Annotated in this window: 53 protein-coding genes (1 of these 53 cut by a window edge); 31 read left to right on the top strand and 22 right to left on the bottom strand. The window is 63.0% G+C overall.

What is annotated here, in order from left to right:
• The 7 genes from L598_RS05090 to L598_RS05060 all read left to right on the top strand — a co-directional run.
• Nucleotides 1-1033 carry the 3' portion of a glutamate-5-semialdehyde dehydrogenase gene (locus L598_RS05090; protein WP_144860877.1) on the top strand. Its footprint begins 254 nt before the window's first position, so 1033 of the gene's 1287 nt are visible here — the last part of the coding sequence; its start codon lies off the left edge, out of view; the stop codon is at nucleotides 1031-1033.
• 47 nt (nucleotides 1034-1080) lie between these two features.
• Nucleotides 1081-1674: a nicotinate-nucleotide adenylyltransferase gene (locus L598_RS05085; RefSeq protein WP_144860896.1), complete on the top strand. Its 594-nt coding sequence runs from the start codon at nucleotides 1081-1083 to the stop codon at nucleotides 1672-1674.
• A 176-nt stretch (nucleotides 1675-1850) separates the two neighbouring features.
• Nucleotides 1851-2228 (top strand): ribosome silencing factor, encoded by a 378-nt coding sequence (gene rsfS, locus L598_RS05080; protein WP_144860876.1) that lies wholly within the window; start codon nucleotides 1851-1853, stop codon nucleotides 2226-2228.
• A gap of 30 nt (nucleotides 2229-2258) precedes the next feature.
• Nucleotides 2259-2738, top strand: a complete 480-nt coding sequence (gene rlmH, locus L598_RS05075; protein WP_144860875.1) for a 23S rRNA (pseudouridine(1915)-N(3))-methyltransferase RlmH — start codon at nucleotides 2259-2261, stop codon at nucleotides 2736-2738.
• Between the two features lie 153 nt (nucleotides 2739-2891).
• On the top strand, nucleotides 2892-4178 hold the full coding sequence (locus L598_RS05070) for a murein hydrolase activator EnvC (RefSeq protein ID WP_246658638.1): 1287 nt from the start codon (nucleotides 2892-2894) through the stop codon (nucleotides 4176-4178).
• Entirely contained in the window at nucleotides 4168-5493 is a 1326-nt protein-coding gene (locus tag L598_RS05065; RefSeq protein WP_144860873.1) for a S41 family peptidase, read from the top strand. The genes L598_RS05070 and L598_RS05065 overlap by 11 nt, the downstream gene beginning before the upstream one ends.
• Nucleotides 5494-5705: 212 nt before the next feature.
• On the top strand, nucleotides 5706-6227 hold the full coding sequence (locus tag L598_RS05060) for an RNA pyrophosphohydrolase (RefSeq protein ID WP_144860872.1): 522 nt from the start codon (nucleotides 5706-5708) through the stop codon (nucleotides 6225-6227).
• 3 nt (nucleotides 6228-6230) lie between these two features.
• Here L598_RS05060 and L598_RS05055 read toward each other — a convergent pair whose 3' ends face one another.
• The 10 genes from L598_RS05055 to L598_RS05010 form a co-directional block, all read right to left on the bottom strand.
• Nucleotides 6231-7226: a M23 family metallopeptidase gene (locus L598_RS05055; protein ID WP_246658637.1), complete on the bottom strand. Its 996-nt coding sequence runs from the start codon at nucleotides 7224-7226 to the stop codon at nucleotides 6231-6233.
• Nucleotides 7227-7228: 2 nt separating this feature from the next.
• A complete protein-coding gene (locus tag L598_RS05050) occupies nucleotides 7229-7762 on the bottom strand; it encodes a superoxide dismutase family protein (protein ID WP_144860871.1) in 534 nt (177 codons plus the stop codon).
• Nucleotides 7763-7990: 228 nt separating this feature from the next.
• Entirely contained in the window at nucleotides 7991-8398 is a 408-nt protein-coding gene (locus tag L598_RS05045) for a F0F1 ATP synthase subunit epsilon (RefSeq protein WP_144860870.1), read from the bottom strand.
• A 100-nt stretch (nucleotides 8399-8498) separates the two neighbouring features.
• Nucleotides 8499-10031 (bottom strand): F0F1 ATP synthase subunit beta, encoded by a 1533-nt coding sequence (atpD, locus tag L598_RS05040; protein WP_144860869.1) that lies wholly within the window; start codon nucleotides 10029-10031, stop codon nucleotides 8499-8501.
• 76 nt (nucleotides 10032-10107) lie between these two features.
• The gene (locus L598_RS05035) at nucleotides 10108-10995 is read right to left on the bottom strand and encodes a F0F1 ATP synthase subunit gamma (protein ID WP_144860868.1); all 888 of its coding nucleotides are present in this window, start codon (nucleotides 10993-10995) and stop codon (nucleotides 10108-10110) included.
• A gap of 12 nt (nucleotides 10996-11007) precedes the next feature.
• Nucleotides 11008-12537, bottom strand: coding sequence for a F0F1 ATP synthase subunit alpha (gene atpA, locus L598_RS05030; protein ID WP_144860867.1), 1530 nt, complete (start codon nucleotides 12535-12537; stop codon nucleotides 11008-11010).
• Nucleotides 12537-13097: a F0F1 ATP synthase subunit delta gene (locus L598_RS05025; RefSeq protein ID WP_144860866.1), complete on the bottom strand. Its 561-nt coding sequence runs from the start codon at nucleotides 13095-13097 to the stop codon at nucleotides 12537-12539. Before L598_RS05025 ends, atpA begins: the two co-directional genes overlap by 1 nt.
• Before the next feature lie 240 nt (nucleotides 13098-13337).
• Nucleotides 13338-13733, bottom strand: a complete 396-nt coding sequence (locus L598_RS05020) for a DUF4345 family protein (RefSeq protein WP_144860865.1) — start codon at nucleotides 13731-13733, stop codon at nucleotides 13338-13340.
• A gap of 72 nt (nucleotides 13734-13805) precedes the next feature.
• A complete protein-coding gene (locus L598_RS05015; protein WP_144860864.1) occupies nucleotides 13806-14411 on the bottom strand; it encodes an isoprenylcysteine carboxylmethyltransferase family protein in 606 nt (201 codons plus the stop codon).
• 69 nt (nucleotides 14412-14480) lie between these two features.
• Nucleotides 14481-16664, bottom strand: coding sequence for a primosomal protein N' (locus L598_RS05010; RefSeq protein WP_144860863.1), 2184 nt, complete (start codon nucleotides 16662-16664; stop codon nucleotides 14481-14483).
• Between the two features lie 104 nt (nucleotides 16665-16768).
• On the opposite strand from L598_RS05010, the gene fsa reads away from it, so the two are divergent.
• Nucleotides 16769-17422: a fructose-6-phosphate aldolase gene (fsa, locus tag L598_RS05005; protein WP_144860862.1), complete on the top strand. Its 654-nt coding sequence runs from the start codon at nucleotides 16769-16771 to the stop codon at nucleotides 17420-17422.
• Nucleotides 17423-17426: 4 nt separating this feature from the next.
• Here fsa and L598_RS05000 read toward each other — a convergent pair whose 3' ends face one another.
• The 3 genes from L598_RS05000 to leuS all read right to left on the bottom strand — a co-directional run bounded on the left by L598_RS05000 (nucleotide 17427) and on the right by leuS (nucleotide 21700).
• Entirely contained in the window at nucleotides 17427-18389 is a 963-nt protein-coding gene (locus tag L598_RS05000) for a 1-acyl-sn-glycerol-3-phosphate acyltransferase (RefSeq protein WP_144860861.1), read from the bottom strand.
• Nucleotides 18390-18516: 127 nt separating this feature from the next.
• On the bottom strand, nucleotides 18517-19065 hold the full coding sequence (gene lptE, locus L598_RS04995; protein ID WP_246658636.1) for an LPS assembly lipoprotein LptE: 549 nt from the start codon (nucleotides 19063-19065) through the stop codon (nucleotides 18517-18519).
• A 16-nt stretch (nucleotides 19066-19081) separates the two neighbouring features.
• The gene (gene leuS, locus L598_RS04990) at nucleotides 19082-21700 is read right to left on the bottom strand and encodes a leucine--tRNA ligase (RefSeq protein WP_144860859.1); all 2619 of its coding nucleotides are present in this window, start codon (nucleotides 21698-21700) and stop codon (nucleotides 19082-19084) included.
• A gap of 114 nt (nucleotides 21701-21814) precedes the next feature.
• Between leuS and L598_RS04985 the strand changes: the two genes are divergently transcribed.
• Entirely contained in the window at nucleotides 21815-22480 is a 666-nt protein-coding gene (locus L598_RS04985; protein ID WP_144860858.1) for a YggS family pyridoxal phosphate-dependent enzyme, read from the top strand.
• A 267-nt stretch (nucleotides 22481-22747) separates the two neighbouring features.
• Here L598_RS04985 and L598_RS04980 read toward each other — a convergent pair whose 3' ends face one another.
• Nucleotides 22748-23020, bottom strand: coding sequence for an usg protein (locus L598_RS04980; RefSeq protein WP_144860857.1), 273 nt, complete (start codon nucleotides 23018-23020; stop codon nucleotides 22748-22750).
• Nucleotides 23021-23172: 152 nt separating this feature from the next.
• On the bottom strand, nucleotides 23173-23445 hold the full coding sequence (locus L598_RS04975; protein ID WP_186444940.1) for a hypothetical protein: 273 nt from the start codon (nucleotides 23443-23445) through the stop codon (nucleotides 23173-23175).
• A 198-nt stretch (nucleotides 23446-23643) separates the two neighbouring features.
• Between L598_RS04975 and acs the strand changes: the two genes are divergently transcribed.
• The 3 genes from acs to L598_RS04960 all read left to right on the top strand — a co-directional run bounded on the left by acs (nucleotide 23644) and on the right by L598_RS04960 (nucleotide 26948).
• Nucleotides 23644-25596, top strand: a complete 1953-nt coding sequence (gene acs, locus L598_RS04970) for an acetate--CoA ligase (RefSeq protein WP_144860856.1) — start codon at nucleotides 23644-23646, stop codon at nucleotides 25594-25596.
• 451 nt (nucleotides 25597-26047) lie between these two features.
• Complete coding sequence (locus L598_RS04965) at nucleotides 26048-26380, top strand: hypothetical protein (RefSeq protein ID WP_144860855.1); 333 nt, start codon at nucleotides 26048-26050, stop codon at nucleotides 26378-26380.
• 121 nt (nucleotides 26381-26501) lie between these two features.
• Nucleotides 26502-26948, top strand: a complete 447-nt coding sequence (locus L598_RS04960; protein ID WP_144860854.1) for a DoxX family protein — start codon at nucleotides 26502-26504, stop codon at nucleotides 26946-26948.
• Between the two features lie 43 nt (nucleotides 26949-26991).
• Here the strand turns inward: L598_RS04960 and L598_RS04955 are convergent, their stop codons facing one another.
• Both L598_RS04955 and L598_RS04950 read right to left on the bottom strand, forming a co-directional pair.
• A complete protein-coding gene (locus tag L598_RS04955; RefSeq protein ID WP_144860853.1) occupies nucleotides 26992-28755 on the bottom strand; it encodes a hydantoinase B/oxoprolinase family protein in 1764 nt (587 codons plus the stop codon).
• A gap of 2 nt (nucleotides 28756-28757) precedes the next feature.
• Nucleotides 28758-30827, bottom strand: a complete 2070-nt coding sequence (locus L598_RS04950; protein WP_144860852.1) for a hydantoinase/oxoprolinase family protein — start codon at nucleotides 30825-30827, stop codon at nucleotides 28758-28760.
• A gap of 204 nt (nucleotides 30828-31031) precedes the next feature.
• On the opposite strand from L598_RS04950, the gene L598_RS04945 reads away from it, so the two are divergent.
• The 6 genes from L598_RS04945 to L598_RS04920 all read left to right on the top strand — a co-directional run bounded on the left by L598_RS04945 (nucleotide 31032) and on the right by L598_RS04920 (nucleotide 36787).
• Nucleotides 31032-31859: a ferredoxin--NADP reductase gene (locus L598_RS04945; RefSeq protein WP_144860851.1), complete on the top strand. Its 828-nt coding sequence runs from the start codon at nucleotides 31032-31034 to the stop codon at nucleotides 31857-31859.
• A gap of 120 nt (nucleotides 31860-31979) precedes the next feature.
• Nucleotides 31980-33146 carry a 6-phosphofructokinase gene (locus L598_RS04940; RefSeq protein WP_144860850.1) on the top strand — a complete coding sequence of 389 codons (1167 nt, stop codon included), beginning with the start codon at nucleotides 31980-31982 and terminating at the stop codon, nucleotides 33144-33146.
• Between the two features lie 79 nt (nucleotides 33147-33225).
• The gene (locus tag L598_RS04935; protein ID WP_144860849.1) at nucleotides 33226-34161 is read left to right on the top strand and encodes a cyclase family protein; all 936 of its coding nucleotides are present in this window, start codon (nucleotides 33226-33228) and stop codon (nucleotides 34159-34161) included.
• Nucleotides 34162-34402: 241 nt separating this feature from the next.
• Nucleotides 34403-35173 (top strand): amino acid ABC transporter substrate-binding protein, encoded by a 771-nt coding sequence (locus L598_RS04930; RefSeq protein ID WP_144860894.1) that lies wholly within the window; start codon nucleotides 34403-34405, stop codon nucleotides 35171-35173.
• 163 nt (nucleotides 35174-35336) lie between these two features.
• The gene (locus L598_RS04925; RefSeq protein WP_144860848.1) at nucleotides 35337-36017 is read left to right on the top strand and encodes an ABC transporter permease subunit; all 681 of its coding nucleotides are present in this window, start codon (nucleotides 35337-35339) and stop codon (nucleotides 36015-36017) included.
• Nucleotides 36014-36787, top strand: a complete 774-nt coding sequence (locus tag L598_RS04920) for an amino acid ABC transporter ATP-binding protein (RefSeq protein ID WP_144860847.1) — start codon at nucleotides 36014-36016, stop codon at nucleotides 36785-36787. The genes L598_RS04925 and L598_RS04920 overlap by 4 nt, the downstream gene beginning before the upstream one ends.
• A 49-nt stretch (nucleotides 36788-36836) precedes the next feature.
• Here L598_RS04920 and L598_RS04915 read toward each other — a convergent pair whose 3' ends face one another.
• Nucleotides 36837-37244, bottom strand: coding sequence for a DUF2000 family protein (locus L598_RS04915; protein ID WP_144860846.1), 408 nt, complete (start codon nucleotides 37242-37244; stop codon nucleotides 36837-36839).
• A 24-nt stretch (nucleotides 37245-37268) separates the two neighbouring features.
• Nucleotides 37269-38150, bottom strand: a complete 882-nt coding sequence (locus tag L598_RS04910) for a LysR family transcriptional regulator (protein WP_144860845.1) — start codon at nucleotides 38148-38150, stop codon at nucleotides 37269-37271.
• A gap of 155 nt (nucleotides 38151-38305) precedes the next feature.
• Between L598_RS04910 and L598_RS04905 the strand changes: the two genes are divergently transcribed.
• A complete protein-coding gene (locus tag L598_RS04905) occupies nucleotides 38306-39802 on the top strand; it encodes a CoA-acylating methylmalonate-semialdehyde dehydrogenase (RefSeq protein ID WP_144860844.1) in 1497 nt (498 codons plus the stop codon).
• A gap of 357 nt (nucleotides 39803-40159) precedes the next feature.
• The gene (locus L598_RS04900) at nucleotides 40160-40483 is read left to right on the top strand and encodes a hypothetical protein (RefSeq protein ID WP_144860843.1); all 324 of its coding nucleotides are present in this window, start codon (nucleotides 40160-40162) and stop codon (nucleotides 40481-40483) included.
• Nucleotides 40484-40543: 60 nt separating this feature from the next.
• Here L598_RS04900 and L598_RS04895 read toward each other — a convergent pair whose 3' ends face one another.
• Nucleotides 40544-41203, bottom strand: coding sequence for a GntR family transcriptional regulator (locus tag L598_RS04895; RefSeq protein WP_144860893.1), 660 nt, complete (start codon nucleotides 41201-41203; stop codon nucleotides 40544-40546).
• Nucleotides 41204-41309: 106 nt separating this feature from the next.
• Between L598_RS04895 and L598_RS04890 the strand changes: the two genes are divergently transcribed.
• From L598_RS04890 to pyc, 10 genes are all read left to right on the top strand, one after another.
• Entirely contained in the window at nucleotides 41310-42203 is an 894-nt protein-coding gene (locus L598_RS04890; protein WP_144860842.1) for a dihydrodipicolinate synthase family protein, read from the top strand.
• 47 nt (nucleotides 42204-42250) lie between these two features.
• Nucleotides 42251-43498, top strand: a complete 1248-nt coding sequence (locus tag L598_RS04885) for an FAD-binding oxidoreductase (RefSeq protein ID WP_144860841.1) — start codon at nucleotides 42251-42253, stop codon at nucleotides 43496-43498.
• 22 nt (nucleotides 43499-43520) lie between these two features.
• Nucleotides 43521-44522, top strand: a complete 1002-nt coding sequence (locus L598_RS04880) for a 4-hydroxyproline epimerase (protein ID WP_144860840.1) — start codon at nucleotides 43521-43523, stop codon at nucleotides 44520-44522.
• Between the two features lie 335 nt (nucleotides 44523-44857).
• On the top strand, nucleotides 44858-45787 hold the full coding sequence (locus L598_RS04875; RefSeq protein WP_144860839.1) for a branched-chain amino acid ABC transporter permease LivH: 930 nt from the start codon (nucleotides 44858-44860) through the stop codon (nucleotides 45785-45787).
• Nucleotides 45787-47235: a high-affinity branched-chain amino acid ABC transporter permease LivM gene (livM, locus tag L598_RS04870; RefSeq protein ID WP_186444939.1), complete on the top strand. Its 1449-nt coding sequence runs from the start codon at nucleotides 45787-45789 to the stop codon at nucleotides 47233-47235. Before L598_RS04875 ends, livM begins: the two co-directional genes overlap by 1 nt.
• On the top strand, nucleotides 47235-48290 hold the full coding sequence (locus L598_RS04865; RefSeq protein ID WP_144860838.1) for an ABC transporter ATP-binding protein: 1056 nt from the start codon (nucleotides 47235-47237) through the stop codon (nucleotides 48288-48290). Before livM ends, L598_RS04865 begins: the two co-directional genes overlap by 1 nt.
• Entirely contained in the window at nucleotides 48287-49012 is a 726-nt protein-coding gene (locus L598_RS04860) for an ABC transporter ATP-binding protein (RefSeq protein WP_144860837.1), read from the top strand. Before L598_RS04865 ends, L598_RS04860 begins: the two co-directional genes overlap by 4 nt.
• 8 nt (nucleotides 49013-49020) lie before the next feature.
• Nucleotides 49021-49374, top strand: coding sequence for a DUF6867 family protein (locus tag L598_RS04855; protein WP_144860891.1), 354 nt, complete (start codon nucleotides 49021-49023; stop codon nucleotides 49372-49374).
• A gap of 158 nt (nucleotides 49375-49532) precedes the next feature.
• A complete protein-coding gene (locus tag L598_RS04850; RefSeq protein ID WP_144860836.1) occupies nucleotides 49533-50633 on the top strand; it encodes a branched-chain amino acid ABC transporter substrate-binding protein in 1101 nt (366 codons plus the stop codon).
• Nucleotides 50634-50788: 155 nt separating this feature from the next.
• A complete protein-coding gene (gene pyc / locus L598_RS04845; RefSeq protein ID WP_144860835.1) occupies nucleotides 50789-54247 on the top strand; it encodes a pyruvate carboxylase in 3459 nt (1152 codons plus the stop codon).
• Between the two features lie 33 nt (nucleotides 54248-54280).
• On the opposite strand, the gene L598_RS04840 is transcribed toward pyc, so the two are convergent.
• Nucleotides 54281-55369: an SH3 domain-containing protein gene (locus tag L598_RS04840; protein ID WP_186444938.1), complete on the bottom strand. Its 1089-nt coding sequence runs from the start codon at nucleotides 55367-55369 to the stop codon at nucleotides 54281-54283.
• Between the two features lie 288 nt (nucleotides 55370-55657).
• Between L598_RS04840 and L598_RS04835 the strand changes: the two genes are divergently transcribed.
• Nucleotides 55658-56845 carry an MFS transporter gene (locus L598_RS04835; RefSeq protein ID WP_144860833.1) on the top strand — a complete coding sequence of 396 codons (1188 nt, stop codon included), beginning with the start codon at nucleotides 55658-55660 and terminating at the stop codon, nucleotides 56843-56845.
• Here the strand turns inward: L598_RS04835 and L598_RS04830 are convergent.
• Nucleotides 56830-57671, bottom strand: an 842-nt coding sequence (locus tag L598_RS04830) for a LysR family transcriptional regulator (RefSeq protein ID WP_144860890.1), incomplete at its 5' end; no start/stop codon positions are given. The genes L598_RS04835 and L598_RS04830 overlap by 16 nt on opposite strands.

Here is a 57671-nt window from a genome sequence, read left to right as displayed (position 1 = left end):
CCGGGTCCGCTCCATGGCGGACGGTATCAGGGCGATTGCCGAACTCAAGGATCCGATCGGTTCCGTGGTTGCCGAATGGGATCGGCCAAACGGGCTGCATATCGAGCGCGTGCGCACGCCGCTCGGCGTCATCGGCGTCATCTATGAAAGCCGGCCGAATGTAACCGCCGATGCCGGCGCGCTTTGTCTCAAGGCCGGTAATGCGGTCATTCTGCGCGGCGGCTCCGACTCGGCCAATTCTTCAGCCGCCATCCATGCCTGTCTGGTCGAGGGCCTGAAAGCGGCGAAACTGCCGGAAGCGGCGATCCAGCTCGTGCCGACGACGGATCGAGCGGCCGTGGGCGCCATGCTTTCCGGCTTGGACGGCTCCATTGACGTGATCGTGCCGCGCGGCGGCCGCAGCCTCGTCGAACGCGTGCAGAGCGAGGCCCGCGTGCCCGTCTTCGCGCATCTGGAAGGCATCTGCCATGTCTATGTCGACCGTTCGGCCGACCTCGACATGGCCGTCTCGGTCGTGACCAATGCCAAGATGCGCCGCACCGGCATTTGCGGCGCCGCCGAGACCCTGCTGATGGACCGCGCGGCAGCCGCCACACATCTCGTGCCGGTGCTCGACAGCCTGGCGAGGGCCGGCTGCGAGATCCGCGGCGACGAGGAGGTGCGGAAACTCTATCCGGCAGCAACTCCCGCCACCGCGGCCGACTGGATGACGGAATATCTCGACGCGATCATCTCCGTGAGGATCGTGGACGGCGTCGGCGAGGCGATCGAACATATCGAGACCCATTCCTCGCATCACACCGAAGCGATCATCGCCGAGGATGCCGGGACCGTGCAGCGCTTCTTCGACGAGATCGATTCGGCGATCCTGCTGCACAACGCCTCGACCCAATTCGCCGATGGCGGCGAGTTCGGCATGGGTGCGGAGATCGGCATCGCCACCGGCAAGATGCATGCGCGCGGGCCGGTCGGGGTGGAACAGCTCACCTCCTTCAAATACCGCGTCCGCGGCACGGGTCAGATCCGGCCTTGACTGGTTTTCGGGGGGAAGAAGCGGAGATTGCGCCGCGTTACCTGAAGATGCCGCATGCCGAGCGCGGCATGGCGGTCGGCTTGTTCGGCGGATCTTTCAATCCGCCTCATGCCGGCCATGCGCTCGTGGCCGAAATCGCGCTCCGCCGGCTCGGGATAGATCAGCTCTGGTGGATGGTCACGCCGGGCAATCCGCTCAAGAATCACGGCGAACTGGCTCCCCTGGCGCAGCGTATCGCATGGTCGGAAAAATGCGCTCTCGATCCCCGTATAAAGGTCACGGCTTTCGAGGCGAGACATCACATCCGCTTCACTGCCGATACCTTGACCCTCGTCAAGAAACGCAACCGGGGCGTCGATTTCGTCTGGATCATGGGCGCCGACAGCCTGCGAGATTTTCATCGCTGGGAGCGCTGGAAGGAGATCGCCGCGACTTTCCCCATTGCCGTCATCGACCGGCCGGGTTCCACCCTTTCCTTCCTGTCGTCGAAAATGGCCAAGACCTTCGACCACGCCCGCGTGGACGAAGCCGACGCGCCGCTGCTCGCGCGCATGCCGGCGCCGGCCTGGACCTTTATTCACGGCCCGCGCTCGTCGCTTTCCTCGACGGCAATCAGGAATGCGCCGAAAACCCCGGAATGAGCGGCTTTTGGCGCCCGTCCTTTCCGTTCCGGCCCCCCAATCGAAGTGTTGTCTTGAAACTGTAAGGTATCTCTGCCTATTTATTTCATGTCACGCGGCAGGTGCCGGGTGATTTGGTTGTTCTTAATGCGAGAGGAAAGACACTGAGAACAGCACTGCAGAAGAAGGCAGACATCATGCCTTCGCCGGCCGGGACCAGCCGAATGGACGACCTGTCCCGCGCCATCGATACGGTCCTTGCAAGTCTGGAAGACTCCAAGGCGGAAAACATCGTCTCCATCGACATCCAGGGAAAATCGCCGCTCGCCGACTATATGGTCGTCGCGTCGGGCCGATCGCACCGTCATGTCGCGGCCGTGGCCGAGCACCTGCTCAAGGCGCTCAAGGATGCCGGCTTCGGCAATGCACGCGTCGAGGGCCTGTCCGGAGCGGATTGGGTCCTGATCGATTCCGGCGATGTCATCGTTCACGTCTTCCGGCCCGAAGTTCGCGAGTTCTACAACATCGAAAAGATGTGGCAGGCTCCCGATCTGGAGGAAGAAACGGTTCACTGAGCCGTTTTCGCCGCCTGGCAAGGGGCTGGCATGCGTATAGCCGTTCACGCCGTGGGCCGGATGAAGGCCGGCCCCGAGAGGGAATTGGTCGATCGCTATTTCGACCGTTTCGCCAGAAGCGGTCCCGGGATCGGGTTGGAATTCGCAGGCGTGACCGAGATGCCTGAAAGCAGGGCGCGCGGTGCCGATGAGCGCCGACGCGAGGAAGCCCGCAAATTAAGCTCTCTTTCCGAGGGCGCCGCTCTTATTCTCCTGGACGAACGCGGGAAAAATCTTACCTCGGCGGAATTTGCCGCCAAGATCGCTTCCTTGCGCGATGCCGGAAGACGCAATGCCATCCTGGCGATCGGCGGCCCTGACGGCCATGACGAGGCGTTGCGCCGCTCGGCAGAATTGATCGTCTCCTTCGGTGCCGCCACATGGCCCCACCAGCTCGTGCGGGTGATGCTTGCCGAGCAGCTGTACCGCGCGGCCACGATTCTTTCGGGCCATCCCTATCATCGGGACTGAGCTTCGGCTTTTTCTCGACATTCTCCTGTGCCAGACGGATGATTGCTGCCGATGGCAGTATGGTTGATGCTTCCTTAACGAAGCGGCCCCTATGGTGGGCCAGATCACATTTGGCCACAGAGCAAGATGGAAAAGGCTGACCGGACGAACATGATGCGACGGCTTGGAACAGCGCTGTTCGTCGCGCTGGCGTTTCTCGCCGCGTCCGCCGCGTCGGCCGAGGAAAGCATAAATACGCTTCAGGCCCGGCAGGCCGAAAGCGTGGCCGAATATGAGCGCATCGCGCGCGAGATGGTTCTCAGCAAGGAACGCCTGCAGAAGCTCGACGAAGAGATCGACGCGGTGAAGAAGGACAATGCCTCATTGACCGCCGCCCTCATCCAGGCGGCCAAGACCGAGAGGAAGCTCGACGAGGACATCGACGCCATCGCCTCCCGGCTCGAGGTGCTGAATCTCCAGCAGGACGACATCCGTGGCTCGCTGACCGAGCGGCGCGGCGTGCTGACGGAGGTTCTTGCCGCCCTTCAGCGCATGGGGCTCAATCCACCGCCCGCCATCCTTGTCCGGCCGGAGGACGCGCTGGCGTCGGTGCGCAGCGCCATATTGCTTGGCGCCGTGGTGCCGGAACTACGCGTCGAGACGGAAATACTTATGACTGACCTGAAGGAGTTGACGCGCCTGACCACCTCTATCGAGACCGAGCGGGCAAAGCTTCAGCAGACCGTGGCCGAACAGGTGGCCGAAAAGCGCCGGCTGGCGCTTCTTCTGGAGGAGAAGAAGCGGCTGCAGGCTGAGGCCGAGCAGCGCATGGAGGAAGAGCGCCGCAAGGCGGCCGAAATGGCCGAAAGGGCTGGCGGCCTGCAGGAGCTGATAGCATGGCTCGAGACAGAACTCGCTTCCGCCCGGGAGGCGGAGGAGAGAAGAAAGCGCGAGGAGGCAGAAAGCGCGGCGCAGGCCGTGCCGGAGGATTACAGGCTGGGCCAGCCCATGCCCTTTGCCGATCGGCGTGGCCGTCTGGCGCTTCCGGTGCGCGGCGAATTCGGCTTTCGCTTCGGCGACCAGGACGGCACCGGCGGAACGGTATGGGGCGACATTCTAAGGACACAATCAGGCGCAATCGTCACCGCGCCGGCGGATGGGACAGTACTCTATGCGGGGCCGTTCCGCTCCTACGGTCAGCTATTGATCCTCAACGCAGGCGACGGCTATCATATCGTGCTGGCGGGACTTGATAGAATCAGTGTCTCATTAGGCCAATCGGTTCTCGCGGGCGAGCCGATAGGCGCAATGGGCGAGACGAGGCTGGCCAGCATCGCTTCGCTGAAGGAAGGCAACGCCGCCCCGGAGCTTTACGTGGAGTTCCGAAAGAACGGCAAGCCGGTCGATCCGGGCCCCTGGTGGGCGGAAAGTTTATCTGGAAGGACAGGAAATGATACGTAGGTTGTCGCTTCTGTTTGCCGGCGCTCTGATGGGCGCTTCCGCCATGAGCCTCGTCCATGGGGCGAACGGCTCGACGGCGAACGCGGCGGGTTCGGAGACCTATCGCCAACTGGCGATATTCGGCGATATTTTCGAGCGTGTGCGTGCCCAATATGTGACGCCGCCGGACGACAAGAAGCTGGTCGAGAACGCCATCAATGGCATGCTCACCTCGCTCGATCCGCATTCCTCGTACCTCAACCCCGACGCCGCGAAGGATATGCGCGTCCAGACCAAGGGCGAGTTCGGCGGTCTGGGCATAGAGGTCACAATGGAAGAGGATCTCGTCAAGGTCATCACGCCGATCGACGATACGCCGGCAGCGCGCGCCGGTGTGCGCTCCGGTGACCTGATAGCCAAGATCGATGGCGAGGAAGTCCGCGGGATGACGCTGAGCGACGCCGTGGACAAGATGCGCGGGCTCGTGAATACCCCGATCGAGCTTACAATTCTCCGTGAAGGCGTGTCCGAGCCGATCAAGATCACGATCATTCGCGACATCATCAAGGTTCAGGCGGTCAAGTACCGCGTCGAGAATGATGTCGGCTACATGAAGATCACTTCCTTCACCGAGAAGACCTTCGATGACCTGCAGTCGGCGATCAATACCATCCGCAAGGAGGTGCCGGACGACAAGCTCAAGGGCTATGTTCTCGATCTGAGGCTCAATCCGGGCGGCCTGCTTGATCAGGCAGTGGCCGTGTCCGATGCCTTCCTCGACCGCGGCGAAGTGGTATCGACGCGCGGACGCGATCCGAAGGACATTTCCCGCTTCGATTCGCAGGCCGGTGACCTGGTCAACGGCAAGCCTGTCGTTGTCCTGATCAATGGTGGCTCAGCGAGCGCCTCGGAGATCGTGGCCGGGGCCTTGCAGGATCACCGCCGCGCGACGGTCGTCGGAACACGGTCCTTCGGTAAGGGGTCGGTGCAGACGATCATACCGCTCGGGGAAAATGGTGCCCTGCGGCTTACAACGGCGCTTTATTACACGCCTTCCGGCAAGTCGATCCAGGGAACCGGCATTACCCCGGACATCAAGGTCGAGCAGCCGCTGCCGGATGACCTGAAGGATCAGGATCTGACGCGCGGCGAATCTGATCTGCGCGGCCACATCAAGGGCGCACAGGAGGACGAGGCAGGCTCCGGCTCGCCGGCCTATGTTCCGCCGGACCCGAAGGATGACGTGCAGCTCACCTATGCGCTGGAGCTTCTCAGGGGCGAGAAGACGGATCCTGCATTTCCGCCGAATCCCGAAAAGGCGGTCATGAACCAGTAGCCGAAAACGGCGGAGCGGATTGAGATCCGTTCCGCCGTTTCGGTTCAACCGCCATTCTCCCGAGCAGGCATTGCCGCCAGAGGCGTCTCTCTCGAAAACCGTAAGGCGCCTTCGATGTGACGGTCGATGCGGTATCCTATTGGGCGAATGACGTGAAGAAACGCGGGTCGAGCAGGTCTCGATCTCGGCTTTGGTGAAGGACCCAGAACGGAATGGATATGCCGGAGGGAATTGAGAAAACGAAGCTGCCTTATCGTCGCTGTGTCGGCATCATGGTGCTGAACCACGAAGGCAAGGTATGGGCCGGGCGGCGCATCGCGGAACAGGACAGCGAAATGGCCGGCACGGAAAAGCTGTGGCAGATGCCGCAAGGCGGCATCGACAAGGGCGAGGAGCCGCTTGAAGCAGCAAGGCGCGAACTCTACGAGGAAACCGGCATTCGCACCGTTTCCCTCCTTGCCGAAGCGCCCGAATGGATCAATTACGATCTGCCCGCCCATCTGGTCGGCATTGCGCTCAAGGGCAAATATTGCGGCCAGACCCAGAAATGGTTCGCGTTCCGCTTCGAGGGCGATGAGAGCGAGATCCGCATCAACCCGCCGCCGGGAGAGCATCAGGCGGAATTCGACGCCTGGGCCTGGAAGCCCATGGCGGAGCTGCCGGAACTGATTGTACCCTTCAAGCGCAAGGTCTATGAAAGCGTGGTGGCCGCCTTCCGCCATCTGGCTTCCTGAACCTTATTCTCCCCGGGCAGGTCTGATGATCTCGCCGCGCTGCGGCTCTCCCACGGGAATTCGCGCATCATCGGCCACATAATCGAGAAAGAACGCCGGCAACCCTTCGCCTGTTGCGAGCTCGGGCGTCGTCTGCAAATGGAAATGCAGATGCGGCTCGGACGTGTTGCCGCTATTGCCGCATCGGCCGAGCTCGTCGCCGCGCGAAACCTTCTCTCCGGCCGTGACCATGATGCTCCCCTGACGCATATGCGCGAGAAATGCATATTCCTCCTCGGCAAGCTTGAGGACGACATGGTTGCCTGCGGGATTGCGCGCGTCCGTGCGGCCGATCTTCTGGTCCGGCAACGTGTCCACCACTGACACGATCTCGCCTGCGGCGGGCGCACGGATCGGCTCGTCCCAGCAAAAATAGTCCTGCACGGCCGCACCCTCGCCGCGGTGGCTGGCGCCGTCATGCATGATGACGAAATCATAGGCGAAGCGCTGGGCGCGATCCACGACATGATAATTCGTCTCCGGCGTTCTCCCGCCCCAATAGACGAACCAATCGCCCTCGAAGGGCAGATGCAGGCGGCTTTTGGTCCTGTATTCGAGGAAACGCGATTTCGCTGGCTCCTGCACGGGCCGGATGAAGAACCCGGCAATCCTGTCATTGCTGTCGAAAGCAAGTTGAAGAATGATCGGAATATCGCTTTTCCCGTAGGTGGACGTACGCAGATAGATTTCAAATCCGTCCTGCTCGTCCAGCCTCTCGGAAAGCACATTTGTTTCAGGGCCGAACTGTCCTTCTACGTCCCTGTGGAATCTGCGCAAATCGGCAACATTGCCGATCGCCCGCTGCATGTCCGGCGTCATGGCGTTCCACATGGCATCCAGCCGGCCGTCGAGGAAATCAGTGGCGTGCTTTCGTCCCTGCTCGACGACATCCTCGGCGGAATAAGCGCTTGAGGCGACAAGCAGAAGGGTGGCAAGCGCCCATCCGGAAAGCCGTCGCAACACTATTTCAGCACACCGCAGGCGATCCGGTCGCCCGCTTCACCGGATGGCTGGCTCGTATAGTCGTCTGGGCCCGAATGAACCACGATGGCCGAGCCGTCCTCATCCATCAACGGATTGTCTCCGCCTTCGTCCAGCGACAGGCGATCGGTGAAGAACTCGGCTTTCAGCACTCCATCCTGCCCTACGTTCACATTAGGGAAGTCACCCGGATGCGGGCCGTTCTCGCTTTCTATACCGTGTTCCTTGTCTCCCGCATAATGCCCGCCGGCGGATTCGAAGCCGTCTTCGACCGTGCATTGACCCGTTTCGTGGATATGGAACCCATGCGGACCGGGCGGAAGATCGGTCATCTCTATGATCACGTGAAGCATGCCGGACGGCGTTGCCTTCACTGTAACAGTGCCGACCGCCTTCTCTTCCGGGTCGATCATATTGGCGGACGCGGTCTTTCCCTCGCCTTGCACACCTTGCGCATATGCGCCGGACATAGACAATATTGCCGCGATGAAAGCCGGTCCAAAAATCTTTCGCATGACAATCTCCGTCGATTTTGATGGCCCTGGGCATCGGGTCGAAAAGCGAAATCGCTTTTCCGGTGGACCCAATGCTCGATCAAAATGTCAGAGCGTCTTTCGTGATGGGCCGCGGGCGCTCTAGAGGCAGAACGGGCCCCGGGCCGAATCGTTGCAGAAAGCCGATGGAAAATAAAAAATGGCGGACAATTGCCCGCCATTTCGTGCTCTTCGATTTCGCTGCCTGGATCAGGCCGGCAGGATAGCGCCTTCAAGCGTCGTGAGCTGAGCCAGGAACGCTTCGGCCTTGGTGCGCGATTCGTCGTCCTTGGCGTCGTCGACATCCTCGCGCGCCTCCTGGATGCGGCGGGCGAGGTCGGCGCGATCAATGTCGGCGACCCGCACGGCCGATTCGGCAAGCAGCGTGCAGGTGTCGGGCAGGATATCAGCAAAGCCGCCGAACACGACATAGCGCTCTTCCTGGCCAGACATGAATTTCACCGTCACCACGCCCGGCTTGATGGTGGTCATCACCGGCGCATGGTTGACCATCACGGTCATCTCGCCCTCGGTCCCCGGAATGACGACATATTCGACATCTTCCGAAACGAGCAGACGCTCGGGCGAGACCAGTTCGAATTTGTATGCTTCAGCCATGTCGTATCCGGCAGTCTGCAAGTCGGCAGTCGGCAATAGCCCAGGCTACGCGATATCCAACTCGTCCGGCTGCCTACTCCCTATTGCCGATTGCCGATGATCAGGCCGCTTCCGCCGCCAGCCTCTGCGCCTTCTCGACGGCTTCCTCGATGGAGCCGACCATGTAGAAGGCAGCTTCCGGCAGATGGTCGTACTCGCCCGCGACCAGGCCCTTGAAGCCCTTGATCGTGTCCTCGAGATCGACCAGCTTGCCAGGCGTGCCGGTGAAGACCTCGGCCACGAAGAACGGTTGCGACAGGAAGCGCTCGATCTTGCGGGCGCGCGCCACGGTCAGCTTGTCCTCTTCGGAAAGCTCGTCCATGCCCAGAATGGCGATGATGTCCTGCAGGGCCTTGTAGCGCTGCAGCGTCTGCTGCACGTCACGCGCCACCTGATAATGCTCCTCGCCGACGATCATCGGATCGAGCATGCGCGAAGTGGAGTCGAGTGGGTCCACCGCCGGATAGATGCCCTTTTCCGAGATCGCGCGCGAAAGCACCGTCGTGGCGTCCAGGTGCGCGAAGGAGGTGGCCGGGGCCGGATCGGTTAGGTCGTCGGCCGGCACATAGATGGCCTGCACGGAGGTGATCGAACCCTTGGTGGTCGTGGTGATGCGCTCCTGCAGGGCGCCCATGTCGGTCGCCAGCGTCGGCTGATAGCCCACGGCCGAAGGAATACGGCCGAGAAGCGCCGACACCTCGGAGCCCGCCTGGGTAAAGCGGAAGATGTTGTCGACGAAGAACAGCACGTCCTGGCCCTGGTCGCGGAAATATTCGGCGACCGTCAGGCCGGTCAGGCCGACGCGCGCGCGGGCACCGGGTGGCTCGTTCATCTGGCCGTAGACGAGCGCGGCCTTGGAGCCTTCGCCGCCGCCCTTCTTGTTGACGCCCGATTCGATGAATTCGTGATAGAGGTCGTTGCCCTCGCGCGTGCGCTCGCCGACGCCGGCGAACACCGAATAACCGCCATGGGCCTTGGCGACGTTGTTGATCAGTTCCTGGATGAGCACGGTCTTGCCGACGCCCGCGCCGCCGAACAGGCCGATCTTGCCGCCCTTGGCGTAGGGGGCCAGAAGATCGAGCACCTTGATGCCCGTCACCAGGATCTGCGCTTCCGTCGACTGATCGATATATTCCGGTGCCGGCTGGTGGATGGCGCGCATCTCCGTGGCCTTGACCGGGCCGGCCTCGTCCACCGGCTCACCGATCACGTTGATGATGCGGCCGAGCATTTCCGGACCGACCGGCACGGAGATCGGAGCGCCCGTATCGGTAACCGACTGTCCGCGCACCAGACCCTCCGTGGAGTCCATGGCGATGCAGCGCACGGTGTTCTCGCCGAGATGCTGCGCCACTTCGAGCACAAGGCGATTGCCCTGGTTGTCGGTCTCGAGCGCGTTCAGGATCGCCGGGAGGTGATCCTCGAACTGAACGTCGACAACGGCGCCGATGACCTGCCGCACCTTGCCGACCTGACCGCTGGCGGCGGCCTTGACTGCCGGTGCCTTGGCGGCCGACGCCGCGGTCTTGCGGGGCGCGGCCGGCTTGCGTGCGGCGGTCGCCGGAGCTTTCTTTGGGGTCGCTGCTTTGGCCATTATTCTTAACCTCTTCGGTCCGTTAAGCAATTCCAGGGAAGCGGTATCGTTTCCGTCCGGAATTGCGAAGCTGAAACTAGAGCGCTTCCGCGCCCGAAATGATCTCGATCAATTCCTTGGTGATCTGCGCCTGGCGCTGACGGTTGTAGGTGATCGAAAGCTTGTTGATCATGTCGCCCGCATTGCGGGTGGCGTTGTCCATCGCCGTCATCTTGGCGCCCATCTCGCCGGCGGCGTTCTCCAGGAGCGCGCCGAAGATCTGCACCGCGATATTGCGCGGGATGAGGTCGGAAAGAATGCTTTCGGCATCCGGCTCGTATTCGTAGACGGCACCGCCGGCGGTCTCCTGGGTCGCTCCATCCTCGGAAGCAGGAGCTGCTGCCGGGATGAGCTGCTGCGCCGTCGGCTCCTGCGATATCACCGAGCGGAAACGCGAATAGAAGAGCGTGCAGACGTCGAACTCGCCATCCTCGAAGAGCTTGATGACCCGACGGGCGATCGCATCGGCATTGGCGAAGCCGATCTGCTTGACCTCGCGCAGATCGATGCGGTCGATGATCAGCTTGCCATAGTCGCGGCGAAGAATGTCATAGCCCTTCTTGCCGACGCAGAGGATCTTGACCGTCTTGCCCTCGGCCACCAGCCGGTGGGTATGCTCACGCGCAAGGCGGGCGATCTGCGAATTGAAGCCGCCGCACAACCCGCGCTCGGCCGTGCAGACGATGAGTAGATGCGTGTCGTCCTTGCCCGTTCCGGCCATCAACGCCGGGGCATCGCTCCCCGACACGGCCTGAGTGATGTTGGCCAGCACCGTGCGCATGCGCTCCGCGTAAGGACGGGCGGCTTCCGCCGCCTCCTGGGCACGGCGCAGCTTTGCCGCGGCGACCATCTGCATCGCCTTGGTGATCTTCTGCGTCGCCTTGACCGAAGCGATACGGTTGCGGAGATCCTTAAGGGAAGCCATGCGCTGTCAGCCTCAGGCGAAGTTCTTCGCGAATGCGTCGATCTGCGCCTTCAGGTGGTCGCGCAATTCATCCGAAAGAGCCTTCTCCTTGCGGATGGCGTCGAGCACGTCCTTGCCCTCGGAGCGCATATGCGCAAGCAGGCCCTGCTCGAACTTGCCGACCTGCTGAAGCGTCAGCTTGTCGAGATAGCCCTGCGTGCCGGCGAAGATGACAGCCACCTGCTCCTCGGTCTTGAGCGGCGAGAACTGTGGCTGCTTCAGAAGCTCCGTCAGGCGAGCGCCGCGATTGAGCAGGCGCTGTGTCGCGGCGTCGAGGTCGGAGCCGAACTGCGCGAAGGCGGCCATCTCGCGATACTGGGCAAGCTCGCCCTTGATCGAGCCCGCGACCTGCTTCATCGCCTTGATCTGCGCGGCCGAGCCGACGCGCGACACCGAGAGACCCACGTTCACGGCCGGACGGATGCCCTGGAAGAACAGGTTGGTCTCAAGGAAGATCTGGCCGTCGGTGATTGAGATCACATTGGTCGGGATATAGGCCGAAACGTCGTTTGCCTGCGTCTCGATGATTGGCAGCGCGGTCAGCGAACCGGCGCCGTTCTCGTCATTCATCTTCGCGGCGCGCTCGAGCAGGCGCGAATGCAGGTAGAAGACGTCGCCCGGATAGGCTTCGCGGCCCGGCGGACGGCGCAAGAGCAGCGACATCTGGCGATAGGCGACGGCCTGCTTGGAAAGGTCGTCATAGGCGATCACGGCATGCTTGCCGTTGTCGCGGAAATACTCGCCCATGGCGCAGCCGGCAAACGGCGCCAGGAACTGCATCGGGGCCGGATCGGAAGCGGTGGCGGCGACGATGATCGAATATTCGAGAGCGCCGCGCTCCTCCAGAACCTTCACGAACTGCGCGACGGTGGAGCGCTTCTGGCCGACGGCCACATAGACGCAGTAGAGCTTCTGGCTCTCGTCATCGCCGTCGTTGAGCGGCTTCTGGTTGAGGAAGGTATCGAGAACGATGGCGGTCTTGCCGGTCTGGCGGTCGCCAATGATGAGCTCGCGCTGTCCGCGGCCGACCGGGATGAGCGCGTCGATGGCCTTGAGGCCCGTGGACATCGGCTCATGCACCGACTTGCGGGGAATGATGCCCGGGGCCTTCACGTCGACGCGGCGGCGTTCGGTCGCCTTGATCGGGCCCTTGCCGTCGATCGGATTGCCGAGAGCGTCGACGACTCGGCCGAGAAGACCAGGGCCGACCGGCACGTCGACGATGGCGCCGGTGCGCTTGACGGTGTCGCCTTCCTTGATGTCGCGGTCGTTACCGAAGATGACGACGCCGACATTGTCGATCTCGAGGTTGAGCGCCATGCCGCGGATGCCGCCGGGGAACTCCACCATCTCGCCGGCCTGGACATTGTCGAGGCCGTAGACGCGGGCAATGCCATCACCGACCGAAAGCACCTGGCCGACTTCGGAGACTTCGGCTTCCTTGCCGAAGTTCTTGATCTGATCTTTCAGAATTGCGGAAATTTCCGCGGCGCGGATATCCATCAGCCGACCTCTTTCAGTGCAAGCTTGAGCGAATTGAGTTTGGTTTTGAGCGATGTATCGATCTGGCGCGAGCCCATCTTCACGATCAGCCCGCCGAGAATGGAGGGATCGACGGTGACCCGGATGGCGACATCCTTGCCGGCGACGCTTTTCAGCGCGGCCTTGAGCTCCGTTTCCTGGGCAGGCGTCAGCTTGTGGGCCGACGTAACCTCGGCGGCCGCCTCGCCCCGCTCTTCCGCCGCAATCTCGCGGAAGGCGCGGATCATCGAGGGAACAGCGAAAAGGCGCCGGTTCTGTGCCACGACGCGCAGGAAATTGCCGACCAGCCCGGTGATATTCGCCTTGTCGAGTATGGCGCCAATGGCCCTTACCTGCTCCTCGGAGGAGAAGACCGGGCTCTTGACGAGCCGCTGAAGATCCTCGCTTCCCTCCAGCAGATCCTCGAAACGCCCCAGATCGGCCTCGACCTTGGCAATCGTGTTGGATTCCCGGGCGAGTTCGAAAAGCGATCCCGCATATCGCGATGCCACACCGGAGATCATGGAGCCAGATTGTGCCACGGGTCGATCTTTTCCCACACCTTGGAGATCGCAAGATTTTGAGCCGGGAGCGCGAAACTCGAGCTAAATCTTTGACCTAGTTGAAATTTCCTCGCAGCAAGGGATCGTTGGCCGCATCCCCCGGCCGGAAGTCGATTGCCGTCTAGCACAGGCTTCTCCGACTCGCAACACGCCGCAAAAGAAGGTTTTGCGGCAGTTTTGTCGCAGCCTCGCTTATCGAATACGGCGGAGCCAGTGGAATCAGGCAACGAAACCAAGCGCGAAGGCCAGCGCCAGCACCGCGAGCGCGATCTCCAACACCAGCCATATCCAGTTGACGACGGTGCTGCCGTTGTCCGAAAGCATGGAAACGACGCGCCCGAACGCGGTCAGCGCCCAGCACAGGCCCAAGGTCAGATAAAGAAGCGGCTGCGCAAGCAGGATGCATGCAAGGCCGACGCCGATATAGAAACCCGAGATGGTGGCGCGGGCCTCGCCCACCGCCTCGGGGTGGTTTGGCGTCGCCTGAAGGCGCAGCAGCTTCAGCGTGAGCCGCGGCGCGAACAGCATTATGAGACCGAACACCAGCGTCGCCGCCGCCACCGACCATGCCAGCCATTCACCCTGGCTCACGGGCCACGGAAATGCGAGTTCCACGGCAATGCCCCTCACCTTCGATTCGTGGCTCGACGATAGACCATCGAACGACGAAGTGAAAACACCGTCCCCTCATGGAAGCCGGAGCAGAACCGGAAGATAGCCTTGCAGCTGGAGGTGCTCGACCAGTTCGATCAGCGGGAACGCCATCAGGAAGATCAGCCCGTCGAGAAAGGTGCGCCTGAGGGCGGCGGGAGAGAACGAAMCCCCCGCCGAATCGCGGTAGAGTCGCGGCTTCGGCCAGAACATCGGCGTCTGCCGGGCATAATCGTCGTAACGCGCTCCGAACAGCGTGCGCAGATGCTCCGATTCGCGGCTCGCGGTGGCGTTCAGCACCAGATAGACGGTCAGGCCCAACGCCAGCGTCAGCACCAGCGAGCCGACGATGAGCCCTATGCCGATCGCGCCGAGCGTCGAGAAGAAATAGAGCGGGTTCCGCGTCATCGAGTACGGCCCGAAGGTCATCAACTCCCGGTTCTTCTTCGAGCCGATATAGAGGATGCTCCACATCCGGCCGCCGACGCAGGCCAGAACCAGCGCGAAGCCTAGCATCTCGATGACTTCGTGAGCGTCGCCGAGATAGGCCGGCTGTAGCAGGAATGCGGAAATCGCGAGCGCCAGCCCGCCCGCTTGCAGGATGCGGATGCGAATCCGCTGATTGACCGGCTGCTGTCTCACGAACGCCCCCATGGCCAAATATGACCGTATCACCATCGCCCTGCTTTGCGGCTTTTTTGCGCTGCCTCGCTACAGGAAACTCTGCGGATCGATGTCCACCTGCACCCGCACCGAGCCGTGCGGCTTCGGCCCCTCGGCCAGCATCGCGCGCAGGAAAGCCTGCATGTCGGACCGCCTTTCGCCATGGACCAGCAGCCGGAAACGGTGCCTGCCCGCAACCAGCGCCAGCGGTGCCTCCGCCGGACCCAGCACGTCGATCTCCTTTGCCGAGGGTGCTGCGCGCCTCAGCGCGCGTGCATGGCTTTCGGCCTCTTGCCGGGCCGCCGCGCTGACGATCACTCCGGCAAGCCTGCCGAAGGGCGGCAGGCCGCTGCGCTCGCGTTCGGCAATTTCGCGTTCGTAGAAGCTTTCCGCATCGCCCGAGACGATTGCCTCCATCACGGGATGCTCGGGCTGGTAGGTCTGCAAGAGGCCGAGGCTTTTCCTCCCGCTGCGGCCGGCGCGGCCGGTGACCTGGCTCAGGAGCTGGAAGGTCCGCTCCGCCGCGCGCGGATCGCCATTGGCGAGGCCGAGATCGGCATCGACCACGCCGACCAGCGTCATGTTGGGGAAATTATGGCCTTTCGCCACGAGCTGCGTGCCGATGACGATGTCGCACTCGCCCTTGGCGATTGCCTCCAGTTCGAGGCGCAGCCGCCTGACCCCGCCCAGCAGATCCGACGACAGCACGATGGTGCGCGCCGCCGGAAAATGCGCCACCACCTCCTCGGCGATGCGCTCCACCCCGGGCCCGCACGCCACCAGATGATCGAGCGACCCGCATTCCGGGCAGGCTTCCGGGCGCGGCTCGTTGTGGCCGCAATGATGGCAGACGAGCTGGCCGCGGAAACGATGCTCTACCAGCCAGCTCGAACAGTCGGGACACTGGAAACGGTGGCCGCAGACGCGGCACAGCGTCAATGGCGCGTAGCCGCGGCGGTTGAGGAAAAGCAGCGCCTGCTCGCCCCGCCCGATCGTCCCGTCCACCTCTTCCAGAAGGGCCGGCGAAAGAAAGCCGCCGCGCGCCGGCGGCGAGCGACGCATGTCGATCGCCTTGATCTCGGGCAGAGCGGCTTCCGCGAAGCGGGCGGGCAGGACCAGCCTTTCATAGCGGCCCTGATCGGCATTGACCCGGCTTTCAACCGATGGCGTGGCCGATGCCAGCACCACCGGAAAGCCGCCGATATGGCCGCGCACCACTGCCATGTCACGGGCATTGTAGAAGACGCGGTCCTCCTGCTTGTAGGCAGGGTCGTGCTCCTCGTCCACAACGATCAGGCCAAGTTCCCGGAAGGGCAGGAAAAGCGCCGAGCGCGCCCCGGCAACGACGCGTACGCTGCCTTCAGCCACCTGCCGCCACACCCGTTCGCGCATGCGCGGCGGCAAATCCGAGTGCCATTCCGCCGGCTTGGCGCCGAAACGATCGTGAAAACGCTCCAGAAACGCCTGTGTCAGCGCGATCTCCGGCAGGAGGATCAGCACCTGTCTGTCTTTTTCGATCGCTGTGGCAACAGCCTCGAAATAAACCTCTGTCTTGCCCGAACCGGTGACGCCGTCGAGCAGCGACACTGAAAAGCCGCCAGCTTCGACATGCCCGCGAATCACCTCGGCGGCGGCCTGCTGGTCCTGGGTCAGGCATGGCCGGGCAAAGCCGGGATCGGGCCGGGCGACCACCGGACGGGGCGGAATTTCCACCGTCTCGAACACTCCCTGCGCCTTCAGCCCGTCGATGACGCTCAAGGAAACGCCCGCCGCATGGGCCAGGCCGGATCGCGTCCAGGCATGGCCCTCGCCGGCGAGTTCCAGCACGCGGGCGCGCGCCTCGGTCATGCGGTCGGGGCGGCATTCCGTCAGGCGCAAGCCCTCCAGCGGCGGTTCGGGATCGAAGGCGGCGGGCGCCCGCAGCACCATGCGCGCCACCATGCCCGGCGGAGAGAGCGTGTAGGCCGCGATCCAGTCGACCAGCCTTCGCATCTCCTCATGCACCGGCGGACAGTCGAATACTTCCGAGACCGGCCTCAGTTTCCGCGCATCGACGGCCTCGCCGTCGCCGTCCCAGACGATCCCCGCCACTTCCCTCGGCCCCAAGGGAACACGCACGATCGACCCGGGCTCGACCTTCATTCCTGGCGGAACGACATAGGAGTAGGGCCGCTCGGCAGGCATGGGCACCATGACCGGCACCGTCCGATTTTCGCGCGAATCTTGTTTCATCGGACGTGACCTTGCCTGCTTATTCATTTAGAGCAAGGCCCAAGGACGCAGACAAGGCAGCGCCGCCCTCCAGCGGCTGCTCCGCTACCCGCAAGGAGACCGAAATGAAATTCTTCGTCGATACCGCCGACGTCAAAGATATCCGCGAACTCAATGATGCAGGCCTGCTCGACGGCGTCACCACCAACCCGTCGCTGATCATGAAGGCGGGCCGTGACATCATGGATGTGACGAAGGAGATCTGTTCCATCGTCGAAGGTCCGGTCTCGGCCGAAGTGACCGCCGTCGAATATAGCGGGATGATGCGCGAGGCAGAGGTGCTGTCGAAGATCGCCGACAATATCTGCATCAAGGTCCCGCTGACGCTCGACGGGCTGAAAGCCTGCAAGGCGCTGACCTCCGACGGCCGCATGGTCAATGTGACGCTATGCTTCTCGGCCAACCAGGCATTGCTTGCCGCCAAGGCCGGAGCCACCTTCATCTCGCCCTTCATCGGCCGTCTCGACGACATGGGCATAGACGGCATGGAGCTGATCGGCGAGATCCGAACCATCTACGACAATTACGATTTCGGCACCGAGATACTCGCCGCCTCCATCCGCACGGTGAACCATGTGAAACAGGCCGCAATGATCGGCGCCGATGTAGCGACGGTTCCGCCGGCCACCCTGAAGGCGCTGGTCAAGCACCCCCTGACCGACAAGGGCCTGGAAGCCTTCCTGGCCGACTGGGCAAAGACGGGACAGAAGATCGGCTAGGCTGTCAGGGCGTCCTTTGCGCGGCCGGACGGACGCGCGGTGCTCCGGATGCCTGCTGCAGGCCGGAAAATTCCGCATCGGCATCGGCCGCCAGCGTCTCGACCGCATGCTTCTGCAGCAGGGCAGCGACCTCGGCCGGGTCGCCGTCAATGCGGTCTGGTGCGATCGGCCGACCGACGATGATGGAGAAGCGGAAGCCCTTCTTGTTGAGCAATTCGTGGAACAGCGTCATGTCGCGCAGTTCCGTCGAATATTTCGACAGGAGATAGAAGAGCCCCGAATTACGGGCGGTGATGTTGACCGGAACGATAGGCACCTCATAGCGGCGCGCTAGCGCCACGACCGATGTCTGCCACGGCCGCTCGGTCAGCTTGTCCTTGTTCCAGTAGGCGATGCGCCCGGAAGGAAAGAGCACGATGGCCTTCTTCTCGGCGAAGGCGCGCGCCGTCATCTCCAGCGTGTCGCGGCTCTTGGCATGGGACTTCTCGCCCGGCCGCCACTCGACGGGGATGATCGTCTCGCGGAAACGCGGATTGACCCGCAGGGCATCGCGATTGGCGAAGATCGCGAAATCCGGCCGTATGTCCTTCAGGAGATCGAAGACGGCGATGCCGTCTGCGATGCCCGTCGGATGGGTGGGCGCAAGGATGAAGCTGCCAGCAGGCGGGATGTTCTCCAGGCCTCTCGCGGACATCTGGAGGGAAAGAAGCTTGCTCAGATAGGCAAGCGCGTCCCATCCCGGCAGATCGGCGATGTGGTCGGCCATGGAGAGCGCGAGCCGATAGGAAAAGAGCCGATAGAGCAGGGGCCGCGCCAGAGGCCAGAGCGGATGCTTCGACAGATGCGTCGTCCGCTCGGCGATAAGCTGATCGACAATATGGGGGTCCGCCGCGGGTACTTCCTCACGACGCAGCATGCGGCTTCCAAGCACCTGGACTACCGCAGCCAGCGTTGTGTTGAGATCCATGGGCGAAGCACTCCGTTGGCGGCTGTGTCACCAAAATTCATGTCGGTACAATGACATTGCTTATGAACAACTGATAATTGCGCAGTTTTCCCGATCCATAAACGCACCAACGCCCGATTCGACTTTACTACTGATCCGGCGTCCGGGCCAGTTCCTGCCCCACGGCCAGATAGAGGAGCTGTGCAAGCTCGCGGGCGGCGCGATCCTCGGCATCACGCTCCGCCCTGTAGGCGGCGAATTCCTGCCGCGGCACGTCATAAGCCGAGGTGATCTCGCGGCGGCCGGTGGCGCGCACATTGCCAGTGGCATTGTCGACCAGACGATAAGAGGCGCGAACCACGACAATCTTGGCGGTCGGCTCCTGCTCGGAGGCGACCTGGCGCCGCGCCGCCGACAACACCTGGGAGGAAACGTTCAGATGCATCGTATATAGGCTGTTTTCCGGCTGAGCCGCGCCGCCGCGAATGAGGAAGATCAGCTCGTTGCGGACCTGCTGGCCGACGCGGTCGGCCACCGGTTCGACCGCGATGGAGGAAAGCGCGTTTGTGGGCGTTCCGATCTTCGTGGAGAAGGTGGTGCCATAGGTTGCCAGCATGGGACGCACAGTGCAGCCGGATGCGATCGCCAGGACGGCGAACAGGCCGACATAGGCACAGCCGCGGAAAATCGGATTCACTTTTGTCCCTCTCCGGTCAGGCAACGATATTGACGATGCGCTGCGGAATGACGATCACCTTGCGGGGTGACGCGCCGTTCAGCGCCTTGCGCACGAAATCCAGTTCGAGCACTGCCCTTTCGACCGCAGCTTGGTCCGCGTCGCGGGCGATTGTCAAATCTCCGCGCTTCTTGCCGTTAATCTGTACCGGCAGGACGATCTCGTTATCAACAACCAGGTCCGGATCGAAGGCGGGCCATGGCCGCGCCGCGACGAGGTCTGTGCCGCCCATCGCCGCCCAGGCTTCCTCCGCCAGATGCGGCATGAAGGGCGCGAAGAGGTGGATCAGGATTTCCAGGGCTTCGCGCAGGGCACCACGGGTCTCCGGCGCGGTGGCGCCCGAGAGGCCGGCGGCCGGCCCTTGCAAGGCATTGACCAATTCGTAGATGCGGGCGATCGCGCGGTTGAAGGCGAGCTTCTCGATATCCTCGCCGACCGCCTTCAGCGCCTTGTGCGCGGCCTTGGAAATCGCAGCCCCTTCGCCCGTGGTAGCCGCTTTCGGTGCTACGCCGCCGAGATGCGGGGCTGATTCGGCCACCAGCCGCCATATGCGCTGCACGAAGCGATGCGCCCCCGCGGCTCCTTCGTCGGTCCATTCCACGTCGCGCTCGGGCGGCGAATCGGACAGCATGAACCAGCGCGCGGTATCGGCGCCGTAGCCGTCGATGATGTCCTCCGGGCTGACAGTGTTCTTCTTCGATTTCGACATCTTTTCGAGCGAGCCGATCCCGACGGGCTCGCCGGTGGCGATCTCGATCGCCTGCCGCGTCTCGCCGGCCTGCTCGATCCGCACCTCCGACGGAGCCAGCCAGCGGCCGTCCCTCGCGCGATAGGTCTCGTGCACCACCATGCCTTGCGTGAACAGGCCCTTGAAAGGTTCGGCCAGGTCGAGGTGGCCCGTGTCGCGCATGGCGCGGGTGAAGAAGCGCGAATAGAGCAGATGCAGGATGGCATGCTCGATGCCGCCGATATACTGGTCCACCGGCAGCCACTCATTGGCCGCCTTGGGATCGGTGGGCTGGTCGGCATGCGGCGCGGTGAAGCGCGCGAAATACCAGGACGAATCGACGAAAGTGTCCATCGTATCCGTCTCGCGGCGCGCATCCTCGCCGCATTTCGGACATTTCACATGCCGCCATGTCGGGTGCCGGTCGAGCGGATTGCCCGGCTTGTCGAAATCGATGTCGTCGGGCAGCTTCACCGGCAGATCCGATTTCGGCACCGGCACGACGCCGCAGGCGTCGCAATGGATCACCGGAATCGGGCAGCCCCAGTAGCGCTGGCGGGAGATGCCCCAGTCGCGCAAGCGGAAATTGACCTTGCGCTCGGCCATCGGGCGATTGCCGATGGTCACCTTCTCCAGCCTGTTCGCGACCTCGTCGAAGGCCTGCTTCGGGCTCATGCCGTCGAGGAAGCGCGAATTGATCATGACGCCGTCGTCGACATAGGCTTCGTCGACGATCTGGAAGGTCTTGGGGTCGGCGCCCTCGGGCATCACCACAGGCACGACCGGCAGGCCGTATTTGTTGGCGAAGTCGAGGTCGCGCTGGTCGCCGGACGGGCAGCCGAAGATTGCACCCGTGCCGTAATCCATCAGCACGAAATTGGCGACATAGACCGGCAATGTCCAGTTCTCATCGAACGGATGCACCACACGTATGCCGGTATCGAAGCCCTTCTTCTCGGCTGTTTCAAGGGCGGCGACCGAGGTGCCCATGCGCCGGCAGTCCTCGATGAAGGCGGCCAGTTCGGCATTGCCTTCGGCAGCCTTTTTCGCCAGCGGATGATCCGCCGCGATCGCCATGAAGGAGGCGCCGAAGATGGTGTCGGGCCGGGTAGTGTAGACCTCCAGCTCGCTCTCGCCCTCGGGTGCGGTTCCCTCGACCAGCGGCCAGCGAATCAGCAGGCCTTCCGAGCGGCCGATCCAGTTGCGCTGCATCAGCCGCACCTTCTCCGGCCACTCGTCCATCCCGTCGAGCGAATCGAGCAGGTCCTGCGAGAAATCGGTGATCTTGAAGAACCACTGGGTAAGCTCGCGCTGTTCGACCAGCGCGCCCGAGCGCCAGCCGCGGCCGTCGATGACCTGCTCATTGGCGAGCACGGTCATGTCCTCGGGATCCCAATTGACCTTGGATACCTTGCGCGTGACCAGGCCCTTCTCGAGCATATCGAGGAACAGCATCTGCTGGCGGTGATAGTAATCCACGTCGCAGGTGGCGAATTCGCGCGACCAGTCGAGCGACAGGCCCATCATCTTGAGCTGTTCGCGCATGGTGGCGATGTTCTGGTAGGTCCATTCCTTCGGATGGACCTTGTTCTGCATGGCGGCGTTCTCGGCGGGCATGCCGAAGGCATCCCAGCCCATAGGATGCAGCACGTTGAAGCCCTTGGCGCGTTTGTAGCGCGCCACGACGTCGCCCATCGTGTAATTGCGCGTATGGCCGATATGGATGCGCCCGGAAGGATAGGGGAACATCTCCAGCACGTAATATTTCGGCCGCGGATCGTCGTTCTGCGCCTCGAAAAGCTTTTTCTCCGCCCAGGCCTGCTGCCAGCGGGGTTCGGAAGCGCGCGGATTGTATCGTTCGGTTGCCATGCCCGGTTTTTCACATAGAAAGGGAAGCAAATTTTCGTCGGCGGACCTTCATCACGGTTTGCCGGAAGCGTCAACTCCGCAGCCTATCCGGGCGGGAGAAACCATGGATTTGTAATGAAAAGCGCGGTCGAAAATCTTCAAGCCGTCAGACTGGCGATCGGGCAGGCTGAACGGGAAGCCGGGCGGAAGGCAGGTTCGGTGGAGCTTGTCGCCGTGTCCAAGACCTTCGATGCCGAAGAGATCAGGCCGGTGCTCGAAGCCGGCCATCGGGTCTTCGGCGAAAACCGCGTCCAGGAAGCGCAAGGCAAATGGCCGGGGCTGAAGGAGGCGTTTTCCGGGATAGAGCTGCATCTCATCGGCCCTCTTCAATCCAACAAGGCGAAGGAGGCCGTCGCTCTCTTCGATGTCATAGAGACCGTCGACCGCGAGAAGATCGCCGCAGCACTCGCCACCGAGATGAGGAAGCAGGCGAAAACGCCGCGGCTCTACGTGCAGGTCAATACCGGACTGGAGCCACAAAAGGCGGGTATCGATCCGCGCGAGACGGCCGCCTTCGTCGCCCGCTGCCGCGAAGTCCACGGCCTCGCCATCGAAGGGCTGATGTGCATCCCGCCGGTCGAGGAAAATCCGGGGCCGCATTTCGCCCTTCTCTCCAAGCTTGCCCGCGAGACGGGCCTGGACAAGCTTTCCATGGGCATGTCAGGCGATTATGAGACGGCCATAGGTTTCGGCGCGACAAGCGTGCGCGTCGGCTCGGCGATCTTCGGACAGCGGGCCTGAACGGCCGGCGTCAGACGGTTTGCCCCGGACACATGGCCTCTCGCATCACGATGCTTAAGGAAGAGAAGCATCAACAGGATGACCAAGACCGGGCCGGTCCTGGCCATGCCTTCACCCTGCCCCGTCACCGCATGGACGATGCCCGACACGATCCACGACGACGCCGGCAATGGCCAGCAGCGCCTGGAGCGTCGCAAGCAAAGCCCAAATGCCCGGCGGCGTGCCGGCGCGCCGGAGACGCTACCCTCTTCGGTCCCAGGTCGGAATCTATTGCAGCACCAGTTCTCCGCTCACATTGCGCCATTCGCTGGGTGAGATCAGCTGCTTGTGGGTGTAGCGTACGGAATGCAGCGGCCCATCGAGCTTTTCTGTCCAGAAGTCGATGAAGCGATACAGAGCCGGAAAGTCGGGGGCCAGGTCGTATTGCTGCCAGACGAAGCTCTGCAAGACATGTGGGTGGTCCGGAAGGTGATAGAGGAACTCGGCGGTCGTCAGCCCGTAGCCCTTGAGCATAAGTTCCGTTTCCGGATGGTGGTGCATGAATGTACTCCTGCGTTCATTTCTCCCGTAAGCAACTGTGCCATCAACTTAATTGCCAGTCCATCGGTTCCTGATCGGCAGGAGCGTATTTTTCGTAATTTTTTCAAACTGTTAGCAGTCGCCTCTGGTTGCTGCTGCTACCGTAGCAGGCCTCAGCCTTTCGGCCGGGCTTGCCTCACGATGACAGGGCGATAGATCACGGTCGAGGGGCCCAGGTCGTCGAAGGCATCCATCTGCGCGCGCCGCTCTGCGCGGCGGTCGAGCTCCAGTTCCAGGAGGCATTGCGCGAAAGCCTCGGAGCCCGTCCGGAAGCCGTAGGTCCGGCAGGTTTCCTCGTCCCGCGCCCTTCGCTCTTCCGGCGTCATGGTCTGGCATGCCGAGACGGTCATCGCAACCGCCAGTGCCGGCAAAATGATCTTGCGCATGGAAATTCCTTTCAAAAGACTTCCGGCCTTTGCCAAAGATATGGGGCCGGCTGCCGCCTTCAATGCGCATCCTGCCCCATTCCAAGGTCTGATGTTGTCGTCGCGCCGGAATTGATAATAATGCCGGCGCAAGACGTCCCGCTATGGCCGGCGACGCGACAAACCCGAATGCCCATCAATGGGGGAGGAATTCCAGAAATGTCCGAAGTCCATACACATCGCGTGAAACCCGCATGGAAGAAGGTGGCGCTGATCGACGGCGCAACCTACGAGAAATGGTACAAGGACAGCATCAAGCATCCGGACAGATTCTGGGCCAAGCACGGCAGGCGCATCGACTGGTTCAAGCCCTTCACCAAGGTCAAGAACACCTCCTTCAAGGGCAAGGTGTCCATCAAATGGTTCGAGGACGGCGTCACCAACGTCTCCTACAACTGTATCGACCGGCACCTGAAGAAGCGCGGCAACCAGACCGCGATCATCTGGGAAGGCGACAATCCCTATGACGACAAGAAGATCACCTATAACGAGCTCTACGAACATGTCTGCCGGCTCGCCAATGTGCTGAAGTCGCGCGGCGTCAGGAAGGGCGACCGCGTCACCATCTACATGCCGATGATCCCCGAGGCAGCTTACGCAATGCTGGCCTGCACGCGCATCGGCGCAATCCATTCGGTCGTCTTCGGCGGCTTCTCGCCCGATTCGCTTGCCGGACGCATTGAGGACTGCAAATCCGACTTCGTTATCACCGCCGATCAGGGCCTGCGCGGCGGCAGGACCATCCCGCTCAAGGAAAACGCCGACAAGGCGATCGCCATTGCCGAAAAGGCCGGCACCAAGGTCCGGCATGTGCTGGTGGTGCGCCGCACCGGCGCCAAGGTCGATTGGGTGGAGGGTCGCGACCTCTGGTACCACAAGGAGACGCGGGCGGCGAAGCCGGACTGCAAGCCGGAGAAGATGAAGGCGGAGGATCCACTTTTCATCCTCTATACTTCCGGTTCGACGGGCAAGCCGAAGGGGGTTCTGCATACCACCGGCGGCTATCTGGTCTATGTCTCGATGACGCACCAGTATGTCTTCGACTACCATGACGGAGACGTCTACTGGTGCACGGCAGACGTGGGCTGGGTCACCGGCCACAGCTATATCGTCTACGGCCCGCTCGCCAACGGCGCGATCACCCTGATGTTCGAGGGCGTCCCCAACTACCCCGACGCCTCGCGCCTGTGGGAAGTGGTCGACAAGCATCAGGTGAACATCTTCTACACCGCGCCGACCGCCATCCGCGCGCTCATGGGCGCTGGCGATGCATTCGTCACCAGAACCTCGCGCAAGTCGCTGCGCATTCTCGGCACGGTGGGAGAGCCGATCAATCCAGAAGCCTGGGAATGGTATTACAATGTCGTCGGCGAGAAGCGCGTGCCGATCGTCGATACCTGGTGGCAGACCGAGACCGGCGGCATCATGATCTCGCCGCTGCCCGGCGCGATCGACCTGAAGGCCGGTTCGGCCACCAAGCCGTTTTTCGGCGTGCAGCCGCAGCTCGTGGATGGCGAGGGCAACGAGATCGAGGGTGCCGGGGCGGGTAATCTGTGCATCGTGGACTCCTGGCCGGGTCAGATGCGCACGGTCTATGGCGATCACGAACGCTTCGTTCAGACCTATTTCTCCACCTACAAGGGCAAATACTTCACCGGTGACGGATGCCGCCGGGACGAGGACGGCTATTACTGGATCACCGGGCGCGTTGACGACGTCATCAATGTTTCCGGCCACCGGCTCGGCACGGCGGAAGTCGAATCGGCGCTCGTCTCTCACGAGAAAGTCTCCGAGGCCGCCGTTGTCGGCTATCCGCACGACGTCAAGGGACAGGGCATTTACTGCTACGTGACCCTGATGGCCGGGGAAAAGGGCTCGGAGGAGCTGAAGAAGGAGCTGATTGCGCATGTACGCAGCGAGATCGGCCCCATTGCCACTCCCGACAAGATCCAGTTCGCGCCCGGTCTGCCCAAGACCCGCTCGGGCAAGATCATGCGCCGCATCCTGCGCAAGATTGCGGAGGACGACTACAAGGCGCTTGGCGATACGTCGACGCTTGCCGATCCGGCGGTCGTGGAGGATCTGGTGGAGAACCGGCAGAACAGGAAATAGTCGGTGGCCCTTGCATGCGGGAGGTATAGGCTCCACATTGGCCTTGTGTTCAACGAAACGAAAGGAGGTGATCCGATGTCGAGTGATTTCCGTTCCAGCGTGGCCTCAGCGGATTGCCTTTGCGGGGAGCAGCCTCTTCGTTAAAGCGCATGACGTGCGGCCGGTGACGCCTGCAGCGTCGCGCCGACGGCTGCGCATGAACGAAAGCACGGGGGCCGTTCCGAAGGGAGCGGCCCCTTCTTCTCTGCCCATTGCGGATGCCTGTCTCGCCAGAGCCAGGCGTTCGATGTTCCTGCGATCTCCTGAAAGGCGACGGCGACGCAGCCTCCTTTCTTCGCCCCGCTTGGGGGAGGCGTGTCTGCGGCACTGGAATATCTGACGGACACCCCACCATATGCTTTTTTCATCGTTACGGTAGAAAGGTCACAATTCACACGCTATAGGCGCGGTGATGCGGATTGTCAGAGTCCTTTTGCTGTTGTGCCTGATGGCGGGCTTCGCAAGTCCGGCTTTGGCTGCATTCCGCGCTGGCGAACCGCTGCCCCCGCCGCCCTGCTCGGGCGCGGCCCATGAGCGAGAATGCCCCGACTTCACGGCGCCCCGTCCGTATGGTCAACGTGGTCCGTCGGCCGCCGACAACCAGCAGTGCCTGCCGCTTGCCATAGAGACACGAAACGCTTCCTTAAGCCGAAATTTCCGCGAGGCGGTGGTTTCCTATGTCACCGCGGCAGCTCGGCCTTACGCCTCGCTGACTTATCCCATCGACAAGCCTCCCGAGGCGTGATGCGGCCTTTGGCAGCACTGCGCTGCCTCACCACCCAAGATGAAATTCAATGCCGCGTTCCCAAGGGAGCCGGCCATGCGGCGCGATCCGGAAAGGACGGCCGCATCTATTGGAGACTAGAATGTCCGTTCAAACCTCGAACACTCCCCTTATCATTCCGGCGCTGCGGCCGATATATTCCAGGCTCGATACCCTGGTGGAGACCCTGTTGCGTATCGTGGCGGGCCTTGCGCTCGTCACTCATGGCGCCTCGAAGATCGTCAATCCATTCGGAGCAGCCGGCATGGTGGAAAGCCTCGGCTTCTATCCCGGCGTCTTCTGGTCGCCGCTGCTTGCCGCGACGGAATTCTTCGGCGGGCTGATGATTGCCATTGGCCTGTTCACGCGGCCGGCAGCCTTCGCGGCGATGATCGTGCTTCTGGTCACCGTCTGGTTCCACTGGGTGGTTCAGGGTGAAGGTTATTCCGGCGCCGAGAAGTCGATCCTGTGGGCGGCGATCATGATCTTCTTCGCCATCCGTGGCAGCAATCGCCATTCGGTCGACGCGAAGATCGGCCGCCAGTTCTGAATCCGAAAGCCACCCGCGCGGCCTCGGCCGCGCGGATGGCCTTCTAGGAAGCCTCGCGGCGGCGAATCGCCGTCGCGGTCTCATCAATATTTTTGCCATCCGGCGAAAGCACGACGCCGAACTTCTCCGCTGCCTCGTCCGGCGTGTAGTAGCCCATCGCCGCGTCATGCAAAATGCGGGCAGGATCGCGGGTAAAGGGATCGCCATATCCGCCGCCGCCTGGTGTGCCCACGCTCACCCGGTCGCCGGCCTTGAGCGGAATGTCCTGCTCCTTGGAAAGGTGCTTCGGCACATGCGGCTCGCCAGAGCGCCAGACGGTGACGGTGTTGACCGCACCGTCAGCGCCGCCGAGCACGCCCTGCGGTCCGGTCCGCCCGTGATCCATGACGAAGGAGGCGCGCGCATCGCCCCGCAGCAGTTCCACCTCATAGGCGAGCCCGAAGCCGCCGCGATGCTTTCCGGCGCCACCCGACCCTTCGCGCAGGGCATAATGACGGTAGAGCACCGGGAAAGCCTGCTCCATGACCTCGATGGGCGGGGACTTGGAGATGCCGATGGTCGAGCAGCCATTGGAGAGCCCGTCATGGCTGGCATTGCCGCCATAGCCGCCGCCGGAGATCTGATACATGACGAAATCGCGCCCGCGCGCCGGATCGTGACCGCCAAGGGCGAAATTGCCGCTGGAGCCGGCTGGCGCGGCGGTGACGGCATCCGGCAGCGCCTTGACCATGGCGGCGAACACGGCCTCCGCGATGCGCTGGGACACTTCCGCCGCGCAGCCCGAAACCGGCCGCGGATAGGCAGCGTCGAGGAAGGTGCCGATGGGCCGCTTGACGATCAGCGGTTCGAAGGCGCCGGCGCTGAGGGGCACGTCGGGGAAGATGTGGCGCATGGCGAGATAGACCGACGACAGCGTCGTGGCGATGACGCTGTTCATCGGGCCGGCGCAGGGCGGGCTGGAGCCTGCAAAGTCGAAGGTCAGCGCCTCGCCCTTCTTCTCGACCTTGAGCGCGATGGTCAGCGGCGCATCCACCACGCCATCGGAATCGATGAAGGCCTTGCCCTCGTAGCTGCCGTCGGGAATGGCGGCGATTTTGGCCCGCATCTGCTCGGCAGCGCGCCGGCGCAGTTCGGCGATCGCCTCCGTGACCGTTTCGTCGCCATAGCGGTCGAGGACTGCCGCAAGCCGTTCCTCGCCTACCTGCAGGGCGGCCGCCTGGGCGCGGATATCGCCGATGCGCTGGTCGGCAACGCGGATGTTCGAGCAGATGATGGAATAGATCTCCGGATCCATCACGCCCTTCTTGAAGAGCTTCACGGGCGGCAGCCGCAGCCCCTCCTGCTCGACGGCGGKGGCCGATGCGGAGAATCCGCCCGGCACCGAACCGCCGATATCTGGCCAATGGCCGGTATTGGAAAGCCAGCAGAAGATGCGGCCGTCACGCCAGACGGGCATGGCGAAGCGCACATCCATCAGATGAGTGCCGCCGAGATAGGGGTCGTTGACGATGTAGATGTCGCCGGGCTCCGGTGGCAGGACGCGGCCGTCGCGGATCATCTCGATCAGCGTCATGGTCGAATACTGCATGACACCGACGAAGACCGGCAGGCCGCCCAGCCCTTGCGCGATCAGCGAGCCGTCCTCGGCGGAATAGATGCCGTCGGACCGGTCGTTGGCCTCGGCGATGACCGGCGAGAAGGCGGCGCGCGAGAAGGTGAGGTCCATCTCGTCGCAGACCTGCTGGAGGGCTGCCTGGATGACGGAAAGGGTGATGGCGTCGAGGGGGGTGGTCAGGGTTGCAACCATTTTCACCTTCCCACCGTGATCAGGATATTGCCGTCCGCATCCGAAGTCGCGCGGTCGCCGGGCTCGATCACTGTCGTGGCGTCGAGCTGCTCGAGGATCGCCGGCCCCTCGATCGCGGCATCGAGCGGTAGCCTCTCGCGCCGGTAGACCGGTGTGTCGCGCCACATGCCGTCGAACCAGACCGGCCGCGTCTCTTCCTGCGCCTCCTCCAGCGAGCCGGCGCGGCCGGCGGGATCGATCAGCAGCGACAGGTCGATATCGGGCCGAACACCGATGACGGAGGTGTTGAGATTGACGAGATTGGCGCGGATCTCCGGCAGCCGCACCTTGAAGCGGGCGAAATAGGCTTCCTCGAAAAGCCTCTGCAGTGCCTCGCCTGTGATATTGGGCGAAGGCAAGGCCACATTGATGAGATGCGTCTGGCCGACGAACTGCATGTCGGCCGAATGCGTGAATTCCACGCGTTCCGGCCGGATGGCCTCCTCGGCGATCATGGCCTGTCCGTCGGCGCGCTGGCGCTCCAGCACCTCGCGGACCAGCGCCACGTCGAGCCCGGCAACGGGACGGTTGAGCGTGTTGACGAAGTCGTGGCGCAGGTCGGCCACGACGCAGCCCAGCGCATTGGTGATGCCGGGACGTGCCGGCACCATGACGCGTGGTATGCCGAGTTCGCGGGCAAGGGCGGAGGCATGCAGCGGCCCCGCGCCGCCGAAGGCGAAGAGGGCAAAGTCGCGCGGATCGTGGCCCTTGCCGATCGACACCATGCGCACGGCTCCGGCCATCTTTATGTTGGCGAGCCTAAGCACGGCTCCSGCCGCCTCTACTCCGTCGAGACCGACGCGTTTGCCGAGTTTTTCCGCGAAAATTGCACGGACCGCGTCGACAGAGACCGGTGTTTCCACCGAAAGCAGCTTTCTCGGATTGAGGCGGCCGAGCACAAGATTGGCATCGGAAATGGTCGGCTCCTCGCCCCCGCGTCCGTAGCAGATCGGGCCGGGCGCAGCACCCGCGCTTTCCGGCCCGACCTCCATCAGGCCGGCATCGTTGATGCGGGCGATCGAGCCGCCGCCGGCGCCAACCGTATGCACGTCCACCATCGGGACATGGATCGGCATGGCATATTCGATCTCGATCTCGTTGGAGACGGCGGGSCGCGCCTCGCGGACAAGGGCGACGTCGGTCGAGGTGCCGCCCATGTCGTAGGTGATGAGATTGGCGATGCCGGCCCGGCGCGCCGTATAGGCGGCGGCCATCACGCCGGAGGCAGGGCCGGACATCACCGTCTTGGCTGCTTCGCGGGTGACATTGGCCGCCGAGATCATGCCGCCATTGCCGTTCATGACGAGGAATTCGCGGGCGTAACCGAGGCCGCGCAATTCGCCACGCAGCCGCTCGACATAGCGCTTGAGGATCGGTTGCACGGCGGCATTGACGGAAGCGGTTACCCCGCGCTCGAACTCGCGTGCCTCCGACAGGAGCGAATGGCCGGTGGTGATATGGTCGTTCGGCCAGATCTCCGCCGCGATCTCGGCGGCGCGCAATTCATGCGCCGGGTTGGCATAGGAGTGCAGGAAATGGATGACGAGCGACACGCAGCCGGCGTCGATGAGCGCCTTGAGGGCGGAACGCAGTTCATCCTCGTCGAGGGGTGTCAGCACCGATCCCGAAGCTTCCATGCGCTCGGTGACTTCCAACCGCAAATTGCGCGGGATGACGGGCACGAAGACGCCGGTCATTCCGTATGGCTGCGGCCGGGTGCGGCGGCCGAGCTCGATGATGTCGCGGAAGCCGCGCGTCGTGATCATGCCGGTGGGGGCGAGGCGGCGCTCCAGGACGGCGTTGGTGGTCGTCGTCGTGCCATGGACGATGAGATCGAGAGTCGAGGCAGGAAAGCCGGTTTGCCTGATCGCATTGACGACGCCGTGAGCCTGGTTGTCGACAGTCGTCGGCGTCTTTGCTATGGCAACGCGGCCCTTTCCGCGCCCATCGACGAGAAGCAGATCGGTGAAGGTGCCGCCGACATCGATGCCGGCAACCGCATAACCGCCCTCTGATCCGCTTTTCTCATCCATGGGCAGAATCCGGAACGTGCGACCTGTCTTTCGCGTCAAATTGGAAATGCGCTCTACATTGGAAACTTGACGCGAAATTCATTTGTATACTAATAGTTTTTACAGGCAAGTCCGTGAGCAGCACCAACCGGCAAGCTCTTCGTTCGCCCGATTGGACCGCTGATCCATCCTCCCGAACCGTTGCGAAATACGAGGAAAGTTCCGATGCAGACTGCCGCGCTTCTCAAGACCGATGCCGGCGAGACGACCGAATTTCCGATTCCCGCGGGCGTTTATGCCGAGAAAGTCGTCTCGGTGAAGCATTATACGGATCGGCTTTTCTCCTTCCGCATCACGCGGCCGCAGAGCTTCCGCTTCCGGTCGGGCGAATTCGTCATGATCGGCCTGCCGAATGCGACGAAGCCGGTCTTCCGCGCCTATTCGATCGCCAGCCCGGCCTGGGATGAGGAGCTGGAATTCTTCTCCATCAAGGTTCCGGACGGTCCGCTCACGCAGCATCTGCAGAAGATCCAGCCCGGCGACACGGTGCTGATGCGCCAGAAATCGACGGGCACGCTGGTCACCGACGCGCTGACGCCCGCCAGGAACCTCTACATGATCGCTACCGGCACCGGCGTGGCGCCTTTTGCCAGCCTTGTGCGCGATCCCGACACCTATGAGAAGTTCGACCGCATCATCCTGACCAATACCTGTCGCGACGTGGCCGAGCTCGCCTATGGCGACGCGCTTGCCGAGCTGACGCGCGAGGACCCGCTGATCGGGGAATTCGCCGGCGAGAGGCTCACCTATTTCCGCTCGACCACCCGCGAGGCTTCCGAGCGGATGGGCCGCATCACCAGCCTGATCGAAAGCGGCGAACTCTTCCGCGCAGTCGGAACCGAGCCGTTCAACCGCGAGAACGACCGCGTCATGATCTGCGGCTCCATGGCGATGCTGAAGGACGTCAAGGCGCTGGTCGAGGCCACTGGCCTCGTCGAAGGCTCGCTCAGCGAGCCGGGCGATTTCGTCGTCGAGCGCGCTTTCGTCGGCTGACCCTTTCCGGTCGTCCGCGGTGGCTCTTCCGGTCTATTCGGGCGCGATGAACGGCACCGTTCCACCTGAACCGCGCATTCGGCTTTTACGGCGGGCGGCAGCCGTGGCAATATCGGAGCCATGAGCACGACATTCGTCATCGCGCAAGGCGGCGGGCCGACCGCGGTCATCAACCAGACCATGGCCGGCGCGGCGCTCGAAGCCATGAAGCGGCACAAGGGCGCGCGCGTTCTCGGCGCGTTGCATGGCGTGCGCGGCATACGCGACGGCAATTTCGTCGAATTGTCCGCCCTGCCGGAAGACCAGCTCCGCCACATCGCGGCCACGCCGAGCGCCGCCCTCGGCTCGACGCGCGACAAGCCGGACGAGGCCTATTGCGAGGCAATCCTGAAAGGATTGCGCAAGGCTGGTGCCGACGCCTTCATCTATATTGGCGGCAACGACACGGCCGGAACACAGCAGATACTGACCAATGCTGCCGGCGGCGCGATCACATTCGTCCATGCGCCGAAGACCATCGACAACGACCTGACGGAGAACGACCATACGCCGGGCTTCATTTCCGCTGCCGAATTCGTGGCTGGAGCGTTCCTGAGCGTCGATCTCGATTTCCGCGCGCTGCCCGGCATCTATGTCGGCATCGTCATGGGGCGTCATGCCGGCTTTCTCACCGCCTCGGCGGCTGCCTGGCGGATGGACGAGGAGAGCGGGCCGCATCTCCTCTATGTGCCGGAGCGCCCCTTCGAGCGGGGACGCTTTGCCGAGGAAGTGCGCTCTGCGCTCGCCCGGCACGGGCGCTGCATCGTCGCCATGTCCGAGGGCGTTTCCGGCCCGGATGGCCGCTCGCTGGTCGAAACGCTGGTGCCGCCGGAAATGCAGGAGCGCGACCAGCATGGCAATATCCGCCTTTCCGGCACCGATCTCGCCCAGGCGGTGGAACGGATGATCGCTGAAGACCTGCCAGGCAAGCGGGCGCGGGTGGACACTTTCGGCTACCTGCCGCGCGGCAATATCGGCACCGTCAGTGAGACGGATGCGCGCGAGGCTTTCGAAGCGGGAGCCTTCGCAGTGGATGCGGTCGGCCAGGGCGGCGGCTCGGTCGCACTTCAGTTCGACGGCAGCAGGACCGTTTGCCAGCTCGTGCCGCTTGCGGCGGTGGCCGGCAAGACCCGGCATATGCCCGACGACTTCCTTGCCCCCGATGCCAGCCAGGTTTCCGGTGCCTGCATGGACTATGTGAATCGGCTCCTGCCGCGCCGCTATCAGCCGGCGAAGCCCTTTGTTTGATCTGCGGACGATCATCGAGCTTGCCGTCTTCCCCTTTTGGAGCGATCGTTGCGGTCGTATCGATCTCCAGGAGTGGGACATGAAAACAAAAACTTTGACGGGCGCAGCGGTCCTGGCTATGGCCCTTGCCGCATCTTCGCCCGGCTTCGCCGCCGACAATGCGCTCTGGCAACTCTACGAAGACAGCCTGAAACCGGCGAAATATATCGACCTCACCCATGCTTTCGAGCCGGTGCAGCCGGTATGGCCCGGCTTCGCAAACGCCAACTTCAAACCGGCGGTCGCCGGCAAGGACATCGAGGGTTATGTGAAGGCCGGCGAGGAATTCACCTATGACAAGCACGGTTTCGTCGCCTCGGCCTATGAATTGACGACCGACCAATACGGAACCCAGCTCGACCCGCCCTCGCACTGGAATCCGCTCGGGGCGACGATCAGCGACCTGCCTGCCACCTATGCGATCCGCCCGCTGGTGGTGATCGACATCAGCGGCAAGGTCGCCGAGGACGAGGGCTACCACCTGCAGGTCTCCGATATCGAGGAGTGGGAAAAGGAGCATGGACGGATTCCCGAAGGCTCGGTCGTCTTCGTGCGCTCCGACTGGTACAAGAAATGGTCCGACAGGGAGCGCTTCAATCAGAAGCCCTTTCCGGGCGTCGGCCTGGATGCGCTGAAATTCCTGCATCTGGAGCGCAAGATCCTGTTCCACGGCCACGAGCCGCTCGACACCGACACCACGCCCACCCTCGAAGGGGAGCATTGGCTTCTGCACAACAATTTCGTTCAGGCCGAAGGCGTGGCCAATCTCGACAAGGTGCCGGAAGCCGGCGCACTGGTCACCATCGGCTTTGCCAAGCCGCTCGGAGGCTCCGGAGGCTTCGCGCGCTATGTCGCGATTGCGCCGGCGGACTGGAGCGAGGGCACGTCGGTCGCGGAGACGCCCGGCGCGCCGCTTGCCGAACAGCCTGCGCCGCTCAAGCGTGACGAGAACGGCGTCTTCCGTCCGACGCCCTGACTTTTCCATAAAGCCATCCGGCCGCCGGAGGCCGGATGGGTTTGTGGCAAAGTTTTGCCGTGGGGATCGGATGATTCGTTGGCATCAGAAAAACCATCTTATTTTTCCAAGAGTAGTAGAATTAATTTCCTAGATTTCGCGAAATTCCGTGTCCGTGCCGTCCTTGTCCGGCAAAGGGGTGCTGCCTATTTTCCGGGCAATCGCGCAGATTCGCGGCAACCATCAGATACGGATCATCACCATGAGCTGGCTCAAGCCTCTTCTCGTCGCCGGGTTCCTTCAGGCGCTCGCCGCCATTCCCGGTCAAGCTTCCGACCTCGCCACGGTCAAGGAACAAGGCGTCTTCAGGATCGGCACGGAAGGAACCTATGCCCCCTTCACCTATCACGACGAAAGCGGAAAGCTGGTCGGCTTCGACGTCGAGATCGGAGAGGCGATCGCCGAGCGGCTCGGGGTCAAGGCGCAATTCCTGGAGGGCAAGTGGGACGGCCTGATCGCTGGTCTCGACGCCAACCGCTACGATGCGGTCATCAATCAGGTCGGCATCACCGAGGAACGCAAGCAGAAATACGATTTCTCCGAGCCCTACATCTCCTCCAAGGCGGCGCTGATCGTGCGCGCCGATGATGATTCCATCAAGGGCTTCGAGGATCTGAAGGGCAAGAAAGCCGCACAGTCGCTGACGAGCAATTACGGCAAGATGGCCCAGGAAGCGGGCGCCGAGTTGGTCGCCACGGATGGCTTCGATCAGTCGATCCAGCTCGTCGTGCAGGGCCGGGCCGACGCCACCATCAATGACAGCCTGTCCTTCCTCGACTTCAAGAAGAAGCAGCCGAATGCGCCGGTGAAGATCGCCGCGACCGAGGACGAGGCAGCCTATTCCGGCGTCATCATCGCCAAGGGCCAGCCGGAGCTGCTGGCGGCGATCAACAAGGCGCTGGAAGACATCAAGGCCGACGGCACCTATCAGAAGATTTCCGAGAAATATTTCGGCGCCGACGTTTCGGAGTAGTCCGCGGCCATCACCCCCTCTCCGTCTCGGCCTTGCCTCGACACCTCTCCCCCATTCTCATTGGGGGCGAGGAAGGAAGGCCACGTCACCGTTCACGGCCGGGGCTCGTCCCTGGCGATCATTCGTATAAGCTGCGCTCGACAAAGTGACGGAGAATCCCGCCGTGCCTCACTGGCTGCAATTGATGCTCGATTCCCTTGGGCCACTTCTACTGGCCGGGCTTAAATTCACCATTCCGCTGACGCTCTTGTCCTTCGCCTTCGGGCTGACGCTCGGACTTGTCGTGGCGCTGATCCGGCTTTTCGGCCCCCGGCCTCTTGCGGCGCTGGTGCGTTTCTATGTCTGGGTCTTCCGTGGCACGCCCCTTCTCGTGCAGCTCTTTCTGATCTTCTACGGCCTGCCCAGCGTCGGCATCGTGCTCGACGCCTTTCCGGCGGCGCTCATCGGCTTCACGCTCAATATCGGCGCCTATTCGTCCGAGATCGTGCGGGCGGCGATCTCCTCCATAGCCAAGGGCCAGTGGGAGGCGTCCTTCTCCATCGGCATGACATGGACGCAGACCATGCGGCGCACCATCCTGCCGCAGGCCTCCCGCGTCGCCGTGCCGCCGCTTTCCAACACCTTCATCGCGCTGGTCAAGGATACCTCGCTTGCCGCAGCCATCACCGTGCCCGAGCTTTTCCAGGCCGCCCAGCGCATCGTCGCCACCACCTATGAGCCCCTGATCCTCTATGTCGAGGCGGCACTGATCTATCTCGTAATGAGTTCGGTGCTTTCCTCGCTGCAGGCCCGGCTGGAGAAGCGGCTGAACCGCTATGGCGGCTTCATGGAGGCACGCGCGTGATCGAGCTTTCCCATATCGAAAAGCGCTTCGGCGACAATCTCGTCCTCAACGACATTTCGCTCGGCTTTCGCGAGGGGAGCGTGACCGCGCTGGTCGGTCCGTCCGGCGGCGGCAAGAGCACGCTTCTGCGCTGCATCAACCTGCTCGAGATCCCGACTACCGGGCGGGTACAGGTCGGTGAAACGGCGCTTGAATTCGCACCGGATGTGAAACCCGCCGCGAGCGCCATACAGAGCCTCAGGCGGCAGACCGGCATGGTCTTCCAGAATTTCCAGCTCTTCCCGCACCGAACCGCGATCGAGAATGTGATGGAAAGCCTGGTCGTCGTCCTGCGCCAGCCGAAGGAGCAAGCCCGCGCCCATGCCATGGCGCTTCTGGAGAAGGTCGGCATGGCGCACAAGGCCGATGCATGGCCGGCAACGCTTTCCGGCGGCCAGCAGCAGCGCGTGGCGATCGCCCGCGCGCTAGCGCCTTCCCCACGTGTGCTTCTGTGCGACGAGCCGACTTCCGCGCTCGATCCCGAGCTTGCCGGCGAGGTGGTGGAGGTCCTATCGCAGCTTGCCCGCGAGGGCACGACCATGGTGATCGCCACCCATGACCTGCGTCTTGCATCTACGACGGCGGAGGAAGCGATCTTCCTTGAGGCTGGAGTGGTGGTCGAAAAGGGACCGGCGCGCAAGCTCTTCTCAGCACCCGAGCGCGAGCGCACCAAGCGCTTCGTCGCGACGCTCGTTCAAAGCCGCGGGGAACAGGCCGGCAGCGGGATTTGAAGCAGGCTCCCCGCCTTGGAGTGAGACGAACTCAGATGGGATCATCTCGCTAGCCATAAAGCCGCGCGCCCTTGGTGATCTTGTCGACCAGCTTCCGGTCGGCCCTCAGGGCTATCCCGACGACCTTGGCGTCTTCAGGGGCAAATTCGGCGAAAACGGCGCGGTTGGCCTCGTCATGGCCGGTCGCGAACATTTCCTCGACATAAAGCGACGTGGTCACGCCGCGCTCCAGGGAACGGTGATGGATCTTGGCGATGGTATCCGAATTGGCCGCCAGGATGATGATCGGTTGCCGGGAAAGCCCATTGTAGAGATTGCCGGCGCGGTCGCGATAGGGTTCCCCGATGATGTCAGGTGTCTGTCCGACGATACCGCTCGTCAGGAAAGCCGCGACATTCAATGCCTGCCATGTTTCAAGGTCATCGCGCAGGACGATGGCGAATTTTGTGTCGAACATGAAAACCTCCCCGGATTGCCAAGTCTAAAGGAACAATGCCTTTTCCTTTTCCACGATCTCGCCGATGAAGGCAGAGACCGCCTGGATGCGGCGCATGGGCCGCACGGATTCGTGATAGACGAGCCAATAGCTGCGCCGGATCGGCGGTGCGACGGGAACCGGCACCAGATCGGCCATGCCGCGGGCGATGAAGGAATGCAGGATGCCGATGCCGGCTCCCGATCGCACTGCCTCGACCTGGCCCATGGCCGAGGAGACCGAGAAGGCCGCGTTCCAGTCTTCCGATATCTCGGCCGCGTAATCGAGCGTCGGGCTGATGACGAGATCGGCCACATAGCCGACCAGCCGGTGGGCCGCGAGATCCGCCGGACTTTCGGGCAGCCCGTTGGCCTCTGCATAGGCGCGCGAGGCATAGAGCATGAGCGAATAGTCGACGAGCCGGGCGGCGACGAGACGTCCCTCGGTCGGCCGGTCCACGGTGATCGCGATGTCGGCCTCGCGTCGCGAAAGCGAGAAGGAGCGCGGGACCGGCACGAGCTGGATCGACAGATCGGGGTGACGCGCCGTAAGCGCCCCAAGGCGCGACGCAAGAAAGGCGACCCCGAATCCGTCCGGCGCGCCGATCCTGACCGTGCCGGAAATCGCCTCGCCTTCGCCGCCGATATCGGCGCGGGCGGCGATCATGTCCGCTTCCATCCGTTCGGCAACCTCGAGCAGCCGCTCGCCGGCGGGCGTGAGCTCCGTGCCCGTCGTCAGGCGGCGAAACAGTTGCGCCTTGAGCGCCGTTTCAAGCGCTGCAACGCGCCGCGACACGGTGGCATGATTAAGCCCGAGCCGCCTGGCTGCGCCGAGGATCTGTCCGGTCCGCGCCACGGTGAGGAAGATGCGCACGTCGTCCCAATTCATCCTGCCTGCTGCTCCGGTCTGATTTGCGGGAATTCAAGTCGTGCAATTATATGAACATTAAATGTTGCACAACGGATTCGTCCGGCCTCGCGTTGCAATCGCTTCGGCAAAGCGGGACAATGAAACAAAACAGGACAAGCCCAAGGAGAATTCCCATGGAGGAAATCGGTCATTTCATCGGCGGCAAACACGTTCCCGGCACCAGCGGCCGCATGGCGGACGTGATGCAGCCCATGGACGGCAGCGTGCGCGCCAAGGTGGCTCTCGCCTCGGCCGAGGAGTTGAACAAGGCGGTGGAAGTGGCCAAGGCGGCACAGCCGGCCTGGGCAGCCACCAATCCCCAGCGCCGCGCCCGCGTCTTCATGAAATTCCTGGAGCTTGTCGCCCGCGACAATGATGAGCTCGCCGAGCTTCTGGCGCGCGAGCACGGCAAGACGATCCCCGACGCCAAGGGCGACATCCAGCGCGGTGTGGAGGTCGTCGAATTCGTCCTCGGCATCCCGCATCTGATGAAGGGCGAGTATACGGAAGGCGCGGGCCCCGGCATCGACATCTATTCCATGCGCCAGCCGCTGGGTGTCGTCGCGGGCATCACGCCTTTCAATTTCCCGGCGATGATCCCGATGTGGAAATTCGCGCCCGCCATCGCTTGCGGCAACGCCTTCATCCTGAAGCCTTCCGAGCGTGATCCGAGCGTGCCGATGCGGCTCGCCGAGCTGATGCTGGAGGCCGGTTTGCCCGAGGGCGTGCTCAACGTCGTCAATGGCGACAAGGAGGCGGTTGACGCCATTCTCGATCATCCGGACATCTCGGCGATCGGCTTTGTCGGTTCGTCGGCGATCGCGCAATATATTTACGGGCGGGGCTGCGCTGCCGGCAAGCGCGTGCAATGCTTCGGTGGCGCCAAGAACCACATGATCATCATGCCCGATGCCGATATGGATCAGGCGGTGGATGCACTGGTCGGCTCGGGCTATGGCGCGGCGGGCGAACGCTGCATGGCCGTCTCGGTCGCCGTTCCCGTGGGCAAGGCGACGGCGGACAGGCTGGTGGAAAAACTGGTGCCGCGTGTCGAAAGCCTCAAGATCGGACCTTCCACCGATCCGAGCGCCGATTTCGGACCGCTCGTCACCCAGCAGGCCCTGGAGAGGGTTCGGGGCTATGTCGATCTCGGCGTCCAGGAAGGCGCCAAGCTTCTGGTCGATGGCCGCGGCTTCAAGATGCAGGGCTACGAGAATGGCTTCTATCTGGGCGGCTGCCTGTTCGACGAGGTCACGCCGGAAATGCGCATCTACAAGGAAGAGATCTTCGGTCCTGTGCTGTCGGTGGTGCGCGCGCATGACTTCGAGGAGGCTGTGCGCCTGCCCTCCGAGCATGAATACGGCAACGGCGTCGCCATCTTCACCCGAGACGGCGATGCGGCGCGCGAATTCGCCAGCCGGGTCAATGTCGGCATGGTCGGTGTCAATGTGCCGATCCCGGTGCCGGTGTCCTATTACACCTTCGGCGGCTGGAAGAAGTCCGGCTTCGGTGACCTGAACCAGTACGGCCCGGACTCGATACGCTTCTACACCAAGACCAAGACGGTCACCTCGCGCTGGCCGTCGGGCGTCAAGGAAGGCGCCGAGTTCGCCATGCCGATCATGAAATAGTCCGACGAGGTTTCCTGTCTGCGCGTCCTCGCCTTCGGCTGCGGTCGCGCGGGCCGGGCGTCAAGGAAGGCGCCGAATTCGCCATGCCGATCATAAAATAGTCCGATGAGGTTTCCTGTCTGCGCGTCCATGCCGATCATGGGGTGATCACGCATCGGTCCGTCTTTTGAAAGCGGCTCCGCGTAAGCGGGCCGCTTTTTCCTTGATCCCGAACGTTACCAAAATCACGACCTTCGTGATGGAACGGTTTCGCGACAGTTCCGTTAGCCATTCGAGCCGGCGCCAAAAGCGCCGAGGAAACTGGAGAGCGGCGCCGGACATGGCAGCGATTTGCTGAATCCGCGCCAGGAGGTCGAAATGAAAAAGAGCCCTCAGTTCCGCTTCGGGATGGTGGCCATTGCCGCTGCGGCGCTTCTCACGGCGGCAGCGCCGGCAACCAGCCAGCAGGGCAATATCTGCGCGGCACGCGACGATCTGGTGGGTCAGCTCGGCCAGCAGTTCCGCGAAAGCCAGAAGGCGGTCGGCACGTTGAGCGACAAGGCCATCATGGAAGTTTTCGTCTCGCAAGCCGGCACATGGACGATCCTCGCGACGGATACGTCCGGCAATAGCTGCATTATCGCCGCCGGACAGGACTGGGACGAGGCCAACTCGCCGCTGCTCGCAGGAAACGAGGTTTGAGTAGCCGGCCCCTTAAGCGCCGTGCGTCCGGCCGGACGCACAAAGCGTTCCAGGCTGGTATCAGCGCCGGACAGCAGCGTCGGCATTGGCCCTCAAAAGGCTGATCAGCCTGTCGGCTTCCTTTTCGGCCTGGTCCTCGTCACCGTCCAATATGGCCCGGATTACCGTGACATGGTGTTCGGCAGCTTCCGCAAGGCTGGTGTCACGCTGGTAGCGGAACCAGAAGCGGCGGCTGTGGGTCTGAAGCGGGGCGGCCAGCCGGACGGCGAACGGGTTGTCGGCCGCCAGCGCGATCGCCTCATCCAGCGATTTATCGGCTTCCAGGAACATCATCACGTCACTGGCGATCACCGATTGCCGCATGGCCAGCGCAGCCTCGTGCAGGCGGTCGGCGGCTTCAGGGGTGGCGAAGCGGGCGGCTGACTTCGCAAGAACCATTTCGACACCCCGGCGGGTGTCGAGGACGCGCAGCCAGTCCCCCGGGTTGAGGGGCGCGACGGTCAGACCGGCACGCGGCCTTATATCGACCAGCCCTTCCCAGGCGAGCCGCTGCAGCGCTTCCCGGACCGGAGTGCGGCCGAGCCCCACCCTCTCGATCAAAGCCCCTTCGGTGGTCGTCGAGCCCGGCGCGAGTTCGAGCGTCACGATCATCCGCTCGAGCGCGCGATAGGCCTTCGTTGCCGCCGGTTCAAATCTGACTGCCGTATCCAGAGCTGCTATCCCGTGCGATTCGTTATGATATTTTTCCGATATATCAACGGCCCGAGCCGATTGACAGAGGCATTCCAATTTAGATATATCAGAGATATATCAGATGGAGAGCATTATGTGGACCGGAGTTTTCCCCGCAGTCACGACGAAATTCACCGAGGATGACGCACTCGATCACGCCGAGATGGAGCGCTGCTTCGCACTTCAGATCGAGGCCGGATGCGATGGTATCATTGTCGCAGGTTCGCTGGGTGAAGGACCGATGCTCTCGACCGACGAGAAGCTGGCCGTGCTCGATACCGCCCGCAAGGTTGCCGGCGGCAAGCCGGTCCTGCTCACCGTCAACGAGGCCGCGACGCGCGATGCGGCCGCACTTGCAAAGAAAGCCGCCTCGGCCGGCGCCGATGGCCTGATGGTCGTGCCGAGCCCGATCTATCACACCAATGAACGCGAGACAGTGGACACGCTGAAGGCCGTGGCGGCCGCCGGTAACCTGCCGGTGATGATCTATTCCAACCGCATCGCCTATCGCGTCGATGTCACGGTGCCCGTCATGGAGGCGCTCGCCGATGACGAGCATTTCGTCGCCATTAAGGAGTCCTCGGACGATATCCGCCGGACGACCGAGATCATCAACGCCTTCGGCGACCGCTTCAAGATCCTGACCGGCGTCGATAATCTCGCCTTCGAGGCGCTGTCAGTCGGTGCGGTCGGTTGGGTGGCCGGGCTGGTCACCGCCTTCCCGCGCGAAACGGTGGCCATATATCAGTTGATGAAGCAGGGCCGCCGGGACGAGGCGCTGGCGATCTATCGCTGGTTCCGCCCTCTGCTCGATCTCGACGTCTCGACCTATCTGGTGCAAAACATCAAGCTCGCGGAAGTCCATGCGATCGGGAGCAATGACCGCGTGCGCATGCCGCGCCAGCCACTTGCCGGCGAGCGCCGCGCCGCCGTCGGGAAAATCGTCATGGACGCGCTGGAAAGCCGGCCCGAATTGCCGAAGTTTTGAAGAATTTGCCAGATCGTTCCGTTTCCGTTACGGTATAAGGTGAGGACATGAGTGCCGGCGAGGACGATATCGTCATTGTCGGGGCGGGCATCGTCGGCATCTGCGCGGCGACCTATCTGGCGGAAGCCGGCCGCAAGGTCACTGTCATAGACCGAACCGGCATATGCGAAGAGACAAGCTCGGGCAATGCGGCCGCCTTTGCCTTTTCGGACGTTTTGCCTATGGCCCAGAAGGGCATGGCCTGGCAGGCGCCGAAATGGCTGCTCGATCCGCTCGGGCCGCTCTCCATCCCGCCCGCATATCTTCCGAAACTCGCTCCCTGGCTCTGGCGGTTTCTGCGTGCCGGCTCGCCAGCGCGCCGCGAGGCCGCCCTGGCGGCGCAGGTCTCCTTGATGCGCCTCGCGGAGGCGGAATGGATGGGCCTGATGGAGCGTTCGGCGACCCGGCCGATGCTGCGCGAGGACGGCAGTCTCGAACTCTACGAAAGCGAGGCAGAATTCCAGGCATCCCTGCCGGGCTGGAACGAGCGTGAACGGTTTGGCATCGCCTTCCGGCATCTCGCAAAACACGAATTGTCCGAATATCAGCCGGGCCTTTCGGAGCAATTCCTGCGCGGTACCTTCGTGCCAGGCTGGAAGACCATTTCGGATCCGAAACTTCTTGGAAAAGCCATATGGCGCCATGCGCAGGGCCAGGGAGCGGCTTTCGTCGCGGGCGAGGTCGGGCTGATCATGCCAGCCAATGGCCGCCTCACGGTCCAGCTCCGCCAGGGCCGCACGATCGGGGCGCATAAGGTGATCATTGCCGCCGGTGCCTGGTCGCATCTTCTCGCACGCCAGATCGGCGACCGTATTCCGCTCGAAACCGAACGCGGCTACAACACGACCCTGCCGGCCGACGCTTTCGATCTCAAACGGCAGCTGATCTTTTCAGGCCATGGCTTCGTGATCACGCCGCTGGAGACCGGCCTGCGGGTCGGCGGCGCCGTGGAGCTTGGCGGATTGCGGCGGCCGCCCAACTATGCCCGTTCCAGGGCCATGCTCGACAAGGCAAAACGGTTCCTTCCTGGCCTGAAGACGGAAGGCGGCCGGCAATGGATGGGCTACCGGCCTTCGCTGCCGGATTCCCTGCCGGTGATCGGCCGCGCCGGCCGCACGGGAGATGTCTTCTATGCCTTCGGTCATGGTCATCTCGGCCTCACCCAGGCGGCGGCGACCGGGCGCTTGATCCGCGACCTCGTTCTGGGGCAGGCTCCGGCGATTGACCTCGCACCTTTCAGTCCGCAACGTTTTTAGGATAAGGATCAGACTTGTTAAGATGGCGCGCCACTCCTTCTTCTGCATAGACGGGCATACCTGCGGCAATCCCGTCCGGCTAGTCGCCGGCGGCGGTCCACGCCTGGAAGGCGCCACCATGATGGAGCGCCGCGCCCATTTCCTGCGCGACTATGACTGGATTCGCACCGGATTGATGTTCGAGCCGCGCGGCCATGACATGATGTCGGGATCGATCCTCTATCCGCCGACGCGCCAGGATTGCGACATCGCCATCCTCTTCATCGAGACCTCCGGCTGCCTGCCCATGTGCGGGCACGGCACCATAGGCACAGTCACCTTCGCGCTCGAACACGGGCTGGTGCAGCCGAAAACGCCCGGAACCCTGCGCCTCGACACGCCGGCCGGCCTCGTGGTGGCGGAATACCGCCAGGAGGGCGCGCATGTGGAGGAGGTGCGTATAACCAACGTGCCGGCTTTCCTGCATTCCGAGGGGCTGGAGGTGGAATGTCCCGATCTTGGCCTGCTCAGGGTCGACGTGGCCTATGGCGGCAATTTTTACGCCATCGTCGAGCAGCAGGAAAACTACCGCGACATGGCGGACCATTCGGCGGCGGACCTGATCCGCTGGAGCCCGGCCCTGAGGCAGCGCCTGAACGAGGCGCACAGCTTCGTGCATCCCGTCGATGACGGCATCAGGGGCCTGTCCCACATTCTGTGGACCGGTGCGCCGACCGATCCGCAGGCCCATGCCCGCAACGCCGTCTTCTACGGGGACAAGGCGATCGACCGCTCCCCCTGCGGCACGGGTACCTCGGCGCGCATGGCTCAGCTCCATGCCAAGGGGCTGCTAAAGCCGGGCGACGATTTCGTCCATGAATCGATCATCGGCTCGCTCTTCAAGGGGCGCGTGGAAGCAGAAACCGAGCTGGCAGGCCGTCCGGCCATCATTCCGTCCATTGGCGGGTGGGCCCGGATGACGGGCCTCAACACCATTTTCATCGATGATCGCGATCCCTTCGCTCACGGATTCGTGGTCCGTTGAGAGGTGTTCAAGCCCAGTCCGGCGATCTCGGGACGGATCCGGCATATGCAAGAAACAGGCATAGGAAGGGGAAAAATTCGAAATTTCCATGGCCAAAACTGTGGTTTCCAGGTCTTTATGCAAAGACATTGCATAAAGCCGGTGCTAGCTTCCGCCGGGTCTTTCCCCTTGCAACGGGGGTTTGGGCATTGCCGACTTCATGGCCGGCGGGGAACAATAAGAGAATTTGGCGTTGCAATCGAACGCTGAAAGACTACGACTAGGGTAACTGCGACTAGGGGAAAACAACAAGGGGTGCGTCTGCGCGGCGACATTCCAGGGGAGTCATTCGGAATATGGAATATTTCCTCCAGCAGCTTATCAACGGGCTGACGCTGGGTTCGATCTATGGCCTGATCGCCATCGGCTATACGATGGTCTATGGCATCATCGGCATGATCAACTTCGCCCATGGCGATATCTTCATGATCGGATCCTTCATCGCCCTTGCGATGTTCCTCGTGCTCACCACGGTTCTCGGCTTCGCCTTCCTGCCGGTGGTGCTGCTCATCGTCCTGATCGTGGCGATGCTGTTCACTTCAGCCTGGGGCTGGACGGTCGAGCGCCTCGCCTATCGCCCGTTGCGGGGCTCCTTCCGTCTGGCGCCGCTGATCACCGCCATCGGCATGTCGATCGTGCTGCAGAATTTCGTCCAGATCACCCAGGGCGCGCGCGTCAAACCGCTGCCCCCGCAGATCCGGGGCGGCATCACACTGATCGAGGGCTCGAATGCGAGCGGTCCGTATGTCGTCCAGCTCTCCTATATGCAGATCATCATAATCGTCACCACTGTCGTGCTGATGGCAGGCTTCACGCTGCTGATCGCCAAGACGCCGCTCGGCCGTGCCCAGCGCGCTTGCGAGCAGGACCGCAAGATGGCCGCCCTGCTCGGTGTCAATGTCGACCGAACCATCTCGCTGACCTTCGTCATGGGCGCGGCGCTGGCGGCGGTCGCCGGTTTGATGTTCCTGCTGCTTTATGGCGTCATCGATTTCTATATCGGCTTCCTTGCCGGCGTTAAGGCCTTCACCGCGGCCGTTCTGGGCGGCATCGGATCATTGCCCGGCGCCATGCTGGGCGGACTCCTGATCGGTCTCATAGAGGTCTTCTGGTCCGGCTATTTCTCGGTCGAATACAAGGACGTCGCTGCTTTCTCGATCCTGGCGATCGTGCTGATCTTCCTGCCCTCCGGCCTTCTCGGCAAACCTGAAGTGGAGAAGGTCTGATGGCTGCGAAAGATACCGGCATGCCCGCTTCCGACATCAAGCCCGTCGGCGCTCAGGCCGAGGCCGAAAGCCGGCGCATGGCTTCCGCACCCGTCCGTGATGCCCATTCCTTCGCCGAGGCAGTCAAGGATGCGGCCATGGCCGGCTTCCTCGCCGGCGTGCTCGGCCTGTTCTTCATCGGGCTGCGCACCGATATCGCCCCGGGCGGCCTCGACGTGACAACCCGGTGGGGCGCCTGGTTCACCGCGATAGTCCTGGTCTTTGCCGGTCGCCTGCTCCTGAACCTGTTCGTGTTCAGGAAGAAGCATCCGACCACGCGGCGCCTGTCGCTGGCCTCGCCCGCGAGGGAAGCGGCTCTCGCGGCGGCAGGCAAATGGCTGATGCGGGTGCTCTTCGTCTTCGCGCTCATCCTGCCATTCTTCCTCACGACCTTCTTTCCGGGACGGGACCGCCAATATATCGACCTGGCGATCCTGATCATGACCTATGTCATGCTGGGATGGGGTCTGAACATCGTCGTTGGTCTGGCAGGACTTCTCGATCTCGGCTATGTCGCCTTTTACGCCATCGGCGCCTATTCCTTTGCGCTCCTGGCCACCTATTTCGATTTCGTGGGCTTCTGGATAGCCCTGCCGCTGGCCGGTCTCCTCGCGGCGCTCTGGGGGGTCATCCTCGGCTTCCCGGTGCTCAGGCTGCGCGGCGACTATCTAGCCATCGTCACATTGGCCTTTGGCGAGATCATCCGTGTGGTGCTGTTGAACTGGTATGACTTCACCGGCGGGCCGAATGGAATCTCCGGCATTCCCGACCCGACCTTCTTCGGCCTCGAGGTCAAGCGGAACGGGAGTTTCGGCGAATTCTTCGGCATTCCCTACGACCCGATCCAGAAGTTCATCTTCCTCTATTACATCATCTTCGTTCTGGCGCTGATCACCAACTTCGCGACCATGCGGCTTCGCAAATTGCCGATCGGCCGCGCCTGGGAAGCTTTACGCGAGGACGAGATCGCCTGCCGCTCGCTTGGCATCAACACCCGCAACACCAAGCTTACCGCCTTCGCGATCGGTGCCATGTTCGGCGGTTTCGCGGGTTCCTTCTTCGCCACGCGGCAGGGCTTCATCTCGCCGGAGAGCTTCACCTTCCTTGAATCGGCGATCATCCTGGCCATCGTGGTTCTCGGCGGCCTCGGCTCGCAGATAGGCGTCGCCATAGCGGCGGTCGTCATGATCGGTGGCATTGAGCTTCTGCGCAATCTCGATTTCCTCAGGGACATTTTTGGACCCGGCTTCGATCCCGTACAGTACCGCATGCTGATCTTCGGCCTTGCCATGGTGCTGATCATGATCTGGAAGCCGCGCGGCCTGGTCTCCAGCCGCGAGCCATCCGTGGTGCTCAAGGAAAAGAAGCGTATCGGCGCCGATATGGTTGCACAGGGCGAGGGTCACTGATGGTAGCTGTAGCGGAAACGACAAATCCCGCCGGCGCGATTGTTGCAAAGTGGGACGAGGATCCGATCCTGACGGTGGAGCATCTCACCATGCGCTTCGGCGGCCTGGTGGCGATCGGCGACCTCTCCTTCAATGTCGGGCGCGGCGACATCACGGCGCTGATCGGCCCCAATGGCGCCGGCAAGACGACGGTCTTCAATTGCGTGACCGGCTTCTACAAGCCGACCGAAGGCCGCATCGTCATGCGCCACGGTCCAGGCCGGCAGGAAGAGACGGTCGAGGAGGTGACGCGGAGCGGTGTCCGCTGGAAGGCCTCCGGCGACGGCGCGGTTTTCCTTTTGGAGCGCATGCCCGACTACGAGATATCGAAACGGGCAAAGGTCGCGCGCACTTTCCAGAACATCCGTCTCTTCGGTGGCATGACCGTTCTGGAGAACCTGCTTGTCGCCCAGCACAATCCGCTCATGATCGCCTCGGGCTTCTCGATCGGCGGCATTTTCGGCCTTCCCAACTACAAGCGCGCCGCCAAGGACTCGATCGACAAGGCGGTCTACTGGCTGGAGCAGGTGCGGCTGGTTGACCGGGCTGACGATCCGGCAGCCGATCTGCCTTATGGCGCCCAGCGCCGCCTGGAAATCGCGCGCGCAATGTGCACCGATCCCGAGCTTCTGTGCCTTGACGAGCCGGCGGCCGGCCTCAATCCGCGCGAATCGGCCGAGCTCAACGAGCTGCTCAAATTCGTCCGCGACAAGCACGGAACATCAGTCCTCCTCATCGAGCATGACATGGGCGTGGTCATGGAGATTTCCGACCATATCGTCGTGCTCGACTATGGCGTGAAGATCGCCGACGGTGATGCCGCCATGGTCAAGTCGGATCCCAAGGTGGTCGCCGCCTATCTGGGTGTCGAGGACGAGGAGGAAATCGACATAGCCGTGGTCAAGGAGGATGTGCAGGCGGTGGTGCAGGAGGCCGGCGATCCGGTTCCGGCCGGCGGCAAGCCCGCGAAAGGAACGAAGACCCGCGCAAAGAAGACTCCACGGAGCAAGTCATGAGCGAAGCGCTTCTTTCCGTCCGGAGTGTGGAGACCTATTACGGCAACATCGTTGCCTTGCGCGGGGTCGATCTGGAGGTCAATCGCGGCGAGATCGTCACCATGATCGGGGCGAATGGCGCCGGCAAGTCGACGCTGATGATGACCATTTGCGGCGATCCTCGCGCTCGCAAGGGCCAGATCGTCTATGACGGCCAGGACATCACCGAGCTGCCGACGCATGAGATCATGCGCATGGGCATTGCGCAGTCGCCGGAAGGCCGGCGCATCTTCCCGCGCATGACGGTGCTCGAGAACCTGCAGATGGGTGCGTCGCTCGTCGACCCGAAGCATTTCGACGATGACCTGAAGCGTGTGTTCGAGCTGTTCCCGCGCCTGAAGGAGCGCATCGGCCAGCGGGGCGGCACGCTTTCTGGCGGTGAGCAGCAGATGCTTGCCATCGCGCGGGCCCTGATGAGCCGGCCGAAGCTTCTGCTGCTCGACGAACCGTCGCTCGGTCTTGCGCCTCTTGTCGTCAAGCAGATTTTCGACGCCATTCGCGAGCTCAACGAGAACCAGGGCCTCACCGTGTTCCTGGTCGAGCAGAATGCCTTCCACGCATTGAAGCTAGCCCATCGCGGCTATGTGATGGTCAACGGCAACATCACCATGAGCGGAACGGGTTCCGAACTCCTGAAGCGCGAGGAAGTGCGGGCAGCCTATCTGGAAGGCGGGAGACACTGAGCATGGAGATGGAAAATCAGAACACCTTTCTGTGGGAAGTCACGGCCTGGGAATTCCTCTTCGTGACGGTCGCGCTGGCCGGTGGAGCCGCCTACCTTACCGGTCGTGCGGCAGCGCGGGCCTGGGTCCCCAAGGCGCAGCTCGTCGTCTACATGATCCTGCTGGCGGCCGCCACGCGCTTCATCCATTTCGCGCTGTTTCGCGGAACTTTGCTGACGCTCCACTACTACATCGTGGATTTTGTCATTCTGCTTGTGATTGCCTTTATCGGCATGCGTGTGACACGGGCAAAACAGATGTCGAGGCAGTACAGTTTCAAGTATGCGCGCAATGGTCCGCTTGGCTGGACGGAAAAGCTCTGACGGATTCACGATTAATCGGCGGAAAGTCTTTATTTAAGCGGAGAATTGGGCTTTCATGCGGGTTAAGCGGGATAGTATCCCGCCTCGGCCAAACCGGAAACCTGAACACCATTCCGGAATAAGCCATGGGAACAGGTGGTGTTTTCAAGGGAGTTAGCATGAAAAAGGCACTTATGGCTGGCGTTGCGCTCAGCTTCATGATGAGCGGCTCTGCATGGGCCGATATCGTCATCGCGACTGCGGGCCCGATGACGGGCCAGTACGCCTCCTTCGGCGAGCAGATGAAGGCGGGCGCGGAGCAGGCTGTCGCCGACATTAACGAGGCCGGCGGCGTCAATGGCGAGATGTTGAAGCTCGAAGTCGGCGACGACGCATGCGATCCGAAACAGGCGGTTGCGGTGGCGAACCAGTTTGCCGGCCAAGGCGTTGTCTTCGTGGCCGGGCATTTCTGCTCGGGATCCTCGATCCCGGCCTCCCAGGTCTATGCGGAGGAAGGCATCATCCAGATCTCGCCGGCTTCGACCAATCCGGACTTCACCGACAAGCGTCCTGGACCGGGCGTCTATCGTACCTGCGGCCGTGACGACCAGCAGGGCGAGGTTGCCGGCAAGTTTCTTTTCGACAACTTCGGCGACAAGAAAATTGCCTTCGTCCACGACAAGACCGCTTATGGCAAGGGTCTCGCCGACGCCACCAAGGCCGTCTACGAGGCCGCTGGCGGCAAGCCGGCTCTCTATGAAGCCTATACTGCAGGCGAGAAGGACTACAGCGCCCTCGTTTCCAAGCTGAAGCAGGAAGGCGTCGGCGTTCTTTATGTCGGCGSCTACCACACGGAAGCCGGCCTCATGATGCGCCAGATGAGGGAGCAGGGCATGGATACGATCCTGGTCTCTGGCGACGCTCTCGTGACTGACGAATATTGGGCGATCACCGGCGATGCCGGCGAAGGCACGCTGATGACCTTCTCGCCCGATCCGCGCAAGAACGAGATCGCCAAGCCGGTGGTCGACAAGCTGCTCGCGGCAGGCAAGACGGCGGAAGGCTACGCCCTCTACACCTATGCCGCCATCCAGGCATGGGCCGACGCCGTGAAGGCGGCCGGTTCGACCGACTATGACGCGGTCGTGGCGGCGCTCGACGAAGGCAAGTTCAGCACCGTGCTCGGCGAACTCGAATTCGACGAGAAGGGTGACGTGACCCTGCCCGGCTATGTCTTCTACGAGTGGAAGGACGGCCAGTACGACTATCTCGAGCAGTAAGCCGCAAGGCCACTGATCGCACGACAAGGACGGCCCGGCATGAGATCATGCCGGGCCGTTTCCTTTGCCGGTATCCGCCGGCGTTTGCACTGCAGCAAGGCTCGCGCTAATTGTCCTGTCTTGCCTCACCTCTGCCTCTGACGGAGCCCAAAGCCTTGAAGATCAGGAAGATCCTCGTCGCCAACCGTTCGGAAATCGCCATCCGCGTCTTTCGCGCCGCCAATGAGCTCGGCATCCGGACGGTCGCCATATGGGCGGAGGAGGACAAATATTCTCTGCATCGCTTCAAGGCGGACGAATCCTATCAGGTCGGCCGCGGCCCGCATCTGGAGCGCGACCTCGGCCCTATCGAAAGCTATCTGTCCATCGAGGAGGTGATCCGCGTCGCCCGGCGCTCCGGCGCCGATGCCATCCATCCCGGCTACGGCCTGCTTTCCGAAAGCCCGGAATTCGCCGAGGCCTGCGCCGAGAACGGCATCGTTTTCATCGGTCCGTCGCCCGAGACGATGCGCCGGCTCGGCAACAAGGTGGCCGCACGCAATCTCGCCATCGAGGTCGGCGTGCCCGTGGTGCCGGCCACGGAGCCGCTGCCGGACGACATGGAGGCGGTGAAGAAGATGGCTGCCGGGATCGGCTATCCCGTCATGCTGAAGGCCTCATGGGGCGGCGGCGGTCGTGGCATGCGCGTCATCCGCTCGGAGGCCGATCTGGCGCGAGAGGTCAATGAAGCCAGACGGGAAGCCAAGGCCGCTTTCGGCAAGGACGAGGTTTATCTGGAAAAGCTTGTCGAGCGGGCGCGCCATGTCGAAGTGCAGGTTCTGGGCGACACCCATGGCAATGTCGTCCATCTCTTCGAGCGCGACTGCTCCATCCAGCGCCGCAACCAGAAGGTCGTGGAGCGGGCGCCGGCGCCTTATCTCGATGCCGCCAAGCGCGAGGAATTGAGCGGTCATGCCCTGAAGATCGCGCGAGCCACCAACTATGTCGGCGCGGGAACGGTCGAGTTCCTGATGGATGCCGATACCGGCGAGTTCTACTTCATCGAGGTCAATCCGCGCATCCAGGTCGAACATACAGTGACCGAGGAGGTCACCGGCGTCGATATCGTCAAGGCGCAGATTCATATACTCGAAGGCGCGGCTATCGGCACGCCGGAATCGGGCGTTCCCGCGCAGGTCGACATCCGCCTCAACGGCCATGCACTGCAATGCCGGATAACCACGGAAGACCCGGAGCAGAATTTCATTCCTGATTACGGCCGCATCACCGCCTATCGCGGCGCGACCGGCTTCGGTATCCGCCTCGACGGCGGCACGGCCTATTCCGGCGCGGTCATCACGCGCTTTTACGATCCGCTGCTGGAGAAGGTGACCGCATGGGCGCCGACCGCCGAGGAGGCGATCCGCCGCATGGACCGGGCGCTGCGCGAGTTCCGCATTCGCGGGGTTGCCACGAACCTGACCTTTCTTGAGGCGATCATCGGTCACGAGAAATTCCGCGACAATACATATACCACCCGTTTCATCGACGAGACGCCCGAGCTATTCACGCAGGTCAAGCGCAGGGACCGCGCCACGAAACTGCTCAACTATCTGGGCGACGTAACGGTCAACGGCCATCCCGAGACGCGCGACCGGCCAAGGCCCAAGGCCGATGCCGCGCCGCCGCGCGTTCCTTATGTCGAAGGCGTTATCGGCAAGGGTACGAAGCAGGTGCTGGACGAACTCGGCCCCGAGCGCTTCGCCCGCTGGATGCGAGACGAGACGCGCGTTCTGGTTACCGACACGACCATGCGCGACGCGCACCAATCGCTGCTTGCCACGCGCATGCGCACCTACGACATCGCGCGTGTCGCCGGGGCTTATGCACGGGCTTTGCCCGGCCTGTTCTCCCTCGAATGCTGGGGCGGGGCGACCTTCGACGTCGCCATGCGCTTCCTGACGGAGGATCCCTGGGAGCGGCTGTCGCTCGTGCGCGAGGCGGCGCCGAACATCCTGCTGCAGATGCTGCTGCGCGGCGCCAACGGCGTCGGCTACACCAACTATCCCGACAATGTGGTGAAGCATTTCGTGCGCCAGGCCGCCCTAGGCGGCATCGACCTTTTCCGCGTCTTCGACTGCCTCAACTGGGTCGAGAACATGCGCGTGGCCATGGATGCCGTGCGCGAGGAGGATCGCCTCTGCGAAGCGGCCATCTGCTATACGGGTGACATCCTCGACCCGAACCGCGCCAAATATGACCTGAAATATTATGTGGGGCTGGCCAGGGAGCTGGAGGCCGCAGGCGCCCATATCCTTGCGATCAAGGACATGGCCGGTCTTCTGAAGCCGGCCGGCGCGCGGGTGCTCTTCAAGGCGCTGCGAGAGGCGACCGACCTGCCGATCCATTTCCATACCCATGACACGTCGGGCATTTCGGCTGCGACCGTGCTGGCGGCGGTCGACAGCGGCGTCGATGTGGTGGATGCCGCCATGGACGCGCTTTCCGGCAACACCTCGCAGCCATGCCTGGGTTCGATCGTGGAGGCCCTGAAGGGAAGCGAGCGCGACACCGGTCTCGATATGGAATGGGTGCGCCGGATTTCCTTCTATTGGGAAGCCGTGCGCAATCAATACGCCGCCTTCGAAAGCGACCTGAAGGGACCGGCTTCCGAGGTCTATCTGCACGAGATGCCCGGTGGCCAGTTCACCAATCTCAAGGAGCAGGCCCGTTCGCTCGGGCTGGAGACACGCTGGCACGAGGTGGCGCGCGCCTATCACGACGTCAATCTGATGTTCGGTGACATCGTGAAGGTCACGCCTTCCTCCAAGGTCGTCGGCGACATGGCGCTGATGATGGTGAGCCAGGACCTCGCGGTGGCCGATGTCGAGAATCCGAAAAAGGACATCGCCTTCCCGGATTCCGTAGTGTCCATGCTGCGCGGCGATCTCGGCCAGCCGCCGGGGGGATGGCCCGAGGCTCTGCAGAAAAAGGCTTTGAAAGGCGAAAAGTCGATAATGGTTCGGCCGGGTTCCCTCCTGCCGCCCGCCGATCTTGATGACAGCCGCCAGGAGCTGGAGAAAAAGCTGGGGCGCAAGGTCAACGAGTTCGAATTCGCCTCCTGGCTCATGTATCCGAAGGTCTTCACCGACTTCGTCGCCGCACAGGAAACCTATGGACCCGTCAGTGTGCTGCCAACGCCGGTCTATTTCTATGGCATGAGCCAGGAGGACGAAATTTTCGTCTATATAGAGCGCGGCAAGACGCTGGTGATCCGCTGTCTCGCCGTCGGCGATCCCGACGAGAAAGGCATGGTCACGGTGTTCTTCGAGCTGAACGGCCAACCGCGACGCGTCAAGGTGCCCGATCGCCTGCGGGGTGCTTCTGCGGCAAAGGCGCGCCGCAAGGCCGAGGCCGGCAACGATGCCCATGTCGGCGCGCCGATGCCCGGCGTCGTCTCCACCCTCGCCGTCTCCCCAGGGCAGGCGATCAAGGCGGGCGACGTGCTGCTCTCCATCGAGGCCATGAAGATGGAAACGGCGCTGCACGCAGAACGCGACGGGACCATAGCGGAAGTGCTGGTCTCGGCCGGCGACCAGATCGATGCCAAGGATCTGCTGGTCGTCTACGGCTAGAGCCTCAGGAAGCTTGCGCGGAAAGCCCTCGTTCTAGCGAAGGGAGCGCGAACGCTGAAGCGGATCGGCGATCGGAGGCTGGTCCGCCGCAGGCTGCATCGGTTCGGTCTGCGCGGCCTGTCCCTGCTGCGGTTGCGCGGCAGGGGGCGCTTGTGCACCGGTCGCTTGTGCGCCATCCTGGCCGTAGCGGATGAAGTCCTTATAGACATAGCCGCGACGGCCGTTGACGACCACTTCGCACCAGCTCGGACAGTTCTGCGACGCCTGGACCGGCAGATTTGCCACGAGCACGGCGACCACCGAGGAGCTGTTGGTTGGTCCCGAGCGCAGATTGACCCCGTCCGTCGTGACGGCGGGCACCAGTGGGCCCGACGGGCGGGCGGCGGGCGGAAGAGCGACTATCTGCCGCCGCGCGTCTTCTTCCGTGACATTGTTTGTATCTTCGGCCTGCGGCTCTACGGCAGGCAATTCCTGAGCGGGCTGCTCGGCGGCCGTTGTCTGCCCGTCAGGCGGATTGACTGCCTGCTGTTCCGCTTCCGGCACGGTTTCGGATGCCTCCGCCTCGGCCTCACCTTCGATCGCTTCCAGGGCCTGGATTTCCTCCTCGGTTTCGGCAATCGCCACATCCGGCTCTTCGACGGAGGCGGTGCTCCTGCGGTCGAAACTGTCTGGCTGCGGCCGCTGCCTTTCGGCATAGGCATTTTCCATGCCGGATGCCTCTGCATGGGCCGTCACCGCCGCCACCTCCTCGGCGTCCGGTGCAGGACTGTCCGTGCCCCAGCGGGGATCATTGGTGGCGAGCGGCGCGGGTTCTGCGGCATCCGGATTGTCTGTTGCGCGGGCAAGCCGCCCGGCCGTCGCCGGTTGCTCGCGCGGCTCCTCTTCTCCGGTTGGAACCGTATCGGCTTCCGCTACGACCACCGGACCGGTATCGGTCATCTCGTTGCCGACGGTCCCGTTGAAGGACAGAACAGCCGCGAATGTCAGGCAGACCGCAATTCCGCCCGCAATGCCTGTCAACAGCAAGGACCGCTGCGGGCGCGGCGGGACAGGGGGCGGTTCATAGGGTGCTGGCGGGTTCGTCCAGTCGATGCCCTTCCTGCGCGGCGATTGGCTTTCCATATCGGTAACTCCCGCGAAGCGGAACAGTCCCTTTTTCCTGTGATTGCAACGGCTTCGATCGGCTTCGCCGCAGATCGCCAGCCGGGCAGGCGCCCCACATGCGCCTGCGAGATGCATTAATGAATCCGAATGTGGCCGGGATTGGTCCTAATTGCGGAAACCGCTCTCCCTTGGTGAATTGCCAGGGCCCGCTGGAGCAATCCGCCCTCTGCTCCTGGCCTTGACGCGGCTGCGAACCCGGTTACGGTCACGCGCGAGCCCGCCCCAGCCAAGCCGATCCGGAACCGCATGTCCAACAGGTCTGACACAGTCGCAATCGCGCGTCGCGGACGCTGGGCCCTTGCGGCGATCTTCTTCGTCAACGGATTCCTGGTCGGTAACTGGGCGCCGCAGATTCCGGTATTCCTGGCGAGGCTCGATATAAGCGAGTTCACGCTCGGCCTGCTGATCCTGGTCTTCGGCCTCGGGGCGCTCATTGCCATGCCCCTCTGCGGCGTCCTGATCGGACGGATTGGCTCGCGGGCGGTCATCCGCATCGCTTCCCTCGCCGCCTCCTTCGGGCTTCTCGGCGTGGCGGCGGCACCGAACATAGCCGTCGCCACCGTCGCATTGCTTCTCTTCGGCGGGTTCGTCGGCGGCATGGACGTGGCGATGAACGCCAATGCGGTCGCCGTCGAAAGGCTGTTGCGGCGGGCGATCATGTCGTCGTCACACGGCTTCTGGAGCCTCGGAGGCTTCGCTGGTGGAAGCTTCGGCGGGCTGGCGATAGCCGCTTCCGGTCATCTGACCCATGCGGCAATCGTCACCGTGGTCGCGCTGGCTCTGGTGCTGGCGGCCCTTCCGCGCCTTGTCAGCGAGGAGCCGGCAGCCGTGGAGCGGAGCCTCAGGATCCGCCTGTCGCTTCCCAAAAGCCCGCTGGTCTATCTGACGGGCATCATGGCGCTTTTCGCGATGGTTCCGGAAGGCGCGGTGCTGGACTGGGCCGCGCTTTATCTGCGGCAGGATATGGGTGCCGAAATTGCCGTTGCGGGCCTGGCCTTTGCCGGCTTTTCAGGCGCCATGGCGCTTATGCGCTTCCTGGGCGACGGCATCCGCAACCGCCTCGGCGCCGTCGTCACGCTGCGGGTCTCGAGCCTGACGGCGGCTCTCGCCATGCTCGCCGCCMGCCTGTCGCCCTCGCCCTGGCTGGCGATCATCGCCTTCGCAATCTGCGGGCTAGGCGTCGCAAATATGGTTCCGATCGTCTTGTCCGCCGCGGGTAATCAGCCAGGCATATCGTCAGCAGCGGGAATGAGTGTGGCCACGACGATCGGTTATTCGGGGCTTCTGCTGGCGCCGTCGATCGTCGGCTTCGTCGTGGAGAAAACCGGCTTCGCGCCGGTATTCATCGCCCTATCGGGCCTGCTTTTCGTCGTCTGCCTCATGGCAAGCCTGGCGAAGCCGGCCGATTTCGCCGCCGCTCAGCCGGCCGAATAGCATTTCAGCTCCTCAAGGAGGAAATCCGCCACGCGCCGGATGCGCAGGCTCGTCCTGACGTCGCGATGCATGGCGAGCCACATGGGCAGGTTTGCGAAGGTCAGATCCGGCAGGACGATCTCCGTCAGCGGCTCCGCTTCGACAAGCATCTTCTGGCCGAAGCCTATGCCGTTGCCGGTCCGGACCGCTTCCCAGAAGACGATCTGGTTGTCGGTCCTGAAACGGAAGGCATGGCGGTCGATCTCGACCCCCATGGCGGCAAATCCCCGGATGATGTCATCGGAGCGGTCGAAACCGATCAGGTCATGGTCGACAAGATCGAGAAGTTCTCGAGGCCGGCCGCGCCGGTCAAGATATGATTTTGCGGCGCAGGCGACGACCGGCAGATCGGCGATCTTGCGCGCAATCAGGTCGAGCTGCGCCGGTTCGACCATCCGCACGGCCAGGTCGGCATCACGGCGAAGAAGATTCTCCACCTGATTGGATGCGACCATCTCTATTTCTATATCGGGCTCCTGGCGCCCGAACCGGGCGAGGATGGGCGGCAGCACATAGGCGGCGACGATCTCGCTCGCCGCGATCCGCACCGTGCCCGCGACTGTCTCGGCCGTTCCATCGGCAAGGCGCGCGAACGCCTCGGCATGGTCGCTCACCGCCTTGGCTCTTTCGAACAGCGCCGCCCCATTATCCGTTAGTGAAAAGCCGCTGCGGCCCCGCAGGAAAAGCGTGATGCCCAGAGCCTTCTCCAGTTCGGCGACATGACGGCCAAGCGTGGGCTGGCTGGCCGCGACCGACAGGCTGCCGGTCTCGGCAACGGCGACAAAGC

The organism is Mesorhizobium sp. J18 (assembly GCF_007829525.1).
Lineage (GTDB): Bacteria > Pseudomonadota > Alphaproteobacteria > Rhizobiales > Rhizobiaceae > VLJP01.
The sequence above is the reverse complement of the archived record's forward strand: the minus strand, read 5'-3'. Positions and strand labels throughout refer to the sequence as shown.

Bases quoted from the DNA above. Each gene is read 5' to 3' on its own strand.
- L598_RS04840 (WP_186444938.1), bottom strand. From the start codon at position 55,369: ATGGAAAGCCAATCGCCGCGCAGGAAGGGCATCGACTGGACGAACCCG.
- L598_RS04855 (WP_144860891.1), top strand. From the start codon at position 49,021: ATGGAAAATCAGAACACCTTTCTGTGGGAAGTCACGGCCTGGGAATTC.
- L598_RS05010 (WP_144860863.1), bottom strand. From the start codon at position 16,664: ATGAAACAAGATTCGCGCGAAAATCGGACGGTGCCGGTCATGGTGCCC.
- atpD (WP_144860869.1), bottom strand. From the start codon at position 10,031: ATGGCCAAAGCAGCGACCCCAAAGAAAGCTCCGGCGACCGCCGCACGC.
- rlmH (WP_144860875.1), top strand. From the start codon at position 2,259: ATGCGTATAGCCGTTCACGCCGTGGGCCGGATGAAGGCCGGCCCCGAG.
- L598_RS05000 (WP_144860861.1), bottom strand. From the start codon at position 18,389: ATGGATCTCAACACAACGCTGGCTGCGGTAGTCCAGGTGCTTGGAAGC.
- atpA (WP_144860867.1), bottom strand. From the start codon at position 12,537: ATGGATATCCGCGCCGCGGAAATTTCCGCAATTCTGAAAGATCAGATC.
- L598_RS04975 (WP_186444940.1), bottom strand. From the start codon at position 23,445: ATGCGCAAGATCATTTTGCCGGCACTGGCGGTTGCGATGACCGTCTCG.
- acs (WP_144860856.1), top strand. From the start codon at position 23,644: ATGTCCGAAGTCCATACACATCGCGTGAAACCCGCATGGAAGAAGGTG.
- L598_RS05070 (WP_246658638.1), top strand. From the start codon at position 2,892: ATGCGACGGCTTGGAACAGCGCTGTTCGTCGCGCTGGCGTTTCTCGCC.
- L598_RS04890 (WP_144860842.1), top strand. From the start codon at position 41,310: ATGTGGACCGGAGTTTTCCCCGCAGTCACGACGAAATTCACCGAGGAT.
- L598_RS05060 (WP_144860872.1), top strand. From the start codon at position 5,706: ATGGATATGCCGGAGGGAATTGAGAAAACGAAGCTGCCTTATCGTCGC.
- L598_RS05035 (WP_144860868.1), bottom strand. From the start codon at position 10,995: ATGGCTTCCCTTAAGGATCTCCGCAACCGTATCGCTTCGGTCAAGGCG.
- L598_RS04880 (WP_144860840.1), top strand. From the start codon at position 43,521: ATGGCGCGCCACTCCTTCTTCTGCATAGACGGGCATACCTGCGGCAAT.
- L598_RS04860 (WP_144860837.1), top strand. From the start codon at position 48,287: ATGAGCGAAGCGCTTCTTTCCGTCCGGAGTGTGGAGACCTATTACGGC.
- L598_RS04965 (WP_144860855.1), top strand. From the start codon at position 26,048: ATGCGGATTGTCAGAGTCCTTTTGCTGTTGTGCCTGATGGCGGGCTTC.
- L598_RS04980 (WP_144860857.1), bottom strand. From the start codon at position 23,020: ATGCACCACCATCCGGAAACGGAACTTATGCTCAAGGGCTACGGGCTG.
- L598_RS04905 (WP_144860844.1), top strand. From the start codon at position 38,306: ATGGAGGAAATCGGTCATTTCATCGGCGGCAAACACGTTCCCGGCACC.
- L598_RS04940 (WP_144860850.1), top strand. From the start codon at position 31,980: ATGAGCACGACATTCGTCATCGCGCAAGGCGGCGGGCCGACCGCGGTC.
- leuS (WP_144860859.1), bottom strand. From the start codon at position 21,700: ATGGCAACCGAACGATACAATCCGCGCGCTTCCGAACCCCGCTGGCAG.
- rsfS (WP_144860876.1), top strand. From the start codon at position 1,851: ATGCCTTCGCCGGCCGGGACCAGCCGAATGGACGACCTGTCCCGCGCC.
- L598_RS04885 (WP_144860841.1), top strand. From the start codon at position 42,251: ATGAGTGCCGGCGAGGACGATATCGTCATTGTCGGGGCGGGCATCGTC.
- L598_RS04900 (WP_144860843.1), top strand. From the start codon at position 40,160: ATGAAAAAGAGCCCTCAGTTCCGCTTCGGGATGGTGGCCATTGCCGCT.
- L598_RS04865 (WP_144860838.1), top strand. From the start codon at position 47,235: ATGGTAGCTGTAGCGGAAACGACAAATCCCGCCGGCGCGATTGTTGCA.
- L598_RS05050 (WP_144860871.1), bottom strand. From the start codon at position 7,762: ATGCGAAAGATTTTTGGACCGGCTTTCATCGCGGCAATATTGTCTATG.
- L598_RS04915 (WP_144860846.1), bottom strand. From the start codon at position 37,244: ATGTTCGACACAAAATTCGCCATCGTCCTGCGCGATGACCTTGAAACA.
- livM (WP_186444939.1), top strand. From the start codon at position 45,787: ATGGCTGCGAAAGATACCGGCATGCCCGCTTCCGACATCAAGCCCGTC.
- L598_RS05045 (WP_144860870.1), bottom strand. From the start codon at position 8,398: ATGGCTGAAGCATACAAATTCGAACTGGTCTCGCCCGAGCGTCTGCTC.
- L598_RS04935 (WP_144860849.1), top strand. From the start codon at position 33,226: ATGAAAACAAAAACTTTGACGGGCGCAGCGGTCCTGGCTATGGCCCTT.
- L598_RS04960 (WP_144860854.1), top strand. From the start codon at position 26,502: ATGTCCGTTCAAACCTCGAACACTCCCCTTATCATTCCGGCGCTGCGG.
- L598_RS04945 (WP_144860851.1), top strand. From the start codon at position 31,032: ATGCAGACTGCCGCGCTTCTCAAGACCGATGCCGGCGAGACGACCGAA.
- L598_RS04875 (WP_144860839.1), top strand. From the start codon at position 44,858: ATGGAATATTTCCTCCAGCAGCTTATCAACGGGCTGACGCTGGGTTCG.
- L598_RS04930 (WP_144860894.1), top strand. From the start codon at position 34,403: ATGAGCTGGCTCAAGCCTCTTCTCGTCGCCGGGTTCCTTCAGGCGCTC.
- L598_RS05065 (WP_144860873.1), top strand. From the start codon at position 4,168: ATGATACGTAGGTTGTCGCTTCTGTTTGCCGGCGCTCTGATGGGCGCT.
- L598_RS04985 (WP_144860858.1), top strand. From the start codon at position 21,815: ATGAAAAGCGCGGTCGAAAATCTTCAAGCCGTCAGACTGGCGATCGGG.
- L598_RS05085 (WP_144860896.1), top strand. From the start codon at position 1,081: ATGCCGCATGCCGAGCGCGGCATGGCGGTCGGCTTGTTCGGCGGATCT.
- fsa (WP_144860862.1), top strand. From the start codon at position 16,769: ATGAAATTCTTCGTCGATACCGCCGACGTCAAAGATATCCGCGAACTC.
- L598_RS04910 (WP_144860845.1), bottom strand. From the start codon at position 38,150: ATGAATTGGGACGACGTGCGCATCTTCCTCACCGTGGCGCGGACCGGA.